The sequence below is a fragment of the Ensifer sp. NM-2 genome (assembly GCF_003024455.1).
In the GTDB taxonomy this organism is placed as follows: domain Bacteria; phylum Pseudomonadota; class Alphaproteobacteria; order Rhizobiales; family Rhizobiaceae; genus Ensifer; species Ensifer canadensis.
This window is the reverse complement of record NZ_PVZR01000021.1, coordinates 1-54,341: the sequence shown is the minus strand read 5'-3', so window position 1 is coordinate 54,341 and position 54,341 is coordinate 1. Positions and strand designations below refer to the sequence as shown.

60 protein-coding genes and 2 pseudogenes (1 of these 62 running past the window's edge) are annotated in these 54,341 nt (G+C 62.2%); 35 read left to right on the top strand and 27 right to left on the bottom strand.

Features of this window, described 5'->3' with window-relative positions; genetic code table 11:
• From C6558_RS30280 to ureG, 12 genes are all read left to right on the top strand, one after another.
• Positions 1–130, top strand: partial view of an urease subunit gamma gene (locus tag C6558_RS30280; RefSeq protein ID WP_057216125.1) — the 3' portion only. Its footprint begins 173 nt before the window's first position; only the last 130 of its 303 coding nucleotides appear in the window; its start codon lies off the left edge, out of view; the stop codon is at positions 128–130.
• Between the two features lie 12 nt (positions 131–142).
• On the top strand, positions 143–397 hold the full coding sequence (locus tag C6558_RS30275) for a DUF1272 domain-containing protein (protein ID WP_025428138.1): 255 nt from the start codon (positions 143–145) through the stop codon (positions 395–397).
• A 19-nt stretch (positions 398–416) separates the two neighbouring features.
• The gene (locus C6558_RS30270; RefSeq protein WP_025428137.1) at positions 417–722 is read left to right on the top strand and encodes an urease subunit beta; all 306 of its coding nucleotides are present in this window, start codon (positions 417–419) and stop codon (positions 720–722) included.
• A 5-nt stretch (positions 723–727) separates the two neighbouring features.
• A complete protein-coding gene (locus C6558_RS30265; protein WP_371412313.1) occupies positions 728–1,147 on the top strand; it encodes a lysozyme inhibitor LprI family protein in 420 nt (139 codons plus the stop codon).
• A 2-nt stretch (positions 1,148–1,149) separates the two neighbouring features.
• Positions 1,150–1,797 carry a hypothetical protein gene (locus C6558_RS30260; RefSeq protein WP_025428135.1) on the top strand — a complete coding sequence of 216 codons (648 nt, stop codon included), beginning with the start codon at positions 1,150–1,152 and terminating at the stop codon, positions 1,795–1,797.
• A gap of 4 nt (positions 1,798–1,801) precedes the next feature.
• Positions 1,802–3,514, top strand: a complete 1,713-nt coding sequence (gene ureC, locus C6558_RS30255) for an urease subunit alpha (RefSeq protein ID WP_057206528.1) — start codon at positions 1,802–1,804, stop codon at positions 3,512–3,514.
• 13 nt (positions 3,515–3,527) lie between these two features.
• Positions 3,528–4,229 carry a TIGR02117 family protein gene (locus C6558_RS30250; RefSeq protein ID WP_025428133.1) on the top strand — a complete coding sequence of 234 codons (702 nt, stop codon included), beginning with the start codon at positions 3,528–3,530 and terminating at the stop codon, positions 4,227–4,229.
• A 195-nt stretch (positions 4,230–4,424) separates the two neighbouring features.
• The gene (locus tag C6558_RS30245) at positions 4,425–4,964 is read left to right on the top strand and encodes a peroxiredoxin (RefSeq protein ID WP_025428132.1); all 540 of its coding nucleotides are present in this window, start codon (positions 4,425–4,427) and stop codon (positions 4,962–4,964) included.
• A 94-nt stretch (positions 4,965–5,058) separates the two neighbouring features.
• A complete protein-coding gene (locus tag C6558_RS30240; protein ID WP_025428131.1) occupies positions 5,059–5,355 on the top strand; it encodes a putative quinol monooxygenase in 297 nt (98 codons plus the stop codon).
• A 1-nt stretch (position 5,356) separates the two neighbouring features.
• Entirely contained in the window at positions 5,357–5,830 is a 474-nt protein-coding gene (gene ureE, locus C6558_RS30235; protein ID WP_025428130.1) for an urease accessory protein UreE, read from the top strand.
• The gene (locus tag C6558_RS30230; RefSeq protein ID WP_025428129.1) at positions 5,823–6,494 is read left to right on the top strand and encodes an urease accessory protein UreF; all 672 of its coding nucleotides are present in this window, start codon (positions 5,823–5,825) and stop codon (positions 6,492–6,494) included. The genes ureE and C6558_RS30230 overlap by 8 nt, the downstream gene beginning before the upstream one ends.
• Positions 6,495–6,624: 130 nt before the next feature.
• Positions 6,625–7,245 carry an urease accessory protein UreG gene (ureG, locus tag C6558_RS30225; protein ID WP_025428128.1) on the top strand — a complete coding sequence of 207 codons (621 nt, stop codon included), beginning with the start codon at positions 6,625–6,627 and terminating at the stop codon, positions 7,243–7,245.
• A 201-nt stretch (positions 7,246–7,446) separates the two neighbouring features.
• On the opposite strand, the gene C6558_RS30220 is transcribed toward ureG, so the two are convergent.
• The 9 genes from C6558_RS30220 to C6558_RS30180 form a co-directional block, all read right to left on the bottom strand.
• Positions 7,447–8,127 carry a Crp/Fnr family transcriptional regulator gene (locus C6558_RS30220; protein ID WP_025428127.1) on the bottom strand — a complete coding sequence of 227 codons (681 nt, stop codon included), beginning with the start codon at positions 8,125–8,127 and terminating at the stop codon, positions 7,447–7,449.
• A gap of 235 nt (positions 8,128–8,362) precedes the next feature.
• Positions 8,363–11,677 (bottom strand): efflux RND transporter permease subunit, encoded by a 3,315-nt coding sequence (locus C6558_RS30215; protein WP_025428126.1) that lies wholly within the window; start codon positions 11,675–11,677, stop codon positions 8,363–8,365.
• A gap of 14 nt (positions 11,678–11,691) precedes the next feature.
• Positions 11,692–12,879: an efflux RND transporter periplasmic adaptor subunit gene (locus C6558_RS30210; protein ID WP_025428125.1), complete on the bottom strand. Its 1,188-nt coding sequence runs from the start codon at positions 12,877–12,879 to the stop codon at positions 11,692–11,694.
• A gap of 536 nt (positions 12,880–13,415) precedes the next feature.
• Positions 13,416–14,408 carry an ABC transporter substrate-binding protein gene (locus tag C6558_RS30205; RefSeq protein ID WP_025428124.1) on the bottom strand — a complete coding sequence of 331 codons (993 nt, stop codon included), beginning with the start codon at positions 14,406–14,408 and terminating at the stop codon, positions 13,416–13,418.
• Between the two features lie 97 nt (positions 14,409–14,505).
• The gene (locus C6558_RS30200; RefSeq protein WP_057216122.1) at positions 14,506–15,375 is read right to left on the bottom strand and encodes an ABC transporter permease; all 870 of its coding nucleotides are present in this window, start codon (positions 15,373–15,375) and stop codon (positions 14,506–14,508) included.
• Positions 15,372–16,256 (bottom strand): ABC transporter permease, encoded by an 885-nt coding sequence (locus tag C6558_RS30195; RefSeq protein ID WP_025428122.1) that lies wholly within the window; start codon positions 16,254–16,256, stop codon positions 15,372–15,374. The genes C6558_RS30200 and C6558_RS30195 overlap by 4 nt, the downstream gene beginning before the upstream one ends.
• 2 nt (positions 16,257–16,258) lie before the next feature.
• Entirely contained in the window at positions 16,259–16,594 is a 336-nt protein-coding gene (locus tag C6558_RS30190; RefSeq protein ID WP_025428121.1) for a hypothetical protein, read from the bottom strand.
• On the bottom strand, positions 16,591–17,013 hold the full coding sequence (locus C6558_RS30185; protein ID WP_225906277.1) for a GNAT family N-acetyltransferase: 423 nt from the start codon (positions 17,011–17,013) through the stop codon (positions 16,591–16,593). Before C6558_RS30185 ends, C6558_RS30190 begins: the two co-directional genes overlap by 4 nt.
• Positions 17,014–17,056: 43 nt before the next feature.
• Positions 17,057–17,848 (bottom strand): ABC transporter ATP-binding protein, encoded by a 792-nt coding sequence (locus tag C6558_RS30180; RefSeq protein ID WP_025428119.1) that lies wholly within the window; start codon positions 17,846–17,848, stop codon positions 17,057–17,059.
• A gap of 121 nt (positions 17,849–17,969) precedes the next feature.
• Between C6558_RS30180 and C6558_RS30175 the strand changes: the two genes are divergently transcribed.
• Entirely contained in the window at positions 17,970–18,383 is a 414-nt protein-coding gene (locus C6558_RS30175) for a cupin domain-containing protein (protein WP_025428118.1), read from the top strand.
• 98 nt (positions 18,384–18,481) lie between these two features.
• Here the strand turns inward: C6558_RS30175 and hydA are convergent, their stop codons facing one another.
• Both hydA and C6558_RS30165 read right to left on the bottom strand, forming a co-directional pair.
• Complete coding sequence (gene hydA, locus C6558_RS30170) at positions 18,482–19,936, bottom strand: dihydropyrimidinase (protein ID WP_025428117.1); 1,455 nt, start codon at positions 19,934–19,936, stop codon at positions 18,482–18,484.
• 82 nt (positions 19,937–20,018) lie between these two features.
• Entirely contained in the window at positions 20,019–21,269 is a 1,251-nt protein-coding gene (locus tag C6558_RS30165) for a Zn-dependent hydrolase (RefSeq protein WP_025428116.1), read from the bottom strand.
• A 285-nt stretch (positions 21,270–21,554) separates the two neighbouring features.
• Here C6558_RS30165 and C6558_RS30160 point away from each other — a divergent pair, with 285 nt between their 5' ends.
• The gene (locus C6558_RS30160) at positions 21,555–22,208 is read left to right on the top strand and encodes a TetR family transcriptional regulator C-terminal domain-containing protein (protein WP_025428115.1); all 654 of its coding nucleotides are present in this window, start codon (positions 21,555–21,557) and stop codon (positions 22,206–22,208) included.
• A 12-nt stretch (positions 22,209–22,220) separates the two neighbouring features.
• On the opposite strand, the gene C6558_RS30155 is transcribed toward C6558_RS30160, so the two are convergent.
• The 4 genes and pseudogenes from C6558_RS30155 to C6558_RS30140 all read right to left on the bottom strand — a co-directional run bounded on the left by C6558_RS30155 (position 22,221) and on the right by C6558_RS30140 (position 26,202).
• A complete protein-coding gene (locus C6558_RS30155) occupies positions 22,221–23,150 on the bottom strand; it encodes a DMT family transporter (RefSeq protein ID WP_051509177.1) in 930 nt (309 codons plus the stop codon).
• Positions 23,151–23,198: 48 nt separating this feature from the next.
• A complete protein-coding gene (locus C6558_RS30150; RefSeq protein WP_025428113.1) occupies positions 23,199–24,875 on the bottom strand; it encodes an adenylate/guanylate cyclase domain-containing protein in 1,677 nt (558 codons plus the stop codon).
• Between the two features lie 139 nt (positions 24,876–25,014).
• On the bottom strand, positions 25,015–25,173 hold the full coding sequence (locus tag C6558_RS41095; protein WP_143347943.1) for a VOC family protein: 159 nt from the start codon (positions 25,171–25,173) through the stop codon (positions 25,015–25,017).
• A 128-nt stretch (positions 25,174–25,301) separates the two neighbouring features.
• Positions 25,302–26,202, bottom strand: a pseudogene (locus C6558_RS30140) (LysR family transcriptional regulator).
• Between the two features lie 106 nt (positions 26,203–26,308).
• On the opposite strand from C6558_RS30140, the gene C6558_RS30135 reads away from it, so the two are divergent.
• The gene (locus C6558_RS30135) at positions 26,309–27,331 is read left to right on the top strand and encodes an NAD(P)-dependent alcohol dehydrogenase (RefSeq protein WP_025428110.1); all 1,023 of its coding nucleotides are present in this window, start codon (positions 26,309–26,311) and stop codon (positions 27,329–27,331) included.
• A 54-nt stretch (positions 27,332–27,385) separates the two neighbouring features.
• Here C6558_RS30135 and preA read toward each other — a convergent pair whose 3' ends face one another.
• Together preA and C6558_RS30125 are read right to left on the bottom strand one after the other, a co-directional pair.
• A complete protein-coding gene (preA, locus tag C6558_RS30130; RefSeq protein ID WP_025428109.1) occupies positions 27,386–28,699 on the bottom strand; it encodes an NAD-dependent dihydropyrimidine dehydrogenase subunit PreA in 1,314 nt (437 codons plus the stop codon).
• A 20-nt stretch (positions 28,700–28,719) separates the two neighbouring features.
• A complete protein-coding gene (locus C6558_RS30125) occupies positions 28,720–30,081 on the bottom strand; it encodes an NAD(P)-dependent oxidoreductase (RefSeq protein ID WP_057216119.1) in 1,362 nt (453 codons plus the stop codon).
• A gap of 312 nt (positions 30,082–30,393) precedes the next feature.
• Between C6558_RS30125 and C6558_RS30120 the strand changes: the two genes are divergently transcribed.
• The 9 genes from C6558_RS30120 (at position 30,394) to C6558_RS30080 (ending at position 40,487) form a co-directional block, all read left to right on the top strand.
• The gene (locus C6558_RS30120; protein WP_025428107.1) at positions 30,394–31,347 is read left to right on the top strand and encodes a sugar-binding transcriptional regulator; all 954 of its coding nucleotides are present in this window, start codon (positions 30,394–30,396) and stop codon (positions 31,345–31,347) included.
• Positions 31,348–31,556: 209 nt separating this feature from the next.
• A complete protein-coding gene (locus C6558_RS30115; RefSeq protein WP_107028052.1) occupies positions 31,557–32,867 on the top strand; it encodes a sugar ABC transporter substrate-binding protein in 1,311 nt (436 codons plus the stop codon).
• 143 nt (positions 32,868–33,010) lie between these two features.
• A complete protein-coding gene (locus C6558_RS30110) occupies positions 33,011–33,883 on the top strand; it encodes a carbohydrate ABC transporter permease (RefSeq protein ID WP_025428105.1) in 873 nt (290 codons plus the stop codon).
• Between the two features lie 5 nt (positions 33,884–33,888).
• A complete protein-coding gene (locus C6558_RS30105) occupies positions 33,889–34,719 on the top strand; it encodes a carbohydrate ABC transporter permease (protein ID WP_025428104.1) in 831 nt (276 codons plus the stop codon).
• A gap of 11 nt (positions 34,720–34,730) precedes the next feature.
• Positions 34,731–35,732: an ABC transporter ATP-binding protein gene (locus tag C6558_RS30100; RefSeq protein ID WP_025428103.1), complete on the top strand. Its 1,002-nt coding sequence runs from the start codon at positions 34,731–34,733 to the stop codon at positions 35,730–35,732.
• Positions 35,729–36,502 carry an L-iditol 2-dehydrogenase gene (locus C6558_RS30095; RefSeq protein WP_025428102.1) on the top strand — a complete coding sequence of 258 codons (774 nt, stop codon included), beginning with the start codon at positions 35,729–35,731 and terminating at the stop codon, positions 36,500–36,502. The genes C6558_RS30100 and C6558_RS30095 overlap by 4 nt, the downstream gene beginning before the upstream one ends.
• A gap of 40 nt (positions 36,503–36,542) precedes the next feature.
• Positions 36,543–38,027: a mannitol dehydrogenase family protein gene (locus C6558_RS30090; RefSeq protein ID WP_025428101.1), complete on the top strand. Its 1,485-nt coding sequence runs from the start codon at positions 36,543–36,545 to the stop codon at positions 38,025–38,027.
• A gap of 110 nt (positions 38,028–38,137) precedes the next feature.
• Complete coding sequence (locus C6558_RS30085; RefSeq protein ID WP_025428100.1) at positions 38,138–38,806, top strand: HAD family phosphatase; 669 nt, start codon at positions 38,138–38,140, stop codon at positions 38,804–38,806.
• 97 nt (positions 38,807–38,903) lie between these two features.
• The gene (locus tag C6558_RS30080) at positions 38,904–40,487 is read left to right on the top strand and encodes an FGGY-family carbohydrate kinase (RefSeq protein WP_057206516.1); all 1,584 of its coding nucleotides are present in this window, start codon (positions 38,904–38,906) and stop codon (positions 40,485–40,487) included.
• A 319-nt stretch (positions 40,488–40,806) separates the two neighbouring features.
• Here the strand turns inward: C6558_RS30080 and C6558_RS30075 are convergent, their stop codons facing one another.
• On the bottom strand, positions 40,807–41,601 hold the full coding sequence (locus C6558_RS30075) for a response regulator (RefSeq protein ID WP_025428098.1): 795 nt from the start codon (positions 41,599–41,601) through the stop codon (positions 40,807–40,809).
• Between the two features lie 135 nt (positions 41,602–41,736).
• Between C6558_RS30075 and C6558_RS30070 the strand changes: the two genes are divergently transcribed.
• The 3 genes from C6558_RS30070 to C6558_RS30060 all read left to right on the top strand — a co-directional run bounded on the left by C6558_RS30070 (position 41,737) and on the right by C6558_RS30060 (position 44,151).
• Positions 41,737–41,931 carry a NepR family anti-sigma factor gene (locus C6558_RS30070; protein ID WP_025428097.1) on the top strand — a complete coding sequence of 65 codons (195 nt, stop codon included), beginning with the start codon at positions 41,737–41,739 and terminating at the stop codon, positions 41,929–41,931.
• An 8-nt stretch (positions 41,932–41,939) separates the two neighbouring features.
• On the top strand, positions 41,940–42,494 hold the full coding sequence (locus tag C6558_RS30065; protein WP_025428096.1) for an RNA polymerase sigma factor: 555 nt from the start codon (positions 41,940–41,942) through the stop codon (positions 42,492–42,494).
• Between the two features lie 148 nt (positions 42,495–42,642).
• Entirely contained in the window at positions 42,643–44,151 is a 1,509-nt protein-coding gene (locus C6558_RS30060; protein ID WP_025428095.1) for a sensor histidine kinase, read from the top strand.
• Here the strand turns inward: C6558_RS30060 and C6558_RS30055 are convergent.
• From C6558_RS30055 to hemP, 7 genes are all read right to left on the bottom strand, one after another.
• Positions 44,148–44,570 carry a hypothetical protein gene (locus C6558_RS30055; RefSeq protein WP_107028051.1) on the bottom strand — a complete coding sequence of 141 codons (423 nt, stop codon included), beginning with the start codon at positions 44,568–44,570 and terminating at the stop codon, positions 44,148–44,150. The genes C6558_RS30060 and C6558_RS30055 overlap by 4 nt on opposite strands.
• A gap of 80 nt (positions 44,571–44,650) precedes the next feature.
• The gene (locus C6558_RS30050; RefSeq protein ID WP_025428093.1) at positions 44,651–45,019 is read right to left on the bottom strand and encodes a DUF883 family protein; all 369 of its coding nucleotides are present in this window, start codon (positions 45,017–45,019) and stop codon (positions 44,651–44,653) included.
• Positions 45,020–45,178: 159 nt separating this feature from the next.
• Positions 45,179–45,970 carry a heme ABC transporter ATP-binding protein gene (locus tag C6558_RS30045; RefSeq protein WP_025428092.1) on the bottom strand — a complete coding sequence of 264 codons (792 nt, stop codon included), beginning with the start codon at positions 45,968–45,970 and terminating at the stop codon, positions 45,179–45,181.
• Positions 45,971–45,979: 9 nt separating this feature from the next.
• Positions 45,980–47,104, bottom strand: coding sequence for an iron ABC transporter permease (locus tag C6558_RS30040; protein ID WP_025428091.1), 1,125 nt, complete (start codon positions 47,102–47,104; stop codon positions 45,980–45,982).
• A complete protein-coding gene (locus tag C6558_RS30035; protein WP_025428090.1) occupies positions 47,091–48,041 on the bottom strand; it encodes a hemin ABC transporter substrate-binding protein in 951 nt (316 codons plus the stop codon). The genes C6558_RS30040 and C6558_RS30035 overlap by 14 nt, the downstream gene beginning before the upstream one ends.
• Positions 48,042–48,051: 10 nt before the next feature.
• Positions 48,052–49,113, bottom strand: a complete 1,062-nt coding sequence (locus C6558_RS30030) for a hemin-degrading factor (protein WP_025428089.1) — start codon at positions 49,111–49,113, stop codon at positions 48,052–48,054.
• 10 nt (positions 49,114–49,123) lie between these two features.
• The gene (gene hemP, locus C6558_RS41770; protein ID WP_081788881.1) at positions 49,124–49,351 is read right to left on the bottom strand and encodes a hemin uptake protein HemP; all 228 of its coding nucleotides are present in this window, start codon (positions 49,349–49,351) and stop codon (positions 49,124–49,126) included.
• A gap of 165 nt (positions 49,352–49,516) precedes the next feature.
• Here hemP and C6558_RS30020 point away from each other — a divergent pair, with 165 nt between their 5' ends.
• The 5 genes from C6558_RS30020 (at position 49,517) to C6558_RS30000 (ending at position 52,220) form a co-directional block, all read left to right on the top strand.
• Entirely contained in the window at positions 49,517–49,954 is a 438-nt protein-coding gene (locus C6558_RS30020) for a hypothetical protein (RefSeq protein WP_025428087.1), read from the top strand.
• A 62-nt stretch (positions 49,955–50,016) separates the two neighbouring features.
• Positions 50,017–50,931, top strand: a complete 915-nt coding sequence (locus C6558_RS30015) for an energy transducer TonB (protein WP_084815017.1) — start codon at positions 50,017–50,019, stop codon at positions 50,929–50,931.
• Between the two features lie 215 nt (positions 50,932–51,146).
• Positions 51,147–51,563: a DUF2325 domain-containing protein gene (locus tag C6558_RS30010; protein WP_025428085.1), complete on the top strand. Its 417-nt coding sequence runs from the start codon at positions 51,147–51,149 to the stop codon at positions 51,561–51,563.
• A gap of 62 nt (positions 51,564–51,625) precedes the next feature.
• The gene (locus C6558_RS30005) at positions 51,626–51,895 is read left to right on the top strand and encodes a hypothetical protein (RefSeq protein ID WP_025428084.1); all 270 of its coding nucleotides are present in this window, start codon (positions 51,626–51,628) and stop codon (positions 51,893–51,895) included.
• 10 nt (positions 51,896–51,905) lie between these two features.
• Positions 51,906–52,220, top strand: coding sequence for an antibiotic biosynthesis monooxygenase (locus tag C6558_RS30000; protein ID WP_025428083.1), 315 nt, complete (start codon positions 51,906–51,908; stop codon positions 52,218–52,220).
• Between the two features lie 31 nt (positions 52,221–52,251).
• Here C6558_RS30000 and C6558_RS29995 read toward each other — a convergent pair whose 3' ends face one another.
• Positions 52,252–52,620: a DUF423 domain-containing protein gene (locus tag C6558_RS29995; protein WP_107028049.1), complete on the bottom strand. Its 369-nt coding sequence runs from the start codon at positions 52,618–52,620 to the stop codon at positions 52,252–52,254.
• A gap of 7 nt (positions 52,621–52,627) precedes the next feature.
• Positions 52,628–53,020, bottom strand: a complete 393-nt coding sequence (locus tag C6558_RS29990; RefSeq protein ID WP_057206508.1) for a group II truncated hemoglobin — start codon at positions 53,018–53,020, stop codon at positions 52,628–52,630.
• 139 nt (positions 53,021–53,159) lie between these two features.
• Here C6558_RS29990 and C6558_RS29985 point away from each other — a divergent pair, with 139 nt between their 5' ends.
• The 3 genes and pseudogenes from C6558_RS29985 to C6558_RS29975 all read left to right on the top strand — a co-directional run.
• The gene (locus C6558_RS29985) at positions 53,160–53,720 is read left to right on the top strand and encodes a TetR/AcrR family transcriptional regulator (protein WP_084815016.1); all 561 of its coding nucleotides are present in this window, start codon (positions 53,160–53,162) and stop codon (positions 53,718–53,720) included.
• A gap of 17 nt (positions 53,721–53,737) precedes the next feature.
• Positions 53,738–54,079 (top strand): multidrug efflux SMR transporter, encoded by a 342-nt coding sequence (locus C6558_RS29980; protein WP_025428080.1) that lies wholly within the window; start codon positions 53,738–53,740, stop codon positions 54,077–54,079.
• A 119-nt stretch (positions 54,080–54,198) separates the two neighbouring features.
• Positions 54,199–54,341, top strand: a pseudogene (locus C6558_RS29975) (trehalose utilization protein ThuA); the annotation flags it as partial.

Sequence of the window (54,341 nt, the reverse complement as noted above, 5' to 3'; positions counted from 1 at the left end):
GGCGGGCGCCCATGTGATCACCCGTGCACAGGTGATGGAGGGGATCGCGGAGATGATCCACGACATCCAGGTGGAGGCGACCTTCCCTGACGGTACCAAGCTCGTCACTGTGCACGAACCGATCCGCTGAGGAGGCTGAGACATGTTGGCACTGCGTCCGAACTGCGAATGCTGCGACAAGGATCTGCCGCCAGAGAGCCGCGACGCGATGATCTGCACCTTCGAGTGCACCTTTTGCGTCGATTGTGTCGAAGGCACGCTCGGTGGCACCTGCCCGAACTGCGGCGGCGAGTTTACCCGGCGCCCGGTACGCCCGGCCGCGCTGCTTGTGAAATATCCGGCATCGACCGAACGGGTGCTGAAGCCGCTCGGCTGCGCCGACGTCGACGCGGCCTGACAAGGGAGAGGGAACTCAGATGATCCCAGGGGAAATCATTGCCGCAAGCGGCGATATCGAACTCAACCACGGGCTTGAGACGGTGACGATCGAGGTCTCCAATACCGGCGACCGGCCGGTGCAGGTCGGCAGCCACTATCACTTTGCCGAGACCAATGCCGGGCTCGACTTCGATCGCAGTGCCGCCCATGGCAAACGACTGGACATTCCCGCAGGCACCGCCGTCCGCTTCGAGCCGGGACAGAAAAGACAGGTCACGCTCATCCCGCTTTCGGGCAAGCGCGAGGTTTTTGGTTTCCGCCAGCAGGTCATGGGAAAGCTTTGAGCATGATGATGCGAACGACGCTTATCGCGAGCGCCTTGCTGCTGGCGGCCATGCCCGCGCTGGCGCAGGAGGATGATGTCGATTGCGCCAATGCAATGACGCAGGCGGATATGAACATCTGCTCCAACAAGGATTATGAGGCGGCCGACGCTGAACTCAACACGGTCTACAAGCAGACCGTTGCGGCGATGCGGGCCAAGGACAAGGAACTGGGTGACATCAGCGCCGACTATGTCGGCGCGGAGGAGGCGTTGAAGAAGGCGCAGCGCGCCTGGATCGGCTACCGCGACGGCCAGTGCGAGCTTGCCGGCTTCGAAGCGCGCGGCGGATCGATGGAGCCGATGCTGGTATCCGGCTGCCTGGCGCAGCTGACTGCGGCCCGCACCACGGAACTCAAAGAGCTGCTCGAGCCCACGGAAAACTAGCGCTGATGTCTGGCCGCACCATCATGATCGTGGGGAATGGAGAAGTGCCGGAAGGCGCTGCGGCAACGATCGATACGGCCGATGTCGTCATTCGTTTCAACGATTGCCGTTCTGTCGGCACCGGCGGGGCGAGGACCGATATCGTCGCCGTCTGCAATACTGGCCGGCCGGCGCTTGCCATGCTTGGTGGCGGGCGCTGGAAGAACAGCGCCGCCGTGCGGCAGGCACGCGAGATCTGGAGCGTTCGGTCGGCTGAAAAGTTTGCCGGCATGCGCGCGGCACTGGCCGAAACGCATCCGGATCTCGACGACTTCTGCGACGACTACACTTGCGGTTTCGAGAGTTTTACAACGGCGACCGGCCGGGTGCATCGGGTCGTCCCCCTCGCAGCGCACGAGCAGCTGGACCGGGATCTGTCGCGGTTCGCGCCCACGCCTTATGTCGTGCCGTCGAGCGGCATGGTCGTGATTGCCGACGTGCTTTCCGGTTTTGCATCGGCCGACGATCTGGTCGTTCTGGCTGGCTTCGGCCATGTCGGTTGGGAGTGGCATCCCTTTGCCGCCGAGCGCCGGTACGTCGACGCACTTGCGGCCGAGGGCCGTCTTCGCCGTCTTTCCCCTTCTTCTTCAGACTTGTCCCAAGGAGCCTGAACCCATGCCCTACAAAATGTCGCGCGCGGCCTATGCCAACATGTTCGGCCCGACGGTCGGCGACAAGGTTCGGCTGGCCGACACGGAACTGTTCATCGAGGTGGAGAAGGATTTCACCACCTATGGCGAAGAAGTGAAGTTCGGCGGCGGCAAGGTGATCCGCGACGGCATGGGCCAAAGCCAGGTGACGCGAGCGGCGGGTGCGGTCGACACCGTGATCACCAACGCGCTGATCGTCGACCACTGGGGCATCGTCAAGGCGGATATCGGGCTGAAGGACGGGCGCATCGCGGCGATCGGCAAGGCCGGCAATCCCGATATGCAGCCTGGCGTGACGATCATCGTCGGTCCGGGCACCGAGGTGATCGCCGGCGAGGGCAAGATCGTCACCGCCGGCGGCATGGACAGCCATATCCACTTCATCTGCCCGCAGCAGATCGAGGAAGCGCTGATGAGCGGGCTCACCTGCATGCTCGGCGGCGGCACGGGGCCGGCGCATGGCACGCTCGCGACCACCTGCACGCCCGGGCCCTGGCATCTCGCCCGCATGATCGAGGCTGCGGACGCCTTCCCGATGAACCTTGCCTTTGCCGGCAAGGGCAATGCCTCGCTGCCCGCCGCGCTGGTCGAGATGGTGCTTGCGGGCGCGACCTCGCTGAAGCTGCACGAGGATTGGGGCTCGACGCCGGCTGCCGTCGACTGCTGCCTTGGTGTTGCCGACGAGTACGATGTGCAGGTGATGATCCACACCGACACGTTGAACGAGAGCGGTTTCGTCGAGGACACGATCGCGGCGATCAAGGGCCGCACGATCCATGCCTTCCACACGGAAGGGGCGGGTGGCGGCCATGCGCCGGATATCATCAAGATCTGCGGCCAGCCGAACGTCATTCCGTCGTCGACCAACCCGACCCGACCCTACACCAAGAACACGCTGGCCGAGCACCTGGATATGCTGATGGTCTGCCATCACCTGTCGCCGTCGATCCCCGAGGATATCGCCTTTGCCGAAAGCCGGATCCGTAAGGAGACGATCGCCGCCGAAGACATCCTGCACGATATCGGTGCGTTCTCGATCATCTCGTCCGATAGCCAGGCGATGGGCCGCGTCGGCGAGGTGGCGATCCGCACCTGGCAGACGGCCGACAAGATGAAGCGCCAGCGCGGCGCGCTGCCGCAGGAAACCGGCGACAACGACAATTTCCGGGTCAAACGCTATATCGCCAAATACACCATCAACCCGGCGATCGCCCATGGCCTCAGCCATGAGATCGGTTCGCTCGAAGTCGGCAAGCGCGCCGACCTCGTCCTCTGGAAACCGGCTTTCTTCGGCGTCAAGCCCGACATGGTGCTGATCGGCGGAACGATCGCCGCAGCACCGATGGGCGACCCCAACGCCTCGATCCCGACGCCGCAGCCGGTGCACTACCGGCCGATGTTCGGCGCCTATGGCAAGAGCCGCACGAACTCCTCCGTCACCTTCGTCTCGCAGGCCTCGCTCGATGGCGGGTTGGCGGCCAGGCTCGGCGTTGCCAAACAGCTCGTCGCCGTCAAGAACACCCGCGGCGGCATCGGCAAGGCATCGATGATCCACAACAACCTGACGCCGCATGTCGAGGTCGATCCGGAGACCTACGAAGTGCGGGCCGATGGCGAGCTCCTCACCTGCGAGCCGGCGACGGTTCTGCCGATGGCGCAGCGTTATTTCCTGTTCTGAGCGGCAAACGATTTTGTCTCGAAAAAGCGGTAGCTGGCGGGCCTTCAAGTGGACCGCCTACGGGGTGTCGGGTCTTGTCCTGGCAGTCGTCCTCGGGATGGTCGTGCCGCGACCGCTGTTGCCGAAGACGGCCACGGCCGCTGCGGTTGAGCCGGCTGTTGCCGGCGAACGCGTCCTGATCCTCGCCAGTCCGATCCACACCGATATCGCCATTCCCCTCAATGACGAGACGCGGACGCGGTTTGCCTTCGCCGGCGAGGCAGGCGTGCCTCTGGATCACCCGGAGGCGCGATGGCTGATCTTCGGCTGGGGTGGCCGCTCGTTCTACCTGGAAACGCCGACATGGTCGGAGCTGAAGCCAATGCCGGTCTTGAGGGCGCTGGCGCTCGACCGTTCCGTTATGCATGTCGATATTGCCGGGGCGATCGTCGAACCCCAGCCGTCGGTTACGAGCGTTGACCTCAAGCGCGCCGAGTTCGAGAAGCTGATGACGTTCATCTCCGGAAGCTTTGCCAGGAACGGCGGCGCCGTCTTTCCGATCGAGGGCTTTTCCTATGGTTATGCCGACCGCTTCTTTGAGGCGGAGGGCAGCTTCAATGCACTGTTTGGATGCAACACCTGGACGGCGCGGGCATTGAGAGAAGCCGGACTGCAGACGGGGTTCTGGAATCCCTTGCCTTCCACTCTTGGCCTGTCCCTGCGGCTACACAACTGAGACATTGTCCGCGCCGGTTCGGGATCGCCACAGGCATGCGCTTGTCGCATGTCTGCCATGCGCGGGTGTGAATCGACGCCTTTCGTGCTGCACCGCAGCGGAATTTCCGGTAGGAAACGAGCTGATATTTTCCTCGATCGCGACTGTTCTCCCAAGGCCGCTCGCAATCGAGTGCCTGCACTGAAGGAGATGACCATGCTCGGCAGAAAAGTACCCTCCGTAACGTTCCGCACCCGCGTTCGCGATGAAGCCGTCGGCGGCTCCAACCCGTTCCGTTGGCACGACGTTTCCTCCGACGATTACTTCGCCGGCAAGCGTGTCGTGTTGTTTTCGCTGCCGGGCGCCTTCACGCCCACCTGCTCGACCTTCCAGCTGCCCGACTTCGAAAAGCTGACGGCCGAGTTCCGCTCCGAAGGCGTTGACGAAATCTACTGCATCTCGGTCAACGACGCCTTCGTGATGAACGCCTGGGGCAAGTCGCAGAGCCTCGAGAACGTCAAGCTGATCCCCGATGGCTCGGGCGAGTTCACCCGCAAGATGGGCATGCTCGTCGCCAAGGATAATCTCGGCTTCGGCATGCGCTCCTGGCGCTATGCTGCCGTTGTCAACAACGGTGTCGTCGAACAGTGGTTCGAAGAGGAAGGCTACTCCGACAATTGCGACAGCGATCCCTACGGCGTTTCCTCGCCGCAGAACATTCTCGAGACGCTGAAGTCGCAGAAGCTCGCAGCCTGATCCGGCTGACGACGGATCGATTTTTGAAACCCCGGTGCTAGCGCCGGGGTTTTTTCTTGCTACAGTGCCAGGCAGAAAAGATGTCGAGGGTTCAATGGTTTACATTATTGCATATCTGACGGCGCACCCGGGCAAGGGCGTGGAAATCCTGACGCTGGCCGAGCCCCTGATCGAAGGAACGCGGCGGGAGGCAGGCTGCATCAGCTACGAGCTCTATCAAAAGCCTGCCGATCCCGACGCGCTGGTGTTTGTCGAAACCTGGAAGGACAAGGCCGCGGTCGACGCCCATTTTGCCGAGCCGCATCTGAAGGCGTTCCAGGTCGCGACGGCGGATCTGCTGGTCGAAGCGCGCATCGAGCTCGTGCACCCGGAAAAGGTCGAGGTGCTCTGAGATGCCCTATCGGTCGACCGAGGTACTTTCGCCCGGACCCAGGGACGAGGCGCCGTTGCACAGCATCACCTTGGCCCACGATGCGCGGCATCTGCGCCGCAAGCTGCTGCATCTCGAAAACGACGATGTCGTCATGCTTGACCTGAAGGAAGCGGTGATGCTGGCCGACGGCGACCTGCTGGTGCTCGAGGGTGGCGGTCATATCCGCATCGTTGCGGCATCCGAAGCGCTTTACGAGATCCGTCCGCGCGACCCGTTGCATCTCGTCGAACTGGCCTGGCATCTGGGCAATCGCCACCTCCCGGCGCAGATCGAGACAGGCCGCATCCTGATTTCCCGCGATCCGGTCATTCGGGCGATGCTTGAGGGGCTGGGGGCGGCGGTCGTCGAAATCTCCGAGCCGTTCCATCCGCTGCGCGGCGCTTATCACGCGGCCGGAGGCCACGATCACGGCCACCACCATCACCATGGCTGAACGGGTCGACACGCAGGCGCTGCTTCGCCTCGTGACCTGGCTGTCGCCGGCTTTCCCGGTCGGCGCCTTCTCCTATTCGAACGGGTTGGAGCAGGCAGTTCACGATGGCCATGTCAGCGATATCGAGAGCCTGCGGCTGTGGCTGGAGACGCTTCTTTGCCACGGATCCGGCTGGAACGATGCGGTGCTGCTTGGCGAAGCCTATCGCGGTTTCGGCGAGCCGGTGCAGCTTCAATCCGTGATCGAGCTTGCCGAGGCGATGGCGGCAAGTTGCGAACGGCACATGGAAACCATGCTGCAGGGCGAAGCCTTTCTGGCGGCAGCGCGGCATTGGCCGCACACCGTGCTCGATCGGCTGGGAGAAAGAACCGCCTATCCGGTCGCCGTCGGTGCGGTTGCGGGTGCCCACGCCACAGGCCTCGAGCCGGCGATTGCCGCCTATCTGCATGCGTCCGTATCCAATGCCGTATCGGTGGCCATTCGCTGCGGCGTCACCGGCCAACGTGACGGCGTCGGGCTGATCGCAGCCCTTGAGCCGACCATCGCTGCAGTGGCGCGAAAGGCGAGCGCCGCATCGCTGGAAGACCTTGGCTCGGCCACGATCGCAGCCGATATTTCATCTCTCAGACACGAGACCCTGCATTCGCGGCTGTTCCGCTCGTAAGCGTGCGCGGCCATAGAGCGTTTCCAGTTCGGACGGAGACGTGGAAACGCTCTATCTCTTTGTTTTTACGCGTTTCCTAGCGGAGAAGGTTTCACGCTTTTCCTGGAAATGCTCTAGAAAGGAACGTCACATGGCATCGAAGAATGGTCCCCTGCGTGTCGGCATCGGCGGGCCTGTCGGTTCGGGTAAGACGGCGCTGACGGACAAGCTCTGCAAGGCGATGCGGGAGAATTACTCGGTCGCGGTCGTGACCAACGACATCTACACCAAGGAAGATGCCGAAGCGCTGGTGCGCATGCAGGCGCTGCCGTCGGACCGCATCGTCGGCGTCGAGACCGGCGGATGCCCGCACACGGCTATCCGCGAGGATGCGACAATCAACTTGCAGGCAATCGCCGATCTCAACCGTCGCTTTCCCGATCTCGATATCGTCTTCATCGAATCCGGCGGCGACAATCTGGCCGCCACCTTCTCGCCTGATCTGGCCGACCTGACGATCTATGTCATCTCCGTCTGCCAGGGCGAGGAAATCCCGCGCAAGGGCGGGCCGGGCATCACCAAATCTGACCTGCTTGTCATCAACAAGCGGGATCTGGCGCCCTATGTCGGCGCCGACCTCGACGTCATGGATCGTGACGCGACCCGGATGCGGGCGGAAAAGCCCTTTGTCTTCACCGACATGAAACGCGGCGACGGCGTCAACCGGATCGTCGATTTCCTGACGCTGCATGGCGGGCTTAGCTCGAGGTAGCGCCTGGGTCGAGCCGGGGCCACAGGGAGGAATGGTCGTCCTTCGTGATCGTGGGCGACGAGATTCCGCTTTTGCGTTGTGGCCTGCTGCGACCGCTAGCTAGAGCGCTTCCGATTTAGACGGAACCGCACAAACGCTCTATCTCTTTGTTTTTACGCATTTCCGGACGGAAAACCGCTTCGCACTTTTCCTGGAAATGCTCTAGAACCGTTCCAGCGCCTGACGGTCGTGGATCTCGATCATGCGTCCTTTAACGGTGACGCCGGAGCGGCGAAGAGCCGAAAAGGCCCGCGACAGCGCCTCTGGCGCCAGGCCCAGCTTGCCCGCCAGCACATTCTTCTGGAACGGCAGCCGGAACGAGAAGGTCGTCGAGCCATCCGGGCAGTGACCGAGGATGTAGCTCGCGACCCGCTGTGGCGCCGTCAGAAGACGATCCTCTGCCAGGCAGTCCTCGGCCATCTGGCCATGACGGCAGAGCAGCTCCATCAGCGCCTGGGCAATATCCGGATGCTGCTCGGCGAGCTTGCGCAGATTGCGGCTGTCGAGGCGGGCGATGGTCGAGGACCCGATGGCCTGTGCGTTGGCGGTGGCGCGGTGCCCGAGGAACATGGCGCTTTCACCGAAGAGCTCACCCTTTGGAAAGACGGCGATGTCGGCCTCGCGCCCATCCTTGCCGAGCCGGTAGACGCGCACAAGGCCGGACAGGACGCAGAAGACGCTGTCAATGGGTTCGTCCTGATGAAACAGAATGTCGTGTTCTTCGTGGTTCGTTACGACGGCGCCTTCGAGAACGGCATCGGATGCTGTCGGTGACAGCTTCTCGAAGAAGCGGGAGCCCAGCAGCACCGCTCTGTCATTCGAGTTCAATCGCAAGGTCTTCATCACACCGGCCCTGAGGTAAAGTCTAGAGCGTTTCCGCCTTAGAAGGAGCACGAAAACGCTCTTGCTCCCCGTTTTTACGCATCTCCCGACGAAAAGCTGCTTCGCACTTTCCTGGAAATGCTCTGGTGTCAGGGTAACCGGGCTTTTGAAACGTCAATTGACCTCGATCAAACAATTCTCACAAAAAAGCCCGCACCGGTGGGTGCGGGCCCGATTTTCAGGTGATTTTTGGCCACTATTCGGCAGCGAGCGCCGGATGATTGATTACCTTGCCCGTTTGCTTGCCTTTCGACTGCCCGTCCTCAATCGTTTTCAGGCGCTCTTCCAGGCCCTCGATCGTCTTGCCCTGGTCGTTGACGAATTCGGTCAACGCCTCGCGGTCGAGCGGCAGGTTTTCCTCGTCCTTCTTGCCGACGAGGCGGCCGAAGATCCAGGCGAGCAGGCGCGACAGATCATCCATGATCAGGAAGAAGGACGGTACCACGACGAGGCTGAGGATCGTCGAGACGATGATGCCGCCGATGACCGCGATCGCCATCGGCGCCCGGAACGAACCACCTTCGCCGACGCCGAGTGCTGAGGGCAGCATGCCCGCCGACATGGCGATCGAGGTCATGATGATCGGGCGGGCGCGCTTGCGGCCCGCTTCGATCATTGCCTGCGTGCGATCCATGCCGTGGTGCATCATCTCGATACCGAAATCGACCAGCAGGATCGCGTTCTTGGTGACGATGCCCATCAGCATGAGGATACCGATCAGAACCGGCATCGACAGCGAGTTCTGCGTCAGGATCAGGCCGGCAGCGACACCGCCCATGGCAAGCGGCAGCGAGAACAGGATGGTGAAGGGCTGGATCACATCCTTGAACAGCAGGATCAGCACCACCAGCACCAGCATCAGGCCGAGCAGCATGGCATTGACGAAGCTTTCCTGCATCTCCTCCTCGACCTCGGCGTCACCGCTCTTGAGGAGTTGAACCGTGCTCGGCATCTCGGCATCGTTTGCAATCTGCTCGAACCGTGCAGAGGCGGTGTTCAGCGCCACGCCGATCGGGAGATCGGCGCCAAGTGCAACGACACGGTTGCGATCGTAACGTTTGATCGAACTCGGGCCTTCTGAATAGTTGATATCGGCAACGCTCGACAGCGGCACCGTCAAGCCCGAAGCGGTCTGGATCTTCAGGTTGCGGATCGCGGCGATATCCGTGCGGAAGTCACGGTTGATCTGGACGCGGATCGGTATGAGCCGACCATCGAGGGCAATCTTCGTCAGCGCCGCGTCGATATCGCCGATTGTGGCAACACGGATGACTTCCGAGATTTGCGCGGTGGTAATGCCAAGGCGTGACATCTGCTCGTCACGCGGACGGATCTGCAACTCTGGACGGGGCAGGGCGCCGTCAGGGCTGACATTGGCCAGGAGTGGATCGCTGCGCAGCTTGGCTTCGAGAATTGCAACGGCCTGGTCCAGATCCGTCTCGTTGTTCGAGAGCAGGTTGAAGGACAGCTCTCGCTCACCGCGGTCGTTGAGCTTGATGACCCGGACGTCCGGAATATCCCGGACGCGGGCAAAGATTTCCTTTTCGATCTGGGCCTGAGGAATGATGCGGCCATCTGGCTCAAGCTTCGGCAGGTATTGGCCGATGACCGGCAGGCCGCCAATGACGTCGTTGACGATCTTGTTGAGAAGCGAGTGGTCGCGCTTTTCCAGCAGCACCGTCACGGTAGCCCGGCGCAGTTCCAGGTCGCCCTTGGGTGAGGCACCGCCGAGCACGAAGACGCTGTCCACGCCCTCGAGGTCCTTGACCCTCTCATAGATCTGCGCGGTCGTGCGGTCCGTGTCTTCGAGCATGGCATCCGGGGCCAGTTCGACGGAGAGGCTGACGCGCGACGTGTCGTCCGGGGGCAGGAAGCCGCCGGGCACGAACAGGAACAGCGCGGCCATGGAGGCCACGGTGACGCCGATGGCGATGAGCACCGTTAGGTAGCGCATGTACCAGCGCTTCGTGGTTGCATGAACCAGGCGCGTATACTTGCGCATCAGGTAGCCGTCTTCGAGATGATGTCCATCAAGTTTGGATGGACGCATCAGATAGGCGGCCATGACGGGCGTGATCAGCCGTGCAACCAGCAGCGAGAAGAACACCGAGACGGCGACAGTCAGGCCGAACTGGATGAAGTACTGGCCAACGATGCCCGGCATGAACGACACCGGTATGAACACCGCGATGATCGTGAACGTGGTCGCGATAACCGCAAGGCCGATTTCGTCTGCTGCTTCGATCGCCGCCCGATAGGGCGACTTGCCCATATGGATATGCCGCTCGATGTTCTCGATCTCGACGATCGCGTCATCGACGAGAATGCCGGTCGCCAGCGTCAGCGCCAGGAAGCTGACGAGATTGAGCGAGAAGCCGAGCAGTTCCATGACCCAGAAGGTCGGTACCGCCGAGAGCGGCAGGGCGACGGCGCAAATCAGCGTGGCGCGCCAGTTTCGCAGGAACAGCATGACGACGATGACGGCAAGCAGTGCGCCTTCCATCAGCGTATGCAGGGCCGCTTCATAGTTGCCGTAGGTGAAGTAGACGGAATCGTCGACCATCTCGATGGTGACGTCAGGGTTGGCCGCGCGGATCTTTTCCAGCGACTTGGCAACGGTTTCGGCAACGCTGACTTCACTGGCACCCTTGGCCCGGAAGACCGCGAAGGTGACGCCGGGATTGCCGTTGAAGCGCGAAAAGGAGCGGGGCTCCTCATAGGTATCGGTCACGGTGCCGAGTTCGGAAAGACGCACGAAGCGACCGCTTGGCACCGAGATCATCGTGTTGGCAAGCTGGTCGACATTGCGGGCGTCGCCGAGCGTACGGATCGCCTGTTCGCTGCCGCCCACCTGACCGCGGCCGGAGCCCAGGTCCATGTTCATGCGTCGAAGCTGGCCATTGACGTCGGCGGCGGTGATCCCCAGCGAATTCAGCTTGTCCTCGCTAAGCTCGACGCGAACCTCGCGGTCGGCACCGCCGTAGCGATCGACCCGGCCGATGCCGCTCTTGCCCTGAATTTCGCGCTTGATGACGTCGTCAACGAACCACGAGAGTTCTTCCAGCGACATGCCCGGTGCAGAGACGGAGAAGCTCTGGATCGCCTGGCCTTCGACGTCGACCTTGGAGACGATGGGCTCTTCGATCGAGGTGGGCAGGTCGCCGCGGATGCGGTCGATGGCGTCCTTGACGTCCTGGACGGCCTGGGTCGTGGGTACTTCCATACGGAAGATCACGGCCGTGGTCGATGTGCCGTCGTTGATCGTCGACTGGATATGGTCGACGCCGGTGACGCTGGCGACCGCGTCCTCGATTTCCTTGGTGACCTGGGTTTCGAGTTCGGCCGGCGAGGCACCGCTCTGCGCCACGCTGATCGACACGATCGGCACGTCGATGTTGGGGAAGCGGGTGATCGGCAGGCTGAAGAACGACTGATAGCCGAGCACCAGCAGCACGAAGAAGGCGAGGATCGGAGCGATCGGATTTCGGATGGACCAGGCTGAGAAGTTCATGGTCACGGTTCCTGTCAGTTGGTCGCTGGTTGCGCTGGTTTGACGGGGTTGATGCGGTCGCCGTCGCGCACATAGGCGCCGGCCCTGGCGACAACCTCTTCGCCGGCCTTCAACCCCTCGACCACCTCGACGAACTTGCCATCGGAGATGCCGGTCGTCACCGGGATGATGTTGACCACACCGTTGTCGACCTTGCGCACGATGGTCTTGCCGTTCTCATTGGTAACCGCCGTTTGCGGCAGAACGACAGCTGTTTTCTCTTCGGCGGTGATGATGGCGCTGGCATACATGCCGGAGCGTGCCTTGGCGGTGTCCTTGAGGCTGATGAACACGGTGCCGAGCCGGGAAACGGGATCGACCGTCGGGGCGATCAGGCGGATGGCGCCCTCGACCTTGGTGTTCCCGCCGGCAAGCGTGATCGTCGCCGGCTGGCCGACGGCAAGCTTGATGATGTCGGCTTCGGCGACATCCGCTTTCATCTCGATCGCGCCATCGCGGATCATCGCAAACAGCGGTTCGCCGCTGCCATTGGCGATCGCACCGATCTTGGCGTTCTTGGCGGAAATGACGCCGGCGACCGGGGCCTTGACCTCGGTGCGGGTGAGGCGAAGATCGATGTCGTCGATCTGGGACTGCGCCACCTTGATATCGGCCTTGGAGACCGCAGCGGCCTGTTCGGCGGAGCGGACCCGGGCACGGGTGGCCGCGGCAAGAGCGCGGACGCGATCGGCTTCCGCCGTCGAAACGGTGCCGTTCTTGGCAAGCTCCGCGTTGCGATCGCTGACGCGTGTCGCTTCTTCGGAATTGGCCTTTGCTTCGCTAAGTTGAGCGGTGAGCTGCGCCAGCCCGGCTTCCGCCTTGGCGAGCGCCGCTTCGAGCTGGCTCTTTTCAAGCCGCAGCGCGTCGTCGTTGAGAACCACCAGCACGCTGCCTGCTTCGACCTTGTCGCCGATATCGACATTGAGCGAGCGGATCGACAAGCCCTCGACCAGCGGCGCGACATAGATCTGCTCAACCGCCTGTATCGTCCCGGTTGCAACGACGCGATCGCTGATCGACTGATCGACTGCCTCGGTCACGACGATCGACGGCAGGCTCTGCGCGGGCTGCGCCTTGGCTGGTTCCTCGGCAAATGCACTTGAAAACGGAGCAATCATCATCGCAACGCAAACGCTGAGAGCAGGTAATACTTTCTGAGCCATCGGCTTTACAATCCTGGCAACGGAAACGACATAAAAAGGAACTGTGCCTTCGCAGGCCGGATCCCAATGCAATCAAGCGATTTTCAGTTTCGCCGACGCTTGTCTTCGCGGATTAAGCGAAACAAGGCATAGGCGCACGGCCATTTTCATTCATGCGCCACTCGCACGGTATCAGACCGTGAGCGCGGGCAGGACGGGGAGAGGCTCCCGCAGGCAAACTATTCGGAAAAATCAACTCCTCCGTGTTGCTTGCCTCCAACAAACATCCGCGCCTATGTAATCTTCACATCATCTGCTTACAAGTGCGGTGAAGTGATGGTTCCTCAATATTTCTTCCGTTCTGCAATCTTGGTTGCAATCTCGACACGATCTTGACAATCGAGGCGCATCAACGGCCCGTTGGCCCCGAATTGCCACCCCCACGCCCGGAAATTCGAGGCAACCTTAGCGGGCCATGAAAGGCCTGCACGCAAACGGAAGAGGGCCGCGCGATGGCTGTCGCGCGACCCTCTTCTGTCATTCGGTTTGTTTTCTTCCTACTTCAACGCGGCGTCGGTGATCTCGTGCGTCCAGGCGCCTTCCGGCTCCTTGGAGATGACCGGATCGGAACCGCCCGAAAGCAGCGACTGCACGGTGCGCTTGTAGTCGGCTTCATCCAGGGCGCCGTTCGAACCGGCGGTCAGCTTGGCCACTTCGCCCATCATGCGCTTCTGGTGCTTTTCGGTCTGGGCACCGGTTGAGTCATTCTCGAGAACGATGTCGGCTGCTTCATCCGGGTTCTGTTCGGCATACTTCCAGCCCTTCATCGAGGCGCGCACGAACTTGACCATCTTTTCCTTGAAGGCCGCATCCTTGAGCTTGTCTTCGAGCACGTAGAGGCCATCTTCGAGTGTCGCCACGCCCTGGTCTTCATACTGGAATGTCACGAGATCGTCCGGCTTGATGCCGGCATCGATGACCTGCCAGTACTCGTTGTAGGTCATGGTCGAGATGCAGGCCGCCTGCTTCTGGATCAGCGGATCGACGTTGAAGCCCTGCTTCAGGACGGTCACGCCTTCCGGGCCGCCGTCCGTCGGGATCTTCAGATGCGACATCCACGACAGGAACGGATACTCGTTGCCGAAGAACCAGACGCCAAGCGTGTGTCCCTTGAACTTGTCCGGGCTGGTGACGCCGCTCTCCTTGAGGCAGGTCAGCATCATGCCCGACTTCTTGAACGGCTGAGCGATGTTGACGAGCGGCACGCCCTTTTCGCGGGTGGCAAGGGCTGACGGCATCCAGTCGACGACGACGTCGGCGCCTCCGCCGGCAATCACCTGCGCGGGCGCGATATCCGGGCCGCCGGGCTTGATATCGACGTCGAGCCCTTCTTCTTCGTAGAAGCCCTTGTCCTTGGCGACGTAGTAGCCGGCAAACTGCGCCTGCGTGACCCATTTCAGCTGCAGTGTCACCTTGTCGGCGGCTTCGGCATGGAATGCTGCGAGCGAAAAGACGCCTGCGGCGAGAAGCGATGCAAGTCTCTTGTTCATGTCAGTTCCCTCTTGTTTTTGTTTCATTGTGTTTGAAGTAGGCAATTCGGGACGGAAAACCGTTTCACACTTTTCCTGGAATTGCTCCACGGTGTTCTCAGGCGCGCCCTCCGCGAATGGAAGGATGCCAGAAGGTGACGGCGCGCTCGATGAGCGCCACCACCCCGTAGAAGGCCGAACCTGCCACCGCCGCGACGGCGATTTCGGCCCAGACCATGTCGACGTTCATGCGGCCCACTTCCGTGGAGATCCGGAACCCCATGCCGACAATGGGTGTCCCGAAGAATTCGGCGACGATGGCGCCGATCAGCGCCAGGGTGGAGTTGATCTTGAGCGCGTTGAAGATGAACGGCCAGGCGGCCGGCAGGCGCAGCTTGACGAGCGTCTGCCACCAGGAGGCGGCATAGGTGCGCATCAGGTCGCGCTCCATGTGGCTGGACGCTGCCAGTCCGGCGATGGTGTTCACCAGCATCGGGAAGAACGTCATGATGACGACGACGGCGACCTTGGACTGCCAGTCGAAGCCGAACCACATGACCATGATCGGCGCAACGCCGATGACCGGCAGCGCCGAGACGAAGTTGCCGAGCGGCAGCAGCCCCTTTTGCAGGAATGGCGAGCGATCGATGAGGATGGCGACGACGAAACCAAGGCCGCAACCGAGGGCATAGCCTGTTAGCACCGCCTTCAGGAATGTCTGGCGGAAGTCTGCCGCCAGTGTTGGCAGCGAGTTGATCAGGCGCTGCCAGATCATCGACGGTGCCGGCAGCAGGACGGAGGGTACGGAAAAGCCGCGCACGATGCCTTCCCAGAGCACCAGCAGGATGATGCCGAAGAGGAGCGGTACGGCGAAATGTGCGGCCCGGTTGGCGGCTTCGCTTTGAAACCGCTGGCGCACCAGCCATTCGTTGAAGGCCCAGGCCGCAAGCCAGAAGACGACGGCACCAATCAGGATCGGAAGATTCATGGCTTGGCCCCCATGCGCTTCAGGACGGCGGTGTGTGCAAAGCCGACGATCATGACCAGCACCGCCGCAAGCGCTGCCGCCATGAACAGCGCCGACCAGATCTGCACCGTCTGGCCATAATAGGAACCGGCGAGCAGGCGCGCGCCGAGGCCGGCTACGGCACCTGTCGGCAGTTCGCCGACGATGGCGCCGACGAGCGAAATTGCGACGGCAACCTTCAGCGAGGTGAAGAGATAGGGCATCGATGACGGCCAGCGCAGCTTCCAGAAGGCCTGCGCTTGCGAGGCATTGTATGTGTGCATCAGATCGAGTTGGATCGCCTCGGGGCTGCGCAGGCCCTTCACCATACCGACGACCACGGGGAAGAACGAGAGATAGGTCGAGATCAGCGCCTTCGGCAAAAGCCCGGAGATGCCGATCGCGTTGAGGACGACGATGATCATCGGCGCGATGGCGAGGATCGGGATCGTCTGGCTGGCGATCACCCAGGGCATCAGCGACCGGTCCATGGCGCGGTTGTGCACGATGCCGATGGCCAGGAGAATGCCGAGTACAGCGCCGATGCCGAAACCGAGCAGAGTGGCCGAAAGCGTGATCCAGGCGTGATAGACCAGGCTGCGTTTCGAGGTGATCGGCTTGTTGACGGTCGTATCCCAGATCTCGGCGATAACCTGGTGCGGTGCCGGCAGAACGGGGCGCTCCTGCGCCATGGTGTTGTGAACGATCTGCGAGAAACTGATCTCGGTGCCGGCGCGGGCAGCGGTGTCGCGCTCGAACGGCGCGTTCAGGAACACGACTGCAATGTACCAGACCACGATCAACAGCGCGACGACGGTGCCGACTGGCAAGAGCTTGTCCCTGAGGAAGCTTTCTTCTCTCATCGTCATGCCTTTCCGCTTGCCGGCAGCAAAATCAGGCCCATGGCGGCGATGCCGAGCATGACGCCGGCCGCCTGGGTGAGGCTCAGCTTTTCGCCGAAGACGGCAAAGGCAATGATGTTGACGAGAACCAATTGCACGATGGCTGACAACGAGATTGCAAGGCCAAGCCCGCCGTCGCGCATCAGCTTCACCATGATGATGTTGCCGACCATGTAGAGCCCGAGGGCCAGAACCAGCACGCCGACATGGCTGTTGGAGACATAGGCGCGCGAAGCCGTCGCGCCGCCGAGAAAAATGGTCGTGGCAAGCAGCAGCCAGAGGACATAGGCAAGGTTCATGGCCGTACCCCCGCTCCACGCCAATGGTAGAGAATGTCAGGCAGGCCTTCCTCGTTGTCGCCATCGGTGCGGCTTACGGCAGAGAAGCCCTGGCGTTCGTAGAAGCGCTGGGCGTTGCCGTTTGCCTCGAAGGTCCAGAGGTTCAACTCTGTTGCGGACAGCGACCTCGCGGTCTTGAGCAGATTGCTGCCGACGCCCACGCCGCGGTGGACGTCGTCGACATAAAGCGCCGTTACATAATGATCACTTGAGAGCGCCATGAAGCCTGCGACCCGGTCGTTGCGCTCGGCAACGATCACGGTCCGCTCGGGAAAGACCGTCTCGAGATAATATCGCTCGACGTCGGCATGCTGGTGTATCCGCGGCATCCACGGCGTCGCGTCGATCCAGCGGTTGAGAATGTCGGCGCAGGCACTCATGTCGGCCCGTGTTGCAGGACGGCAAATGGTCGAAGACGCCCCGCTATTCCTCATAGCTGTGCCCCGCTCTCAGGCCCTCGCGCACGCGATGGGCGACCTCGAGAAACTCAGGCGTTTCGCGAATGCCGAGCGGGCGCTCTCGCGGCAAGGGCGATTCGATGATGTCGGTGACGCGGCCGGGGCGAGGGCTCATCACCACGATCCTGGTGGAGAGATAGACCGCTTCGGGAATGGAATGCGTGACGAAACAGATGGTCTTGTTGGTACGGGCCCAGAGCTTCAACAGCTGCTCGTTCAGATGATCACGAACAATCTCGTCAAGCGCGCCGAAGGGCTCGTCCATCAGGAGAAGATCGGCGTCGAAGGCAAGCGCGCGGGCGATCGACGCGCGCTGCTGCATGCCGCCCGACAGTTGCCATGGGTATTTCTTGCCGAAACCGGCGAGGTTGACGAGATCCAGCGTGCGGTCGATGCGCGCCTTCTGCTCCTGCCTGTTGTAGCCCATGATTTCGAGCGGCAGGGCGATGTTCTTCTCGATGGTGCGCCAGGGATAGAGGGCGGCCGCCTGAAAGACATAGCCGTAGGCGCGTTGCCGCCGCGCTTCCTCGGGCGTCATGCCATTGACGGTGATCGTACCGGAGGTCGCCTTTTCCAGATCGGCGATGACGCGCAGGAACGTCGTCTTGCCGCAGCCGGAGGGGCCGATGAAGGAAACGAAATCCCCCTTGGTCACATCCAGATTGACGCCGGTCAGGGCGTTCACCGGGCCGTCGGCGGTCTCGAAGGTCAGACAGAGGTCCCGGGCCGAAACCACGGATGCGGTATTGGACGTCATCGGCGAATACTCATTCTGGCTTGGCTGTGTCAGACTGCTATCCGGACCGGCAACATGCAATCGCGGATTTGTAAGCGGAGCCGTTTGCTGCTGGTTTTTCAGGGAATTCTGGAGAACAGTCATGTCTCGATCATCCAATCCTGGCTGTCGCGTGGTTCGCCCCGGCAGCGGACATGCCGGAAAGCAGGGGCTCAGCTATTTCGAGGGCATCGCGGCGGAAACCGTTGGGGCGACCGGCATCTGCATGCACCTCCTGACAATCCCGCCCGGCGCCCGTGCCAAGGCGCATCTGCACGAGGACCATGAGACGGCGATCTACGTGCTGTCGGGCGAGGCGCACACTTGGTTCGGCGAGCGGCTCGAGGAGCATGCCGTCGTTCGCGCCGGCGAGATGTTCTACATTCCGGCCGGCGTGCCGCACCTGCCGGCAAACCTCTCCGATGCACCCTGTTCGGCCGTGATCGCCCGCACCGACCCCAATGGGCAGGAAAGCGTCGTCCTCTTGCCGGAGCTTGACGCTCTCGTGCCCGGGTGACGCGACCAGCAAACGCGCCGAAGCGTCCCGCCGGTGCGGCGGAACATGTCCGGTGGGACAGAGTGGTGGGAAGACGTGCAGGCCGTGAAGCACGGGGATCACACGCCTGTTGCCGGGATGCCGCTGCGCTGGACGGCGCGGGGGGCGGTGACTTCCTTCCAGGTGGTGAGCGCGGTGCTGACGGCCGGGAACGGATCGCGGCGGACGAATTCGCCATGGCCCTCGCGCGTCTTGACCGTGTTTTCCTCGATGGCGACGACGCCGCGCGTCAGCGTGTAACGCGGCAGGCCCTTTACTTCCTTGCCCTCGAAGACGTTGTAGTCGATCGCCGACTGCTGGTTCTTGGCCGAGATCGTCTTCGACCGCTTCGGATCCCAGACCACCAGGTCGGCGTCGGCGCCGACGAGAACAGCGCCCTTCTTCGGGTAGATGTTGAGGATCTTGGCGATGTTCGTCGACGTGACGGCCACGAACTCGTTCATGGTGATGCGGCCGGTGTTGACGCCGTGGGTCCACAGCATCGGCATGCGATCTTCAAGCCCGCCGGTGCCATTGGGGATCTTGGTGAAATCGCCGACGCCGGAGCGCTTCTGCTCTGAGGTAAAGGCGCAATGGTCGGTCGCGACCACCTGCAGCGAACCGGATGCGAGGCCAGCCCAGAGACTATCCTGGTGCAGCTTGTTGCGGAACGGCGGCGACATCACGCGGCGGGCGGCGTGGTCCCAGTCCTTGTTGAAATATTCGGTTTCGTCGAGCGTCAGGTGCTGGATCAGCGGTTCGCCGAAGACGCGCATGCCCTTGGCGCGGGCTCGGCGGATTGCTTCATGCGCCTGTTCGCAGGAGGTGTGGACGATGTAGACCGGGCTGCCCGCCATGTCGGCGATCATGATCGCCCGGTTGGTTGCCTCGCCCTCGACTTCGGCCGGCCGCGAATAGGCATGCGCCTCCGGGCCGTTGTTGCCTTCCGCCAGCAGCTTCGCCTGCAATTGGGCAACCACGTCGCCGTTTTCCGCGTGGACGAGCGGCAGCGCACCCAGGCCGGCACAGCGCTGGAAGGACGAGAACATCTCGTCGTCGTCGACCATCAACGCGCCCTTATAGGCCATGAAGTGCTTGAAGGTGTTGATGCCTTTGTCCCTGACGATGGTCTCCATCTCGTTGAAGACCTGCTCGCTCCACCAGGTGATCGCCATGTGGAAGGAATAGTCGCAGTTGGCGCGGGTCGACTTGTTGTGCCACATATCCAGCGCTTCGAGCAGCGACTGGTTGGGCGAGGGCAGGGCGAAATCCACGACCATGGTCGTGCCGCCGGCGAGTGCTGCCCGGGTGCCACTTTCGAAATCGTCGGAAGAGTAGGTACCCATGAAGGGCATTTCGAGGTGGGTGTGCGGGTCGATGCCGCCGGGCATGACGAAACAGCCGCTGGCGTCGAGCGTTTCGTCGCCTTTGAGGTCCGGGCCGATCTCGATGATCCTGCCGTCTTCAATCTTCACGTCCGCCTTGTAGGTCAGATCGGCGGTGACGATGGTTCCACCCTTGATGACAGTGCTCATTGATTTTCATCCTCGCGATTGTGCTTCCGGTGGCCCTTGGGCCGCCACGAAAAAGGGCGGAACTTTCGTCCCGCCCGCAAACTCATTCGACGATTTCGGCCGTTTCAACGACGGCGTGGAAGAGGACGTCGGCGCCGGCGCCGGCCCACTCCTTTGAGATGTCCTCCGCCTCGTTGTGGCTGAGGCCTCCGACGCAGGGGCACATGACCATGGTCGCGGGCGCGACCTTGGCTGCCCAGCAGGCATCGTGTCCGGCACCTGAGATCAGGTTCATGTGGCTGTAGCCGAGCCTTTCGGCGGCGTTGCGCACGGCAGTGACGAGTTTCGGATCGAAGGTCACCGGTTCGAAGTGGCCGATGGCCTCGACGGAGCAGCCGACGCCGAGCGCATCGGCGATCTCAGGCGCTTCCGCCTCGATCTTGGCGCGCATGCGGTCGAGCTTGGCCTTGTCGGGCGAGCGGATATCGACGGTGAAGACGACCTTGCCGGGCAGCACGTTGCGCGAGTTGGGCGAGAAGACCACCTGACCGACGCCGCCGACGGCGCCCGGCTGGTTTTCCATCGCCACGCCCTGAACCATCTCGATGATCCGCGACATGGCCAGGCCGGCATTGACGCGCATGTTCATCGGGGTCGAGCCGGTATGCGCCTCGCGCCCGGTCAGTGTGAACTCCAGCCACCACAGGCCCTGACAATGGGTGACGACGCCGATATCCTTGTTTTCGGCCTCGAGGATAGGGCCTTGCTCGATGTGATATTCGAAATAAGCGTGCATCTTGCGGGCGCCGACCTCTTCGTCGCCGACCCAGCCGATGCGCTTCAGTTCGTCGCCGAAGGCCTTTCCTTCCGGGTCCTTGCGGGCGTAGGCAAATTCCTGGCTGTGCACGCCGGCAAAAACGCCGGAGGCGAGCATCGCCGGCGCAAAGCGCGCGCCTTCCTCGTTGGTCCAGTTGGTGACGACAATGGGGTGCCTGGTCTTGATGCCGAGATCGTTCATCGAGCGCACGACCTCGAGGCCCGAGAGCACGCCGAGCACGCCGTCGAACTTGCCGCCGGTCGGCTGGGTATCGAGATGAGAGCCGACATACACAGGAAGGGCATCCGGGTCGGTGCCGGGCCGGGTGAAAAACATGTTGCCCATGGTGTCGACGCCCATGGTCAGGCCGGCCTGATCGCACCAGGACTGGAAGAGCTTGCGGCCCTCGCCATCCTCGTCGGTCAGCGTCTGGCGGTTGTTGCCGCCGGCGATGCCCGGGCCGATCTTGGCCATGTCCATTAACGTATCCCACAGGCGGTCGGCATTGACGCGCATGTTCTCGCCAGGTGCTGCCACGGCGGTCTCCTCATTTTTTTGGGCGGCACCTTGGGTGGTGCATGCCCCTCACGTTCCCTTGGTCAAATCCAGGCTTGGTTTTTTCTGGTGCCCTTCGATCAGTCGTTGCCTTTGCTGGCGAACTGGCTGATAATTTGACCGGTTGGTAAAACATTACAACTTCCGTTGCGGCACTCAAGTCGGAAAAACAAAAAAACGAAGTTGTTGCCCGAAAAGATGGCGGCGCCGAAATTTGGGCAGATACGACCTGTGCGGATGAACGCGCAGGCACCTGCAGGGGGCGAAATGGTACTTCCGAGAGCGGCCAAGACCCAGAGGCGTACACGCATCCAGGAGGAGAAGGAAGAGCGCATTCTGGAGGCAGCGCTGGAGGTGTTTTCGGCGAACGGCTTTCGCGGCGCGACCGTCGATCAGATCGCCGATGTGGCCGGCATGTCGAAGCCGAACCTGCTCTATTATTTCCGCACCAAGGAAGCGATGCACCGCGCGCTGATCGATCGCGTGCTCGATACCTGGCTTGATCCGTTGCGTGCCTTCGACGCCGAGGGAAACCCGGTTACCGAGATCCGCAGCTACATCCGGCGGAAGCTGGAGATGGCGCGCGATTTCCCGCGCGAAAGCCGGCTCTTCGCCAATGAGGTCCTGCAAGGCGCGCCGCATATCGAAGACGAACTCAAGGGGCCGCTGAAGGAGCTTGTCGATGAGAAGGCGGAGGTCATCCGCGCCTGGACCAAAGCCGGCAAGATCGCCAAATGCGACCCCTACCACCTGATCTTCGCGATCTGGTCGACGACGCAGCATTATGCCGACTTCGACGTGCAGGTGCGCGCCGTGCTCGGGCAGGGCAATTCCGGCGAGGGTCGGTTCGAGGATGCGGCGCGGTTTCTCGAGCGCCTGTTCGTCGACGGGCTGCAGGTGAGCGAACAGCCTGCCGCCTGAGCGCCGTTGGGATCAATCCGGCAGCAATGCCATCAACGCCAGCCCGCAGGCCGTCGTCAGTGCCCCGGCGAGAACCGGCAGGCTGACCCAGCCGTGACCGAGAATGCCCTCAAGCAGAATGATGAAGCTGGGCGTCAGATAGCCGTAGCCGAGCACTTTCGACGATGGCAGGCGCAGGGATGCGTATTGCAGCAGGAGGAAGGTGATCGCGGTGGTGACGACGGCCAAATATGCGACGGCGATCCAGACGATGGCCGGCAGGCTTGGAAAGTCGGTGCTGGCAAGGCCTGCGGCGCCGGGTACAAGCAGCCACGGCACGGTGCAGGCGGCAACCCAGAAGCCGAAGGCGAAGGGGTTTTCCTTGCGGTCGAACTTGCGGATCAGCGGCACGTAGATCGCGTGGCAGATGACGCCGACGAAGAAGATCAGCTCGCCCTGGCCGATGTCGAAGGCGAGGATTGCCTGGATGTTGGCGCGAAAGATCACCCAGACGGCGCCAAGTGCTGCGATGATCAGGCCTGCGAGCACGCCGGGACGGGTGTGCTGGCTGAGCAGTAGAAAGGCAAAGCCCGCGCTCAAGAGCGGCATCAGCGTGAAGACGGCGCCCGTCGACACCGGGTCGGTGAATTCCAGCGCCTTGAACATCGTCAGCATGTAGACGGCGATCAGCCCGCCGAGGATGAGGAAGCGCCACAACTGCCTGGGGATCCGAAACGGCACCCTGGCGTAACCGAAGGTGAGCACGCCAAGCACCACGACGGTCAAGAGATAGCGCCAGAGCGTCAGCGGGCCGGCGCCCATGTGCTGTGCCGCCAATCCGCCGAAGGAGAAGGAACCGGCGATGAGCGCCGAAAAGGTCAGCATCGCCAGATGCGCCTTGAGCTTTTCGACGCCCTTGGCGTGGCTCTGGTGCGCCGTTTTCGGCGAGACATCCTGTTTCATGCTGGCTTCCGGATCCGGTGCTGAAGACTCGAGCGAGCGCCCATACACCTAAGCCGGAGCGGGTGAGGGTTGCAAGGCCTTGGCGATATCGCCGGCATCTTCGACGATCCAGGTTTCGAGGGTCGCCTGGCGTCCGCGAAGGCTGATGTCGAGCCGCTTGTGCGCCTCCATCACCACACCGGCGCGATTGACGAGCTCGGCCGAAACGGCGAGTTGGGCGTCGTGTTCCTTGGCAAGGCCTTCGAGCCGGCTTGCCGTATTGATGGTATCGCCGACGGCAGTCAGAGACGTCGCCTGTCCATAGCCGATCTCGCCGATGATGGCTGGGCCGGCATGCATACCGATCGCGATCCGCAGCGGCTCGTCGAGCTCGCCCTGGAAGGTCTGGTTGAGAGCATCGATGCCCTTGGAAATGCGCACCGCGGCTGCAAGCGATTGCTGGCAGGCCTCGGTAAACGAGTTCTTCAGGCCGAAGATTGCCAGCGCGCCATCGCCGATGAACTTGTCGATGACCCCACCGGAATCCTCCACCGCCTCGCCGACCATCTCGAAATAGCGGTTGAGGAGGAAGACCGTATCGAAGGGCAGCTTATGCTCGGCGATGCTGGTGAAGCCGCGCAGGTCGCAGAAGAGCACGGCGATACGCCGCTCGCGCCCCTCGCCATCCTGGCGCACCAGCTGCTTCTTGATGCCGATGCTGTCGGTATCGAGGATAGGCACGACGGTGACGTTGTGGATTGGACGGAACTGGCAGGCAAGGCGGACATTGTCGGGTGCGCCGATCCGTGTCAGCGTCGTCAGCTCGGCATCTTCCGGCCCCGGCTGGCCTTCGAGACCCTGAATCACGCGCACGCGGCAGGTAGAGCAGCGGCCGCGACCGCCGCAGACCGAGACATGCGGGATGCCGGCGGCGCGGCTTGCCTCCAGCACGCTGAAGCCGAGATTGACGGTGGCGACACGGCCATCGGGGTAGCGCACGCGGATGCGCCCACCCTTGGGCAGGACGCGCAGGGCAAACGTGCCGACGATCAGCCCGGCAAAGCCGAGATAGAGACCGAGCCGGATATTCTCGAGCAGGTCGACATCGAAGGCCGGCTTGGCTTCAGCGCTGTCGCCATAGCCGCCATGCTCCGCATAGACGCGCTCGACCGAGCGGGCGCCGCTGAAGAAGCCGAGAAGCGCGAAGATCGGCACGAGGATCGCGATCGTGTAGAGCAGGACCTCGTAGCGCGGAAACCAGGTCCGTCCGCGCATCCAGAACCAGGCGCCGAGGCAGCCGTGGCTCCAGGCGAGCAAAAGGGCGAGAGATTGGCGAGTGGCATTGGTCCAGCTGGACCAGAGCGCCCGCAGCATGCCGGGATAATCGGCCTCCACTCCGGTCAAAAGCGGTTCGACCCGTGCGGCGGTCACGTGGCCCAGCAGCAGGAAGGGCAGGCTGAGGCCGAAGACGATCTTGAGCGCTTCGCGCATCGGCATGCGCAGCGTCTGGCGGCGATACAGGCTATCGAGTGCCATCATGAAATGCGCAAGCAGCGCACCATAGAGCAGCACCGTGCCGGGCACGCTGTGCCAGGCGACGTTGAAGACCTTGCGGCCGGACTCCATGGCATCGATGGAGATCAGTCCGAGCGAATGGTTGAGAAAATGGGCAAGGATGAACGTACCAAGCACTGCCCCGGAAACGAGGTGAATGCGCTTGCGTCTATTGGCGGAAATGATCGTCAAATAGCGAGCCCAGCTCTGCCGGCGAAACACCGGCTTCGGTTATTTCCCCCTTTATTATCCAGATCGCATACGCCGACAACTTACCTTTTCTACACAATCTGTTTCGTTATCGTGTCTTGCGCGTCATTGGCCACTGGCGCTATTCGGCGGGGTTCGGCTGCCAAAGCTCGATCGGGTTGCCTTCGGGGTCGTAGAGCCTGGCGGAGCGGCCGTTCGGATAGGTTTGCGGGTCGGCTGTCACCTCGATGCCCGCAGTACGAAGCTGCTCCGTCATGGCGTCGACGCGGAAGTTCAGCATCCACATCTGTTGGCTTTGGCCGAAACAGTCGGTGTCGCGCTTGAACGGGGCGAAGACGGTGCTGCCGGCGCGTTGCCTCCTTGCTTGGCTTCCGACGCCTCCGCTCGCAACAGGGATAGCCGTTGGCGTCATTCCATCATGGGCGGCAGCCGCGCGGCAAGGGTATCGATGAGCAGCCGCAGCTTTGGCGGCATATATTGGGTTTTCGGCCAGACGACATAGGTGCCGTAGGACAGAGCGGGCACATCGGCGAGTATCTGCACGAGCGAGCCGGAAGCGATGCGGTTGCCCACCAGCCAGCAAGGCAGCCAGGCGATGCCGAAGCCGTCGGCCGCCGCGTCGGCGATCGACGTCAGGTCGTCGAGCCGCAGACGCGCCGGCGGCGTGACGGTCTGCGTCTGGCCGGCCTTCACTGGAAAGGACCAGGCGAGAGGTTGTCCGCTGCGCCGATAGAGGATCGCCTGGTGCGCCGTCAGGTCTTCGATCGTCTCCGGTGCGCCATTCGCTTCGATATAGGCCGGGGAGGCGCACACGGTCATGCGCTGGTCGGCGATCTTGCGCATCATCAGTTCGGGCTCATCCCGTTGCGGGCCGGTGCGGATGGCGAGATCGAAGCCGTTCCTCGACAAGGTCGACGTTGCGATCGCTGAAGTTGAGGTCGAACTCCAGCCGTGGATGTTGCTGCAGCAGTTTCGACAGCAACGGCATGATGCATTGGCGGCCGAAATGCACCGGCATCGACAGGCGCAGCCGTCCCTGTATCTCCTGTTTGCCGGATTCCAGCAGCGCCTCGCCGGCTCTGATTTCGCTGAGCGCCCTCTGGCAGTTTTCGTAGAACAGCTGACCCTCGTCGGTCAGGCTCTGGGTGCGGGTGGTGCGATGAAACAGGCGCACGCCCAGCCTTTGCTCCAGCTTGGCGACGGTCTTGCCGACGGCTGAACGCGACAGGTTGAGCCTTTCGGCGGCGGCGGAAAATCCGCCCGCGTCGGCCGCCTCCACGAACACCGAAACGCCGTTCAGGTAGCTCATCTTGTATCCCTCATGGAACCAATATGACGAAATCATATCGCAACTGGAGAGATAATTTCAACGCTATGCTTTCTCCATCAGATCAAATCCGATGAAAGGAAAGACCATGGCGAGACTGATGAAGGAATGGACCATCGATGCGTTCGGCCCTCAGAACCTGAAGCTCACGGAGCGGCCGATCCCACAGGCGGGGCCGGGCGAGGTGCTGGTTCGCACGACCGCCTTTTCGCTCAACTTTCGCGACAAGCTGGTGCTCGAAAACGGCATGGGCATGCCGCTCGTCTTCCCCTTCGTGCCGGGCTCCGACATGGCCGGCGTCGTCGAGGCGGTCGGCAGCGACGTGACGCGCTTTCAGGCCGGCGATCGGGTCATTTCCGTCTTCGACCCCAGCTGGATCGACGGTCAAAAGCCGGGAACGGCCCGTCAACCGACGTCGTTTGCGCTCGGCGGTCTCAATCCGGGCGTTGCTTCGGAATATGTCACGTTCCCGCAAGACTGGTTCGTCCATGCGCCAAAGAGCCTTGACGATGGCGAGGCAAGCACCTTGCCCTGCGCCGGTGTAACGGCCTGGTACGCGCTGGTCGAGAAGGGGCGGCCGAAGGCCGGCGACCGCGTCGTCGTGCAGGGGACGGGTGGTGTCGCGCTGTTCGGGTTGCAGATCGCCAAGGCGCATGGGGCCGAAGTCATCGTCACGTCGGCAAGCCGGGACAAGCTCGATCGCGCCCTCGAGCTCGGTGCCGACCATGGCATCGACCGCCTGTCGGAAGACTGGGTGGAGCGTGTGCTTGAGATCACCGGCGATCACGGCGCCGATCATATCCTGGAGCTTGCCGGTGGCGCCAATCTCGGCCGGTCGCTGCATGCGGTGGCGGTGCAGGGACGGATCTCGGTCATCGGGGTGCTCGAAGGCGCCGAGATCTCGGCGCCGGCGCCGCTGGTGCTGTTGAAATCGCCTGTCATCCAGGGCATCGGCGTCGGCCATCGCCGGGCGCTTGAGGACCTCGTCGCGGCTGTCGATCAAACCGGTCTGAAGCCTGTGGTCGATGCGCGCTATCGGTTTGCGGATTTCCGCGAGGCACTGGCGCATCTCGATCGCGGCGCCTTCGGCAAGGTGGTGGTCGCGGTCTGATCGAACACCAATTCCCGACGCCGCCGGACAAGAATCCGGCGGCGTCGGTTTTGGTCATTCCGCTGCCTGGCGGGCCATCGGATTGTTCGGATGCGTCGTCCAGTTGGCATAGTTCGGATCGACCGGCTTGCCGGTGCGTTGGTCCATGGCGCCTGCCGGCAGTTCTTCCATGGTGATGCAGTTCTCGACGGGACAGACGCTGACGCAGAGGTTGCAGCCGACGCACTCGTCGTCCATCACCTCGAAGTGGCGCACGCCGTTGACGAACTGGGTGATCGCCTGGTGCGAGGTGTCCTCGCAGACGATGTGACAGCGACCGCATTTGATGCAGGAATCCTGATCGATCTTGGCCTTGGCGATGTAGTTGAGGTTGAGGTACTGCCAGTCGGTGACATTCGGCACGGCGCGACCGGTGATGTCGTCGAGGTTGCGGTGACCCTTGGCATCCATCCAGTCGGACAGGCCGGAGATCATTTCCTGGACGATCTTGAAGCCGTAGGTCATTGCCGCGGTGCAGACCTGCACGTTGCCGGCGCCAAGCACCAGGAACTCGGCCGCATCGCGCCAGGTGGTGATGCCACCGATGCCTGATATCGGCAGGCCGTAGGTTTCCGGATCGCGGGCGATTTCGGCGACCATGTTGAGCGCGATCGGCTTGACCGCCGGGCCGCAATAGCCGCCGTGGGTACCCTTGCCGCCGACCGTCGGGTTCGGGGCGAAGTTGTCGAGATCGACGGAGACGATCGAGTTGATCGTGTTGATCAGCGACACTGCGTCGGTGCCGCCGGCCTTGGCGGCGCGGGCCGGCTTGCGGACGTCGGTGATATTGGGCGTCAGCTTGGTGATGACGGGCATGCGCGTGTACTGCTTGCACCAGCGAACGACCATTTCGATATATTCCGGCACCTGTCCGACAGCGGCGCCCATGCCGCGTTCGGACATGCCGTGCGGACAGCCGAAATTGAGCTCGATGCCGTCGGCGCCGGTTTCTTCGACCAGCGGTAGGATCGCCTTCCAGGCCTCTTCCTCGCAGGGCACCATGATCGATGCGATCAGGGCCCGGTCCGGCCAGTTCATCTTGACCTGCTTCATTTCCCGCAGGTTCACATAAAGGTCGCGGTCGGTGATGAGCTCGATGTTGTTGAAGCCCAACAACCGGCGGTCGGCGCCCCAGATCGCGCCGTAGCGCGGGCCGTTGACGTTGACGACAGGCGGTCCTTCCTCGCCGAGCGTCTTCCAGACGACGCCGCCCCAGCCTGCCTTGAAGGCACGCTCGACGTTATAGGCCTTGTCCGTCGGCGGCGCGGACGCCAGCCAGAACGGGTTCGGGGATTTGATGCCGACAAAATTGTTGCGAAGATCAGCCATTGTTCCGTTCTCCCGATCCGTTATGCAACGGCGCTCGCGCGCGGCATGGCCGCGGCGAAAGCCCGGTTGATCGCTTCAGCGGCATCGCGGCCCATGGCGACGGCGGAGACCGTCAGGTCCTCGCCACCCAGCACGCAGTCGCCGCCGGCCCAGACATTGGCGAGCGAGGTCTTGCCTTCGGCATCGGTGACGATGCGGCCGGCTTCGAACGTGAGCGATCCGAGGCCGGACGCCTCGAAGGACTGACCGATCGCCTTGAAGATCTGGTCTGCGGCAATGATACCCGTTTCGCCCGTCGTCGTCAGCTTTCCATCGACGAGCGTAGTGTATTCGAGTTCGATCCCGGCGACCTTGTCGTCCTTGAGCGCGATGCGCTTGGGCTGCAGCCAGTGGCGGATGGTGACGCCCTTGGAGGTGGCCAGGTCCTGCTCGAACTCGGACGCGTTCATGTGCTCCTTGCCGCGGCGATAACAGATCGTCACTTCCTCGGCGCCGAGCAGCTTGGCCTGGACGGCGGCGTCGATGGCGGTCATGCCGCCACCGAGAACCACGACCCGGCGACCGACCGGAATGTCGGCCTTGGTCTTCGACTGGCGAAGGGCGGCGATGAAATCGACGGCGTCGTCTACGCCCTCGGCGGTTTCGCCTTCGAGGCGCAGCGCGTTGACGCCGGCAAGGCCGAGACCGAGGAAGACGGCGTCATATTGTTCGGTCAAATCGCCAAGCGAAAAATCGCGGCCGAGCGCCTGGCCGTGGCGGACTTCGATGCCGCCGATCGACAGCACGTAGTCGACCTCGCTCTGGGCGAAATCGTCGACGGACTTGTAGGCGGCGATGCCGTATTCGTTGAGGCCGCCGGATTTCTCACGGGCATCGTAGAGGACGACCTCGTGGCCCTTGACCGCAAGGCGGTGGGCGCAGGCAAGCCCCGCTGGCCCGGCGCCGACGACGGCAACCTTTTTGCCGGAGGTCGCAGCGCGGGTGTAGAACTGCTTGTTCTCCTTCATCGCGATATCGGTCGCATAGCGCTGGAGGCGGCCGATCTCGACCGGACGCTCCTCAGCCGTGTTGCGCACGCAGGCCTGCTCGCAGAGCGTTTCGGTGGGACAGACGCGGGCGCACATGCCGCCCAGGATGTTCTGGTCGAAGATCGTCTTTGCCGAGCCGATGGGGTTGCCCGTCGATATCTGCCGAATGAACAGCGGGATATCGATGGAGGTGGGACAGGCCGTCATGCAGGGCGCGTCATGACAGAAATAACAGCGGTCGGAGGCGACCAATGCCTCGTGCCTGTCGAGGGCTGGATGGAGGTCGGAGAAATTGGTTTCGTAGTCCGCGAGCGGCAGGCGGCCGCCGAGGATCCCAGATTGCGTCGTTCCCATTTTTGGCTCCCAATGTTTTCTCAGGATGATGGAACGGTAACACGCTTTATTTTTTTATCAAACGGTAAAAGTTTGGCATCGAAATGCTGGGAAAGCCTTGCGATCCGGGGATTTGCTGCAGACCTGCCAAGCCATTGTTCTTGACTGCTGTTTGACAGGGCAGGGCAAATAGTGGCAGCAAATCAGAGCGGGATGAGGAAAAGTGTGTGCGGTTTTCCGCCCGCATCCCGCTCTAACTTAGGGGAAGCGATCGCGATGTTTTGAGTTGATTCGACCCAAAACATCGCGATCGCGGGGGAATGGAGAAGTGGCATGGCGCGACGGGCTGAGGCGAACAACAGGCTTGATGATGCTGCCCGCGCGGGCTGGTTATACTATGTCGCCGGCCGTACCCAGGACGAGATCGCCACGGTCATGGGCATTTCGCGCCAATCGGCCCAGCGGCTGGTTTCGCTTGCCATGGCGGAGCGCCTGATCAAGGTCAGGCTCGATCATCCGATTGCCGCATGCCTGGAGGCTGCCGAACGGCTTCGGGAAAAATACGAGCTAAAGCATGTGGACGTGGTTCCGAGCGATCCCGGATCGAGTTCGACCACGGTCGGCATCGCCGAGGCAGGGGCCGCCGAGATCGAGCGCTGGCTCAAATTAACCGAGCCCCAGGTTCTGGCGATCGGTACGGGCCGGACCTTGAAGGCGGCGATCGACCAATTGCCGGCGATGGAATGTCCGCAGCATCGCATCGTGTCCTTGACTGGCAATATCAGGCTCGACGGCTCGGCCGCCTATTACAACGTCATCTTTAGCATGGCCGATGCCGTCAAGGCGCGGCATTTCCCGATGCCTTTGCCGGTTCTCGCCTCCTCGCCGGAGGAGCGCGCGGTGCTGCACAGCCAGAGCCTCGTCCAGGTGGCGTTGAAGCTGGGCGCGGAGGCGAATGTCGCCTTTGTCGGTGTCGGCGAACTCGGCCCCGAGGCGCCGCTTTGCCAGGACGGATTTCTGTCGCAGGACGAGATGGGGCAGCTGACGAAGTCCGGCGCCGCAGGGGAAATCTGCGGCTGGATGTTTGACCACGACGGCGCATTGCTGGCGGGCAGTTTCAACGACCGTGTCGCCTCCGTTCCTCTGCCATCGCGCGACAATGCGTCGGTGATCGGGCTTGCCAAGGGGCGGCGCAAATATGAGGCGCTGAAGGCCGCGCTCAAGGGGCGGATCATCAACGGCATTATCACCGATGAGGCGACCGCCGCCTATCTGCTCAACGCCTGATCGCAGCGTTTCTGCTTGGGAAGGGCCGGCCATGCGCCGGCCCTTTGGCGTTCATATCACCACCTGCTGATAAAAAATCCGCAATCAAAACAGATTCATAACGGCTCTGGTTGCAGCGCAGCAACGAAAGCGGATTGACATTTTTTCACAAGAAGTGAGTAATTGCTCATGAGCAAGGCAAATGCTCAATTTCTTCTGGGAGGAAGTCGATGAATTTGAGAACTTTCCTGCTGAGCACGTGCTCGGCAGTCGCTCTGGCAGGTCTGGCCCAAGCAGAAACGCTGACCATTGCGACCGTGAACAACGGCGACATGATCCGAATGCAGAAGCTGGCGGAGGAATTCACGTCCAAGAATCCGGACATTACGCTCGAGTGGGTGACACTCGAGGAAAACGTGCTGCGCCAGCGCGTGACGACGGATATTGCCACCAAGGGTGGCCAGTACGACATCATGACCATCGGCACCTACGAAGTGCCGATCTGGGCCAAGCAGGGCTGGCTTATGCCGCTCGACAATCTCGGCGCCGACTACGACGTCGACGACCTGCTGCCGGCGATCCGCTCGGGCCTGACCATAGACGACAAGCTCTATGCCGCACCGTTCTACGGCGAAAGCTCGATGGTGATGTACCGCAAGGACCTGTTCGAAAAGGCCGGGCTGACCATGCCCGACGCGCCGACCTGGGACTTCATCGCCGACGCGGCGCGCAAGATCACCGACAAGGGCAACGAAGTCTACGGCATCTGCCTGCGCGGCAAGGCGGGCTGGGGCGAGAACATGGCCTTCCTGACCGCAACCGCGAACGCCTTCGGCGCCCGCTGGTTCGACGAGAACTGGAAGCCGCAGTTCGACCAGCCGGAATGGAAGAACGCGCTCGACTTCTACGTCAAGCTGATGAATGACGCCGGACCGCCCGGTGCATCCTCGAACGGCTTCAACGAAAACCTGTCGCTGTTCCAGACCGGCAAATGCGGCATGTGGATCGACGCGACGGTTGCGGCCTCGTTCGTGACCAACCCGAAGGAATCGACGGTTGCCGACAAGGTGGGCTTCGCGCTTGCACCTGACACTGGCCTCGGCAAACGCGGAAACTGGCTCTGGGCCTGGAACCTTGCCATCCCCGCCGGTTCGCAGAAGGTGGCCGCGGCCGAGAAGTTCATCGCTTGGGCAACCGGCAAGGACTATCTGAAGCTCGTTGCCGACAAGGAAGGCTGGGCCAACGTTCCTCCGGGCACGCGCACATCGCTCTACGCCAACCCTGAGTACCAGAAGGCAGCGCCCTTCGCGAAGATGACGCTCGACTCGATCAATGCAGCCGACCCCAAGAACCCGGCCGTCAAGCCGGTGCCCTATGTCGGCGTGCAGTTCGTGGCGATCCCTGAATTCCAGGGGCTCGGCACAGCAGTCGGGCAGCAGTTCGCGGCGGCTCTTGCCGGTCAGATGACCGTCGACCAGGCGCTTGCCAGCGCCCAGCAACTGACCGAGCGTGAGATGACCAAGGCCGGCTACATCAAATAAGGCTCCCAAGGGCCCGGGGTGCCGGCCGCAAATGGTTGGCGCCCCGGTAATTCCTGGAGGCAGTCAAGGGGCCCACGCGGGTAAACGCGCTGGCCCGACCCGATCTCGAAACAGCGTTGAATTCCGTCATTTGGGGGGACGCCATGGCGACCTTGCACACCCGCTCCGCCGCGCGTTTGATGATCGCGCCCTCGGTGCTTCTGCTTCTGGCCTGGATGATCGTTCCGCTGGCCATGACAATCTACTTCTCGTTCCTGCGCTACAATCTCTTGATGCCGGGAATGGAGGAGTTCGCGGGCTTTTCGAACTACAGCTACTTCCTCACCGATCCCGCCTTCTTCCAGGCGATCTTCAACACGCTCGCCATCGTGCTGGGCGTGCTCTTCATCACCGTCGTCGGCGGCATTGCGCTGGCGCTTCTTCTCGATCAGCCGATGTTCGGTCAGGGGATCGTGCGCATCCTGGTGATCGCGCCGTTCCTGATCATGCCGACCGTCGCCGCGCTGGTGTGGAAGAACATGTTCATGAACCCGGTCAACGGGCTGTTCGCCTGGCTGGCCAAGCTCTTCGGACTGCAGCCCTTCGACTTTCTCGCCAATGCACCCCTGATGTCGGTGATCCTCATCGTCGCCTGGCAATGGCTGCCCTTTGCGACGCTGATCCTTTTGACGGCGCTGCAATCGCTCGATGAAGAGCAGAAGGAAGCAGCCCAGATGGACGGCGCCAGCGCCTGGAGCCGCTTCATCTATCTCGTGCTGCCACATCTTTCTCGTGCGATCACCGTGGTGATCCTGATCCAGACGATCTTCCTGCTCTCGGTCTTTGCGGAAATCCTGGTGACGACCAATGGCGGTCCGGGCACGCAGAGCACGAACCTCACCTTCCTCGTCTATGCGCAGGCCCTGCTGCAGTTCGACGTGGGCGGCGCATCCGCCGGCGGCATCATCGCCGTCATCCTCGCCAACATCGTCGCATTCTTCCTGATGCGCATGATCGGCAAGACGCTGGAGGCTTGATACCGATGGCACGCACTGTCTCCACCCAAAGAAAGATCGTCGTCACGGTCGTCGCCTGGACGATCGGCATCCTGATCTTCTTCCCGATCCTGTGGACGTTCCTGACGAGCTTCAAGACCGAGGCAGAGGCGATCGCCTCGCCGCCGTCCCTGTTCTTCTTCGACTGGACGACGGAGAACTATCATGAGGTCCAGAGCCGATCGAACTACTTCCTGCACTTCATGAACTCGGTCGTCATCTCCTTCGGCTCGACGCTGATCGGCCTGATCATCGCCATCCCGTCTGCCTGGGCGATGGCGTTCTCGCCGACCAAGCGCACCAAGGACGTGCTGATGTGGATGCTCTCCACCAAGATGATGCCGTCGGTCGGTGTGCTCGTGCCGATGTACCTGTTGTTCCGCAACACCGGCCTGCTCGATACCCGCACCGGCCTCGTCATCGTGCTGACGCTGATCAACCTGCCGATCATCATCTGGATGCTCTACACCTACTTCAAGGAAATCCCCGGCGAGATCCTCGAGGCGGCACGCATGGACGGAGCATCGCTGTCCAAGGAGATCATCTATGTGCTGACGCCGATGGCGATCCCGGGCATCGCCTCGACGCTGCTCCTCAACATCATCCTTGCCTGGAACGAGGCGTTCTGGACGCTGAACCTCAGCGCCGCGAAGGCGGCGCCGCTCACGGCCTTCATCGCCTCCTATTCGAGCCCCGAAGGCCTGTTCTACGCCAAGCTCTCGGCGGCCTCGACCATGGCGATTGCCCCCATCCTCATACTCGGCTGGTTCTCGCAGAAACAGCTCGTGCGCGGCCTCACCTTCGGCGCGGTCAAATAAGGGATACGACAATGGGAAACATTACACTCAGAAACGTCTCGAAGGTCTTCGGCGCCCATGCCGTCATCCCGTCGATCGACCTCAATATTGACGATGGCGAGTTCGTCGTCTTCGTCGGCCCGTCGGGCTGCGGAAAATCGACGCTGCTCAGGCTCATCGCCGGGCTAGAGGATGTCAGCGATGGTGAGATCGTCATCGACGGCAAGAACGCCACCGAGCTGCCGCCAGCGCAACGTGGACTTTCGATGGTGTTCCAGTCCTATGCGCTCTATCCGCATATGAGTGTGCGCTCGAACATAGGCTTCCCGTTGAAGATGGCGAACGAGGACAAGGCTGTCATCGACAAGAAGGTGGCCGACGCAGCGCGTGTGCTCAACCTGACCGACTATCTCGACCGCAAGCCTCGCCAGCTTTCCGGCGGCCAGCGCCAGCGTGTCGCCATCGGCCGCGCGATCGTGCGCCAGCCGAAAGCTTTTTTGTTCGACGAGCCTTTGTCGAACCTCGACGCAGCACTGCGCGTCAACATGCGGCTCGAAATCAGCCAGTTGCACCAGGATCTGAAGACGACCATGGTCTACGTCACCCACGATCAGGTGGAAGCCATGACCATGGCCGACAAGATCGTGGTTCTCAACCGGGGGCGCATCGAGCAGGTCGGCTCGCCGCTCGACCTCTATCACAAGCCGGACAATCTCTTCGTGGCGGGCTTCATCGGGTCGCCGCGGATGAACTTCGTTTCCGGTGCGCCGGCTACCGCCTACCAGGCGCACACTATGGGCATCCGGCCCGAGCATCTGGTGCTTTCAACGGAAAACGGCACCTGGGCCGGCACGGTCGGCGTTGCCGAGCACCTGGGCTCGGACACCTTCCTGCACGTCAACGTCGACAATATCGGAACGATGACCGCGCGTGTCAGCGGCGATTTCGCCGTCGCCCACGGGGACCGGGTGTTCCTGACGCCCGACGCCCAGCGCGTCCACAGGTTCGACGACAAGGGACTGGCAGTTCGATGAAACGTCTTCACGGGAAAAGCGCGCTGATCACCGGATCCGCGCGGGGTATCGGTCGTGCCTTCGCCGAAGCCTATGTGCGAGAAGGCGCCACAGTGGCGATTGCCGACATCAATCTGGCGCGGGCGCGTGAGACCGCATCGGAAATCGGCCCGAGCGCCTATGCCGTCGAGATGGATGTGACGCAGCAGAACTCCATCGACGCGGCGATCGCATCGGTTGTCACCGAGGCCGGTGGTCTCGATATCCTCGTCAACAACGCCGCGCTCTTCGATCTCGCGCCGATCGTCGAGATCACGCGTGAAAGCTATGACCGGCTGTTTTCGATCAATGTTTCGGGGACGCTGTTCACGATGCAGGCGGCTGCCAAACAGATGATCGCCCAGGGCAGGGGCGGCAAGATCATCAATATGGCGAGCCAGGCAGGCCGGCGCGGCGAGGCGCTGGTCGCCGTCTATTGCGCCACCAAGGCAGCGGTCATCAGCCTGACCCAGTCGGCGGGGCTGAACCTGATCAAGCACGGCATCAACGTCAACGCCATTGCGCCCGGCGTCGTCGATGGCGAGCACTGGGACGGCGTCGACGCACTGTTTGCCAAATACGAGAACCGCCCGCGCGGCGAGAAGAAGAGGCTCGCGGGAGCGGAAGTCCCCTATGGGCGCATGGGAACGGCCGAGGATCTCACGGGCATGGCGATCTTCCTCGCTTCTGCCGAGAGCGATTACGTCGTTTCGCAGACCTACAACGTCGATGGCGGCAACTGGATGAGCTGAGGCCCGTCTCCGGACGATGCCTCGATAAGGAAACGAGACCATGACGACCAAACTTTCTCTTGCCGCGCTCGACGCAGTGAAGGCCAAGGCCGGCGTGCCGAGCTACGATCGCGCCGATCTGAAAGCCGGTATCGTGCATTTCGGTGTCGGCAATTTTCACCGTGCCCATCAGGCCGTCTATCTCGACGATCTCTTCAATGCCGGGCACGACCATGACTGGGCGATCGTCGGTGCCGGGGTCCTTCCCTCCGATGAACAAATGCGGGCAAAGCTCGCGGCGCAGGATTTCCTGACGACGGTGGTCGAGCAGGACAACAACCGCACCGGCGCGCATGTGACTGGCGCGATGATCGACTATCTCAGGCCCGGCGACGTCGCTGGCATCGTCGCCAGGCTTGCAGACCCGGCGATCCGCATTGTTTCGCTGACGATCACCGAGGGCGGCTATTTCATCGATCCAGCCTCCGGCGTTTTTAATCCGACCCACCCGGCCATCGTTGACGATGCGCAAAATCCCGCCGCGCCGAAGACGGTCTTCGGTTTGATCGTTGCCGGTCTGAAGGCACGCCGCGACGGACAAATTCCGCCGTTCACGGTGATGTCATGCGACAACATTCCGGGCAATGGCGAGGTGACCCACGCTGCGGTTTCAGGCCTTGCCCGGCTGTTCGATCCTGATTTCGCCGACTGGATCGACGCCAATATCGCCTTTCCGAACGGCATGGTGGACCGCATAACGCCGGCCACGGGCGCACGCGAAATCGGCATCGTCGCAACCGATTACGAGATCGAGGATGGCTGGCCGGTGTTTTGCGAAGAGTTCAAGCAATGGGTGCTGGAGGATCATTTTCCGCAGGGACGCCCGGCGCTCGAAAAGGTCGGCGTGCAGTTCGTGCCCGATGTTGCGCCCTATGAGCACATGAAGATCCGCATCCTCAACGGCGGCCACGCGGCAATCGCCTATCCCGCAGCCCTGCTCGACATTCATTTCGTCCACGAGGCGATGGAGGAGCCGCTGATCCGTGATTTTCTCGCCAAGCTTGAGCATGACGAGATCATTCCGGTCATTCCGCCGGTGCCGAACACCGATCTCGGCGATTATTACAAGCTGATCGAGATGCGCTTTTCCAACCCGAAGATCGGCGACACGATCCCGCGGCTTGCACAGGACGGCTCCAACCGGCAGCCGAAATTCATCCTGCCCTCGACGGCCGACCGGCTGGCGCGGGGCGAAGACGTCGTCGGCCTGGCGCTGGTGTCAGCGCTCTGGTGCCGCTACTTCGACGGCACGACCGATAGCGGCAAGCAGATTGTCTTCAACGACCAGAACGCCGAACGGCTTCAGGCGGCAGCCCGTGCCGCAAGGCAGGATCCGACGGCTTTTCTGGCGCTGTCGGACATTTTCGGCGAGGTCGCCCAATCCGATCTCTTCCGCAAGCGCTTCACCCACGCATTGAAAACCCTCTGGGAAAAAGGTACGCGCGCTACGCTCCAGCTTTATCTGGACGGCAAGCTTACTGCATAATTCCTTAGAACGGGGCCCGATTTAAGGATGAAATTACGCAGCAATTCAAAGAGTTACAGCGACGTTGGCGCGTCTTAAAAGATGCGCGGCGCTGTAAGGGGTAGGGTGTTATGGCCGACGGCGCGTCCAGGTTGGTGATCTTCGATTGCGACGGCGTGCTGGTTGACAGCGAGCCGATCTCGCTCGAAGTCCTGGTCGACGTGCTGGCGGCGGCAGGCGTGTCGATGACCACGGAGGAGGCGACCGAACGGTTTCTCGGGCGCAGCCTGAAAAGCATGTCTGCCATACTTCACGACGAATATGGCCTGGCGACAGACGACGCCTTTCTCGAAGAAATGCGCACGCGGCTCTATCAGCGTTTCCGTACGGAGTTGCAGCCGATCGCCGGTATTCGCCGGGCGGTCGAAGACCTTGGCGTCGCCTGTTGCGTCGCCTCGTCCAGCCAGCCGGAACGCATCCGGCTGTCGCTGACCGTCACCGGTCTGATCGATCTTTTCGAGCCGAACATCTTCTCTGCAACGATGGTCAAACATGGCAAACCGGCGCCCGACCTGTTTCTGCTGGCGAGCCGGGAGATGGGCTATGCACCCAAGGATTGTATCGTCGTCGAAGACAGTCCGGCCGGCATCGAAGCCGCGCACGCCGCTGGCATGCGGGCCTTTGCCTTCGCCGGTGGCGGACATGCGCGCAGCGACCGTCATCGACAGACACTCGCCAAGCTCGACCCCGACGTGCTGTTTGACGACATGGGCGAATTGTTACAGTTTGTCCGCCAATAGTGCATAATTCCTCAAGTCGAAATCGATTTGATGGGAAAATTATGCGGCAGTTTCAAGATGTTGCAGCGTGCTGTAACGGGGACGGGGATCTCCATTGATGCGTGAATTCGTCGTTGCGGTCGATGTCGGTACCGGCAGTGCCCGTGCCGGAATTTTCGACCGGAATGGCAGGCTTCTGGCGCGTGCCGACCTGCCGATCGCCATGAACCGGCCGGAAGAAAATCATGCCGAACACGATTCGGAAGATATCTGGAGAGCTGTCTGCGGCTCGGTGAAAGCTGCCAGAGACAAGGCCGGCATCGCGCCGGAGAGCATTGCCGCCATCGGTTTCGATGCAACGTGTTCGCTCGTGGTGCGCGACCGGAGCGGCGCGCCGCTTTCCGTCAACCGAAAGGGCGAGGCGCGCTGGGACACAATCGTCTGGCTCGATCATCGGGCGCTGACGGAGGCCGATTTCTGTACCGCCACCGGACACCCGGTCCTCGATTTCTCCGGCCGCGTCATGTCGCCGGAGATGGAAATGCCGAAGCTGATGTGGCTGAAGCGGAATCTGCCTAGCCAATGGGAGAAGGCAGGCTTTTTCTTCGATCTCGCCGACTATCTCTCCTGGCGGGCGACCGGCAGTGCGGCGCGCTCGCGCTGCACCTTGACGGCGAAATGGAACTATCTCGCCCATGAACAGCGCGGTTGGCAGGCGGACTATCTCGCGCGGATCGGCCTCGAGGATCTGCTTGCGCGGGGCGGATTGCCGGAGGAAACGCAGCCGGTCGGAAGCTCGGTCGGGGGCTTGTCGGTGGAGGCTGCCGCCGAGCTCGGTCTTGATATCGGCTGCCAGGTGGCACCGGGTCTGATCGACGCCTATGCCGGGGCGCTCGGCGTGCTCGGCGGTTTTGCCGGCGAGCCGGAAAAGCTCGAGCGGCAACTGGCGCTGATCGCGGGCACCTCGAGCTGCATCGTTGCCTTCTCCAAGGATATGAAGCCCGGCTTCGGCATGTGGGGACCCTATTTCGAAGCGGTGCTGCCCGGCGCCTGGCTGATCGAAGGCGGCCAGTCGGCGACCGGCGCCCTGCTCGATCACATCGTGCGCATTCATGGCGGCGGCCTGGAGCCAACGACCGAGACCCACGGCCGGATCATCGCGCGCGTCCAGGAACTGCGCGTCCTGCACGGAACGCAGTTTGCCGAACGGCTGCATGTACTGCCGGATTTCCACGGCAACCGCTCACCGCTTGCCGATCCACACGGGCTCGGCGTCATCAGCGGCCTGCCGTTCGATTCGTCGTTCGATGCGCTGTGCCGGCTCTATTGGCGCACCTGCGTGGCGATCGCGCTCGGCATCCGCCATATCCTCGAGATGATGCGTGAGGTCGGCTACGAACTCGACACACTTCACGTCACCGGCGGCCACGTGCGCAATGCGCTTCTGATGGAGCTTTATTGCGACGTCACGGGTTGCCGGGTCGTAGCACCCGATGCGCCTGACGCCGTTCTTCTCGGAACGGCGATGGCGGCAGCCGTTGCCGGTCAGGTTCACGTCGATCTCGCCGTGGCCGGTGCGGCGATGGCGTCCGGCGGGCGCGAGCGGCGGCCGAACGACGCCATGCGTGACATCTACGATCGCGACTACCGCCGCTTCCTTGCGCTCTACCGCCATCGCGACGAACTGGACGCGCTGCAATAAAAAAATGATCGGCAAACGCGCAACTCCGGGAACCTTTGTTTGCGTCACGCATTTTATTTTCAGACCGGACGGTGGCGCGCATCGCCCCCAATGTGGCGCCGGAGGTAATCCGCCGGTTTACAACTCACACTCCCCCGGTGAGTTGAACAATGTCAGCCAGTGCCTTCCCTCGGCACTGGCTGTTTTGTTTCCAGCGCTTGCCATCAACGGGCATGCCAATCAGGACACCAGCGACGAAAGGCAAGGGCGGGCGACAGCAACAAGTGGACAAACAAAAGCCGGCGACCGAGGCCGCCGGCGATAGATGCTGTGTCGATGATCAGGCTGCGGCCTTCGTCGATTCGTTGAAGAACAGCGCCTGGCTGATCAGCGCCTTCACCATGTCAGGATTGAAAGGCTTCGTGACCAGGAAGGTCGGCTCAGGGCGTTCGCCGGTCAGCAGCCTCTCAGGGAAGGCGGTGATGAAGATCACCGGGATGGCGCTGGCCTTCAGGATATCGTTGACCGCATCGATACCGGAGCTGCCGTCGGCGAGCTGGATATCGGCAAGCACCATGCTCGGACGGGTCTTCTTATAGAGCGCGATTGCTTCGTCGCGGGTGCGGGCAATGCCGGTCACTCGGTGGCCAAGGCTCTCGACCATGTTTTCGATATCGATGGCGATCAGAGGCTCGTCCTCGATGATCATGATATCGGTTGCGACCTGTCGCGAGATTTCCTGCGAAGCGCGGTCGAGAAGGGAACCGATCTTGTCGTCGGTGACGGCAAGGATTTCGCTTGCTTCCTCGGGCCGGAAACCTTCGACCGAGACGAGAAGGAAAGCCTGGCGGGCAAGCGGCGAAACGTTTGCCAGATTGACCGAGGCGCGCTGCTCCCAGGCAAAGGGCGAAACCGGCTCGGGAACCAGCACCGACGAGGAGCCGAAGAGCGACGTGTAGAGGCGGAACAGCGCGACCCGGTCATTGCTGGCCTCCGGGAAAATGGAGGTATCGGCAATCAGGGCTTCGAGTACCGCGGCCACATAGGCGTCGCCTGATGTCTGCGACCCGGTCAATGCGCGCGAGTAGCGGCGCAGATAGGGCAGCAGCGGCGCGATCCGTGTGGACAATGTCATGGAGTACTCCCTCGAGAATATAATCTTGCAGTGATGCTCCAAAACGTTTCACGCAAAAAAAAGTTCCGGGAGGGAACATTTCATTTTTCAGACGCGTTAAGGCGGTAATGAACACCACAAGGCGACAGATTGACAATGAAGTATAAAACAGGGGCGGGGCGCACTTCCGGTACGACCTCATGGTCCGAAGACCCAAACACGCAGATCGCGGCCAAGTTAAAGGCGCTCTATCAGTCCGTTCAGGAAGAAGCGATACCTTCGCGCTTTCTCGATCTTCTGGAAAAACTCGACGCAGCCGAGCGGCAGTCGGTTCTGCAGGGAAGGGAGTGAGCGCCAGAATGTCGTCTGAAAAGAATGAGTTCAAGCGAGAGATGCTCGCCGCCCTGCCGAGCCTTCGCGCCTTTGCCATGTCTCTCATAGGTCGTCATGACCGGGCCGACGATCTTGTTCAGGACACGATCATGAAAGCCTGGGCCAAGCAGGACCACTTCCAGATGGGCACGAACATGAAGGCCTGGCTGTTCACGATCCTGCGCAACGAGCTCTACAGCCAGATGCGCAAGCGCGGACGCGAGGTGCAGGACAGCGACGGCCATTTCACCGAATCGCTTGCCCATCATCCGGAACAATATGGTTCGCTCGACCTGCAGGATTTCCGCCGGGCCCTCGAGACGCTGCCCCCGGACCAGCGCGAGGCGATCATCCTCGTCGGCGCGTCGGGTTTTTCCTATGAGGAAGCGGCGACGATCTGCGGCTGCGCCCTGGGCACGATCAAGAGCCGGGTGAACCGCGCCCGCCAGCGCCTTCAGGATATCCTCAAGGTGCAGGGCGAAAACGACTACGGTCCGGACGAAACGTCCGCTCCCATTACCTCACGGGCATTCGTTTCCTGATCCGACAGCTCTTTTTGGCCGCCAGAGCGTTGCAAATCGAGAGCAGCCCTGCTTTCACTGGCGGCCTGAACGTCTCCGCAGAAGAGCGCCGTGTGTCAATGGCAATCGGCGCCGGCTGACGGGTGCGGCAGTTTGGAGTTGAGGCCGGATGCGCGAAAAAAGAGAAGAAAAGACCGCCCCGCCGGAGACATCGCTGCTCGACGCGCCCGAGCGGTTGAGCGTGCTGCATGCGACGGTGCCGGACATGGCGGTACCCGATGCGGATTTCGACGGCATTGCCGAGATCGCTGTCCGCCTCTTCGATGCGCCGATCGCGCTCGTCAGCCTGCTTGACCGCGAGTGGCAATGGTTCAAGGCGGCGGTCGGTACCACGGAGACGCGGGCGTCATCGGAGGATTCGTTCTGCGTGCACGCGGCAGCCGATGCGGGAGGCAACGGCCTAGTTGTACTCGACGCCTCAGTCGATCTGCGTTTTCGCAATCGGCCGCTGGTCGCCGGCGCGCCATTCCTGCGCTTTTACGCCGGCGCGCCGATCGTTCTCGATGGCCAGCCGGTCGGCACGGTCTGCGTGCTCGACGTTGCCGCGCGCAGCGAGGTCGCACCGCATCTGATGGAGCAGCTGCGCCGGCTTGCCGATCTTGCCGCCTCGCTTCTCAAGCTCAAGGACGAGGCGCGACGGCGCGCCATCAAGGAGGCAGCGCTCTCCCGCGAGGAACAGCGCCACGCGATGGCGCTTGAGGCGGCCAATATCGGCAGCTGGCTCTGGAACGTTCGCTCCGGCGTGATCGTCGGCAACAGCGCCTTTATGCGCATGTTCGGCTTGCCGGCCGATCGGTCGTTCGGCGCCAGGGAAGTGTTCGGCGCCATCCATGCCGATGACCGCGGCGCAACCTTCGCCAAGCTTCGCCAGGCGATGAAGGCGGACGAGGAATATGACGGGATGTTCCGGGTCGGAAACACCGGCCGTTGGCTGCTCGGCCGCGGGCGGGTGCACGATCGGGATGCCAAGGGAAATCCGCTGACCTTCATCGGTGTCACCATCGATGTCACCGACCAGCAGGCATCGGTGCAGCGAACGCGGCTGTTGCTCAAGGAACTCAACCACCGGGTCAAGAATACCCTGGCGATGCTGCAGTCGCTCGCCCGCCAGACCCTGCGCCAGACCAGCGACCCGGCCGAATTCATGACCGCCTTTGCCGGACGACTGCAAGCGATCTCCGAGGCGCATGGACTTCTCTCGGACCATGAGTGGGGCACGATCCGGCTTGCGGACCTGATCTCCAAGCAATTGATGCCGCATGTCAGCGTCTATGCGGACCAGATCGAACTGCACAAGGACGAGGTGCTGCTCGGCCCCGACCAGGCCGTCGGCCTGGGGCTCGTGCTGCATGAACTTGCGACCAATGCGGTGAAATACGGCTCCCTTTCGGTGCCGACCGGCAAGGTGGTGCTGACGGCGCGCAACGTCGTCGAAGAAGGCGAAGCGGTATTGCACCTGACCTGGACGGAGGTCGGCGGACCGCCCGTGCGCGAACCGAAACGTCGAGGCTTTGGCTCCATCCTGATAGAGCGCAGCCTCGACAAGGTTCTCGGCAGTTCGGTGAAGGTCGAATATATGGCGGCCGGCGTGACCGCGCTGATCCGCTTGCCGCTTTAGGTTTCCCGTCGCTTCCTGCCGGTGCCGAGCAAGGCGCCGATGGCAAGGGCCGTGCCCACGGCGAGCAGCGGCTGTTTGCGCAGGATGCTTGCTGCGGCCAGCATCGTCAGATTGGTTTGCATCATCGACCGACGGCGGCGCTCTTCGGCGAGCCGCCTATCCCGTCCTTGCAGGGCAATCATCACGATGATCAGGATCAAGGCCGTCAGGATGAGGGCTGCGGCTATCGACGCGGCGGCGACCACAGGCGAATAGGCGGCGCTGAGATAAAGCGCGATGGCGATCAGTGCGAAGATGTAGGCGGTGACAAGCAGCACGGCGACGACGGCGCACAAGGCGGCGTTGCGCTTGAAACGTGATGCGGTGGCGCCGATGTCGGCAGCCAGCAAGGCGGACAGAGCGGCCCCGAGTGGTCCCATGCGCATTTACTCCTGGTAACACGTCAAAACGGGTGGGATGCGTCTGGCGATCCCACCCCGTTCCAAGATCTGCATCGAACCTAGCGCCGCAGCAGTGCGGCGGCGATCAGACCGATGAGGGCTGCCGTGCCAAGCGTTGCGAACGGGTGCTCGCGTACCGCATGGCGAAGCTGCTTTTCCGTGCCGGCATAGCGGTCGCGCAGATCGCCGAGCAGTTCCTCGCCGCTTGCGAGCAAATCCTGAAGGCCGGCTTCCGCGTGCTCGCGGGCATCGTGCGCCTTGCTACGCGCCTGTTTCGAAGCGTCGGCACCGCGATCGGCAAGCAGGGCAACGAGCGCCGCCATGTCGCTACGCAGTTCGCTGAGCTGGTCTTCGATGGAAATGTCAGCGAGCGCGCCGTTGCGCTTGCTCGACCGTGAACTTGAACCTGAGAAGAGGCCTGAAGCCATGATTGGTCTCCCTTTCGCTGCAACGCCGGCCAAGGACGACCGGCGTGATCCGTTGGCACCGACATGGCAAGCGCATTGCCACGACCGGTACTTCGGGGAGAACAACGCACGAGTGCGCAAATTGTTTCGATAAATCTTGAAGTTGGCGCGATTTGCCGGCTAGAGCGTCGCCGTCTGCGGCAACACGAAGGGCACGTCGGCTGCCGGCATGGCGCTGACCTGCATGCGGCAGCCGAACACCACCTCCATCGTCTCGTCGGTCAACACCTCTCGCGGCGCGCCGCCTGCGCGGATCTTCCCGGCCTTCATCATGATCATCCGGTCGGCGAACATCGCCGTCAGGTTGAGATCGTGCATGACGGCGATGACGCCACCGCCGCGCTCGCAGAACCGGCGCGCCAGTTGCATGATGGTCAACTGGTGGCGGATATCGAGGCTCGAGACCGGTTCGTCGAGCAGCAGATAGCGCGGTTCGCCATCGCCGACCGGGTTGGAAATCTGGCAGAGGACGCGCGCCAGCTGCACGCGCTGCTGTTCGCCGCCCGAAAGCTCCTGATAGAAGCGCCCGGCAAAGCCGCCGAGATCGACGGCCTCGAGCGCTTCGGCGGCAATGCGGTCATTGGCCCTGGCATCTGATGTCGCGCCTGCGGTCAGGCCGAGCCGCACCACTTCGCGGACCGTGAAGGGAAACGAGATCACCGTCGATTGTGGAAGCACCCCGCGTTTCAGCGCGAGCTCCCAGGGTTTCAGGCCCTTGAGATTGCGGCCATTGATGCTGACTGATCCGCTTTCCGGCGGCAACTCGCCGGAGATCGCCTTCAACGTCGTTGTCTTGCCGCAGCCGTTCGGCCCGACGATCGCGGTCAGCGCGCCCGGCTCTGCCTCAAGCGAGATGCCGTGGATGACCTGGCGGCCGCCAAGCCGGACGGAGAGGTTGGATACCTTGATCATGGTTTCGGCTCACAGTCCCATGGTCGTGCGACCGCGCAGCAGGATCCAGAGGAAGAACGGCGCGCCTATGAAGGCGGTGACGATACCGATCGGCAACTCTGCAGGCGAGGCAATGGTGCGGGCGATCATGTCGGCCAGGATCAGCAATGTTCCGCCGAGAAGCGCCGATGCCGGCACGAGATAGCGGTGATCCGGGCCGATGACGAGGCGCAGCAGATGCGGTACGACGATGCCGACGAAGCCGATGCCACCGCTGACGGCAACGGACGCACCGGTTGCTGCGGCGACGCTGACGATGGCGATGTTCTTCATGCGCTGCACCGGAATGCCCATGTGGAACGCGGCTGCTTCGCCGAGCGTGATGGCGTTGAGGCCGCGCGCCAGAAAGGGCGTGACCGCGAGCGACAACAGGATGATCGGCGCGGCCGCGGCGATCTTCGTCCAGCTGGCGCCGGCAAGCGAGCCGAGACCCCAGAAAGTGACGTCGCGCAGTTGCTTGTCGTCGGCGATGAAGATCAGCACGCCGGTGAAGGCGCCGGTGAGCGCGCCAAGCGCAATGCCGGCGAGAAGCAGGGTGGCAATCGAGGTTTGGCCGCCGCGGGTGGCGATCCGGTAGAGCAGAAGCGTGGTGACAAGGCCGCCGATGAAGGCTGCGACCGGGAGCGCATAAAAACCGAACAGCGCAAACAGCGGGCCGAACACGGCCGAGCCGAGCACGATCAGCAGAACGGCGCCGAGGCTTGCACCGGAGGAGACGCCGACAAGGCCGGGATCGGCCAGCGGGTTGCGGAATAGCCCCTGCATGACAACGCCGGAGACAGCAAGCGATGCGCCGACGAGCATTCCGAGCACCGCTCGTGGCAACCTGATGTCGAGAATGATGATGCGGTCGCGAACGCTCAGGACCTGATCCGCATCGCTCGCGCCGAGCAGCCAGCGCACGACGTTGGACAGCGAAGCGTCGGCGGCACCGGTCATGATCGAGCCGATGAAGGTGGCTGCCGCGAAGATGACGAGTAGAACAATGACGACGCGGGCCAGCCGCGCACGATTGCCCGACCGCCATTCGGCCCGGATATCGGCGGCGAGGGCGGTCACGCGCCTGCCGAGGTCCAAAGCCTCACTGCGAGGCATTGGCCTTCTTTCCGTAGATTGCGGCGTTGAGTTCGCGAATGGCGCTTGCGGTGCGCGGGCCGAATCCGAGCAGGTGCAGGCCGTCCATGCGGATCAGCGTCTTGGTCTTGGCGGCAGGCGTCAGGCTCAGCGAAGGCAGGGCGAAGAGTTCGTCCGCCTTGGCGCTGTGTTCACCGCCGCGGTCCATCATCAGGATGACGTCGGGCTTGGCTTCAATGATCGCCTCGTCGGTCAGGGCCTTGTAGCCCGGGAATTTTCCGGCGGCGTTGATCGCGCCGGAAAGCTCGATGATGCCGTTGGCAGCCGTGCCGGTGCCCGACGCCATGATCTTGCCGCCCTGGGTGCTGAGCACGAAAAGAACGCGCTTGCGCTCGCCTTCCGGGCGCTTGGCACCACCGGCAACCGCTGCAGCAAGGTCGGCTTCCACCGACTTTGCGAGCGCATCGGCCTTGTCGGGCACATTGAGGAAGGTGCCGACCGAGCGGATCTTTGCCGGGATGCTGTCCTTGTCGAAGGTTTCCGGCACGCTGGTGAAGGCGATGTTGGCATCCTTCAGGATGGCGAGCGCCTCCGGCGGGCCGCTGCCTTCGACGGCGACGATCGCGGTCGGATTGACCGCGATGATGCCTTCCGGGGCGAGCGCGCGCATGTAGCCGACATCAGGCAGCTTGGTTGCAGCTTCCGGATAGGTGCTGGTCGAATCGCGGCCGACCAGCCGGCCTTCCTCGCCGAGTGCGTAGATGATCTCGGTAACCGCACCGCCAACCGAAACGACGCGCGAGACGTCCGGCTGCTCAATGCTCTGTGCCATCGCCGGGCGGATGAACGACGGCGCCCCTGGCGCCACGGCGGGCAACAGGAAGGGAGCCGAAACCGCAAACGCGGCCAGAGCCAGCTCCCAGAGGCGAAGGCGGCGGAAGTCGAGACCGTTGATCATCACGCTGTCCTTAAGCTGCGACGGTGGTGTCAAGGCGTGCGAGGCCCTCGGCGATATCGCGCCACTCGGGACGCTCGGCAAAACCTTCCTTACGCTTGCCGAAGAACTGGATGATCATCTCGCCCTTGGCGTCGAGCGCCTCGATCGAGGTGACGTGACCATCGGCAGTCGGCTTGCGCACGGCCCAAAGCTCGGCGATGTGATCGGTGCGCAGGTGAAGATGGAAGGTCGGGTCCATGACGTTCAGCCACGGACCCATCGGGGCGATCTTGGCGATCGGGCCGGAATGGATCTGGATCACGCCGCGATTGCCGACGAAGCACATGATCGGCAGTTCGATCTCGGCGCTGGCACGCATCATCGTTTCGATGCTCGACGGGTCGAGACGCCAGGCGAAGTCGTCGCCGATATGCTGCAGCGCCTGGCGGCGGCCGATCTTCAGCTTGCGCAGCAGGCCGTGGAATTGATGCGTGTCGGTCATCTTGGACCAGCGGTCGCGCAGCTCGGTGACGTCGACGACGTTCTCCTGCTTGTCATCGGCAGCCGGTGCGCTGGCGTCCGCAACGAAGGTCTGCGACTGGTCGTCGAGACGGAAGTCTTCAACGATCTTGTCGTAGGCGGCGACATTTGACGCCGGGCGCAGGTGCAGCTTGTGCACCGCATTGCCCCATTTGTCGAAGAACTGCAGGCTCTTGCGGGCTTCGCCGCTGTCATCGGTCTTGGTTACGGCAAAGGCATGCGCCCAGGCGCTCGGGAAGACGCGCAGGTCGATCTGCTCGCCAAGCACGATGCTGGCCATCTCGCCGGTTGTGATCTTTTCGTAGACGCCGATCTTTTCGTGAACTGCGCTTTCGTTGCGGGTCAAAGCCATGACCTCACCCAGTTCCTCGGCGCGCAGCAGGAAGCGGTTGGCATCCGCGTCGATGCGCACGGCGGTCAAGCCACATTCGGCCGCCACGAGGGCTGCTTCCGAAACTCCGAGCTGGGCCGCGATGTCGCGCTCGCGCATTTTCGGGTTCTCAGCGCGGTAGGCACGGATTTCGGACGGGGTGGGACGGAGGCTCTCGGTCATTGTTATTTGCCTATTTGTTCAGGATCAGTTTGCCTTGGCGGGTGATCTTCATGCGGTAGATCGCCCCGTCGTGGGAAATGAGGATCTCGCTTTCGCCGCGAAAGAGGTCGCGGCTCTCGACGATCCGCTGGGCCCGCTGCGCGGAGGCTACAGGTTGTGAAAATCGCGCATAATCGGTGTCGTCGGCTGCCACGGTTCGGTCGTCTCTAGATGGCGGGAGGCGGTGTTTTTCCCGCATTTCCTGCCGTGCAATTCGTTTACTATCTTGACTTCATTACTCATATTTCTTTATGGACGCAATACCGGATCGCCACACTCAAGTTAAGATGTCCGCGCTTGTGGATAGATGGCGACGACTTCAACGCTCCCAGGGTTCGGAGCGCCGATCGTGAGTGGTATTAGAATGATGCACCTTTCCCGTATGGTTGTTCCCGTGGCATTCGCGTTTGTTCTTGCGGCAGGCGGTGCAGTCGCCCAGGAGGCGTCGTCCGCTGGCGCGCTCAACATCGAACTCAACGAGGTCACGCCGTCGCAGAAGGGCTGCAAGCTCACCTTCGTCGCCGGCAACGCCTTCGTGCAGAATTTGAGCAAGGTTTCCTTTGAGTTCGTGATCTTCGACCAGAAGGGTCTGGTCGAGCGCATGGCGGTGCTCGACTTCCGCGATCTGCCTGCTGGCAAGACCAAGGTTCGGCAGTTCGATCTTCCCGGCACGAATTGCGAAGCGGTGAAGAGCCTGCTGATCAATGACGCGCCCGCCTGCGTCGGCGATGGTGTAGAGGGCGATGCCTGCATGAAGGGCCTCAAGACCGGTTCGAAGTCGCCGGTCGAACTCAAGGGCTGAGGTTGATTTTTCGCATTGAGTACTGCGTTTGCGTCGCGGCTCGCGGCGAAGGTTAGGCCAAGATGAAGCATACCGTGAAATGGATCGGCGCAATTGCCTTCTCGCTCGTGGCGCATACCAGCGTTGCCATGTACCTTGCCTCCTCTACGCCGGAACAGCCGCAAGACCTGATCGCCGGCGGTGCCGAGGTCGAAGTTGCGATCCTCGGTGATGCCTTCGAAGAAACCTTGCAGTCCGGCGATCCGACGGAAGTCGTCGAGCCGACCGAAGACGTTCCCGACGAAGTCAAGCCCGAGGAGATTACCCCGGTCGAAGACGTCACGTCGACCACGCAGGAGATCACGGCGGAGCAACCGCATGATTTGATCGCCACGGAAGCCGATGTCATCCTGCCTGCCGAGCAGGTTCCCACCCTGCAGGTCGCCGAGGCTGTGGTTACTGCCAGCGTCGCGCCGATCGAGACGGTCGTGCCCGAGGAAAAGCCGGAGATCCAGGAGCCGAAGAAGGAGAAGGTTGAAAAGCCTGAACCCAAGAAGGATCCCGTCAGGAAAAAGAAAGTCACCCGCAAGAAAACGGGCGACAAGGGGGAACAGGCACAGAGCCAGGTCAAGGGTAAGCTGGATGGGGACGTAAACGGCAATTCTGCGGCGGCAACCGGCAAGAACCGCTCTACCGCGGTCGGCAACGCCGATATGTCGAACTACAATGGCAAAGTTCGCGCGAAGATAAACCGGCGATACAAGCTTCCATCCGAAGCGCGCCGACAGGGGCTGTCGGGCACGACGACGGTGAGTTTTACGGTGTTGGCGGACGGCGGTGTTTCCCGCGTCAGCGTTGCCGGGAGTTCAGGCTCACTCGTTCTGGACACGGCTGCTCTTGATGCCGTGCGCCGTGCGGCTCCATTTCCTGCCATTCCAGAGGGGGCCGGAAAAAGTGCAATACCGTTCACTTTGCCTATTCAGGCAAGTGTTCGCTAGGCGACTGCCGCCGGCCACGGTGTGATCCGCGGCAGAAGCCGAAGCCCTTCAAAACTGATGGGAAAAATATGATTATAAAACTCATGTTTATACTTTACTCTGATAATCAAGTTTAATAAGTTGCCGCCGTGACGCAACCGAACGGTGTGTGTCGATCCCGGTGCGATCGGTTGCCATGAGGGCCGTCGACGCAGCAAAGAGGCGGAGAAGATTGCATGCGCGGCAAGCGTCACCATAATGCGGCCAAGAACGGCAAGGGTCGTTCCGGTTCCGAACGGGTCGAGGTCTGCGAAGAGGCCGCCAAGGCGACACTCGAAGGCCGCAGTTTCCTCTATGTCGGCGGACGCGATTGCCAGGTTGCGCATCTGCGCGAGATTGTCAGCTCCTTCGGTGCCGAGCTGCTTCACCACGATGGCGGCCTGCGCGAGGCGGTATCGCGCATCGACCGTGTCCTTCCTTCCGTCGACTGTGTTTTCTGCCCGATCGATTGCATCAGCCACGATGCGTGTCTTCGCGTGAAGACCGGCTGCAAGAAGTGGGGCAAGGCTTTCGTGCCGTTGCGCAACGGCTCGAAGTCGAGCCTTGAGCGGGCGCTGCAGGACCTGACCAACAGCCGCAACGACTTGGCATAGCCAAACATATGACGCGCGATGGAGGTGATTGACCTTCCGCGCGCATGGAGATTTTTTTCGAGATGAATGAAAACCGCCCGGACAAGTGCATGATGATCGGCCTGCACAAATTGGCAGCGCAGAATGGCGACGGGCTGGTGCCCGAACTCTACGAATTGCTGACGCGGCGTTCGCGCATGATCGAGGAAAACCCCAATGTCACCGAGTTCCCGTCTTGGGAAACGCGCCGGCCCGGCCGCGACCCTTTCGGGCTTGCGGAGCCGCAGGAGGGCACTATTCTGGCCTTCCCGAGAGCCGCGAACGACGCGGCTCGCAAGAAAGACAGCGCATAGGAGGCAGGCCATGTTCTTCGCAATGAACCGTTTTCGTATCGCCATTGGCCAGGAAGAGGCTTTCGAAGCCGTCTGGAAGAGCCGCGATTCAAGCCTTGCGGACATGCCGGGTTTTGTCTCGTTTCATCTTCTGAGGGGCGAAAACGTGCCGGACGAGGGCTATACGCTCTTCGTCTCGAACTCGACCTGGAAGGACAAGGATGCCTTTTCCGCCTGGACGAAGTCGGAGAACTTCCGGGCCGCGCACAAGAATGCCGGCGAAAACCGCTCGATGTATCTCGGCCCGCCGAAGTTCGAAGGTTTTTCCGTCGTCGAAGGCGCCTGATCTCAAGAGCTTCAAACTGGCGCGTTGAGCGTCACGGCGCCTTTCGTGGAAGGAAGGCGCCGATTGAAACGGCAAGCCAGCCGGCCATGATCGTCGTGCCGCCGAGCGGTGCCGACATCGGAAACAGGCCCTGTCCGGTCACGTGACGCATGGCAAGGTCAGCGGAAAACAGCGCCGTGCCGAAAGCGATCAGCAAGGCTGCGACCGGAGCCGTGCGGAAGCTCGGCCAGGCCGCATAAAGCGCGACGAGCGCCGGCGCGTGCGCCAGGCACATGGCCGAGATCTCGGCGAGCAGCCTGGGGTAGGTGCCATGCGAGGCGGCTGCAGCACTGACCACCCCGGCAATCCCCATCAATCCCGCGACGAAGAGCGTCGTTGCGCGCAATCCACTGGTCGGCATTGTCAGGTCATTCCTTGTTCTGCATGTGCAAGGCGAGGCGGGTGATCGGATCGAGAATGATCTGCCGCAGTTTTGGGTGAGCCACCGTTTCTTCCAGTGCGCGGGTAAAGCAGAGCAGCCATTCGTCGCGCTCCTCCGGCCCAATCTCGGCAACGAAATGCCGGCGCCGCAGCATCGGATGGCCACGCTTTTCCACATAGATCGGCGGACCGCCAAGCCAACCGGTCAGATATTCGTAGAATTTTTCCTCGCTGCCGGAAAGGTCAGGTGGATGAACCGCGCGGCAGCGTGCCGCTTCGGGCAGCGTATCCATCAGTTCATAGAAACGACGGGTCAGCGCGCGCACCGTCGGGTCGCCGCCGATCGCTTCGTAGAGTGTCGTCGTTTCCGGTTCTGCCATTGCCGCTTCCTTCGTCCCCGAAGTCCTAGCCCGCCAAGGTCTTGTGGACAACGGCTTTCCAGTCTCGCCTTTGCGGCGTTTCCGCGCGGTTCGACACATCGATCTTGACAAACCGTCCAGACGGTATCTTTATGGAAGCATGACAGAAGCCCATCGCCGCAAGAAGCAGCCCGAGCAGGTCCGCCAGCAATTGCTGGAGGTCGCCGCACGCCTGTCGCACGAGCAGGGGGTGGCGGGCATCACGCTCGATGCGGTGTCGCAAGCGGCCGGCGTCAGCAAGGGCGGGCTGCTGCACCATTTCCCCAACAAGTCGGCGCTGCTCGATGGCTTGTTCGACGATCTCGTCGCGCGTTTCGATGCGGCGATCGAGGCGGCGATGGCTGGCGATCCGGAGGCGCAGGGACGCTTTACCCGCGCCTATGTCGATGTCTGCTCGAAGCTCGATCCCGACACCGACGTTTCGGGCTGGCGAATGCTGACGATCGCGCTGATTGCCGAGCCGAACCTGAAGATCCGCTGGCGCGAATGGGTCAACCGCCGGGCTCAGGAGTTTGCGGAAACCGACTCTTCACCCAACTGCGTGCTCGCCCGTTTTGCCGCCGACGGTCTCTGGCTCGCCGACCTGATGCAGAGCCATGAACTCGATGCCGCGGCGCGTGTTGCCCTGGCTGAAAATCTCAAAGCGCTTTCGACGCGATAGACCGGATGGAGACCCAGATGAACCCCGCTATGCTCTATTCCGTCCTGGTCGTTGCCATCGTCTTCGAGGTGCTTGGCACCTCGGCGATGCAGGCGGCACAGCATTTCACCCGGCTGTTGCCGACCGTGACGATGGTCGTTTGCTACGCTGTCGCCTTCTTCTTTCTGTCCTATACGCTGCGCTACATCCCGGTCGGCATCGCCTATGCGGTCTGGAGCGGTCTCGGCATCGTATTGATTTCGCTCGTCGGATACTTTGCCTTCGGCCAGAAGCTGGATCTTGCCGCCATGCTCGGGCTCGGGCTCATCATCGCCGGCGTCGTGGTCCTCAACGTCTTCTCGAAATCCACGTTCCATTGATGTCTGGCCACTGACGCCTAGAGGGCAAAAAGCTCTTGCAAAGGCGCCGGCGTGTCACTAGCCTTACAAATTGAAACCGCTTTCAATTTTAACAGCTGCGCATAAACGGGAATTTGCCGATGTCAATCAGAACAATCGTATGGGGCGAGAATATCCATGAGCAGACCAATGAGGTGGTCAGGAGCATCTATCCGAACGGGATGCACAACACCATCGCGGCGGCGCTGAACACGGACGTTTCGATCGAGGCAACGACGGCGAC

Bases quoted from the DNA above. Each gene is read 5' to 3' on its own strand.
- C6558_RS30275 (WP_025428138.1), top strand. From the start codon at position 143: ATGTTGGCACTGCGTCCGAACTGCGAATGCTGCGACAAGGATCTGCCG.
- C6558_RS30270 (WP_025428137.1), top strand. From the start codon at position 417: ATGATCCCAGGGGAAATCATTGCCGCAAGCGGCGATATCGAACTCAAC.
- C6558_RS30265 (WP_371412313.1), top strand. From the start codon at position 728: ATGATGCGAACGACGCTTATCGCGAGCGCCTTGCTGCTGGCGGCCATG.
- ureC (WP_057206528.1), top strand. From the start codon at position 1,802: ATGCCCTACAAAATGTCGCGCGCGGCCTATGCCAACATGTTCGGCCCG.
- C6558_RS30245 (WP_025428132.1), top strand. From the start codon at position 4,425: ATGCTCGGCAGAAAAGTACCCTCCGTAACGTTCCGCACCCGCGTTCGC.
- C6558_RS30240 (WP_025428131.1), top strand. From the start codon at position 5,059: ATGGTTTACATTATTGCATATCTGACGGCGCACCCGGGCAAGGGCGTG.
- ureE (WP_025428130.1), top strand. From the start codon at position 5,357: ATGCCCTATCGGTCGACCGAGGTACTTTCGCCCGGACCCAGGGACGAG.
- C6558_RS30230 (WP_025428129.1), top strand. From the start codon at position 5,823: ATGGCTGAACGGGTCGACACGCAGGCGCTGCTTCGCCTCGTGACCTGG.
- ureG (WP_025428128.1), top strand. From the start codon at position 6,625: ATGGCATCGAAGAATGGTCCCCTGCGTGTCGGCATCGGCGGGCCTGTC.
- C6558_RS30220 (WP_025428127.1), bottom strand. From the start codon at position 8,127: ATGAAGACCTTGCGATTGAACTCGAATGACAGAGCGGTGCTGCTGGGC.
- C6558_RS30215 (WP_025428126.1), bottom strand. From the start codon at position 11,677: ATGAACTTCTCAGCCTGGTCCATCCGAAATCCGATCGCTCCGATCCTC.
- C6558_RS30210 (WP_025428125.1), bottom strand. From the start codon at position 12,879: ATGGCTCAGAAAGTATTACCTGCTCTCAGCGTTTGCGTTGCGATGATG.
- C6558_RS30205 (WP_025428124.1), bottom strand. From the start codon at position 14,408: ATGAACAAGAGACTTGCATCGCTTCTCGCCGCAGGCGTCTTTTCGCTC.
- C6558_RS30200 (WP_057216122.1), bottom strand. From the start codon at position 15,375: ATGAATCTTCCGATCCTGATTGGTGCCGTCGTCTTCTGGCTTGCGGCC.
- C6558_RS30195 (WP_025428122.1), bottom strand. From the start codon at position 16,256: ATGAGAGAAGAAAGCTTCCTCAGGGACAAGCTCTTGCCAGTCGGCACC.
- C6558_RS30190 (WP_025428121.1), bottom strand. From the start codon at position 16,594: ATGAACCTTGCCTATGTCCTCTGGCTGCTGCTTGCCACGACCATTTTT.
- C6558_RS30185 (WP_225906277.1), bottom strand. From the start codon at position 17,013: ATGAGTGCCTGCGCCGACATTCTCAACCGCTGGATCGACGCGACGCCG.
- C6558_RS30180 (WP_025428119.1), bottom strand. From the start codon at position 17,848: ATGACGTCCAATACCGCATCCGTGGTTTCGGCCCGGGACCTCTGTCTG.
- C6558_RS30175 (WP_025428118.1), top strand. From the start codon at position 17,970: ATGTCTCGATCATCCAATCCTGGCTGTCGCGTGGTTCGCCCCGGCAGC.
- hydA (WP_025428117.1), bottom strand. From the start codon at position 19,936: ATGAGCACTGTCATCAAGGGTGGAACCATCGTCACCGCCGATCTGACC.
- C6558_RS30160 (WP_025428115.1), top strand. From the start codon at position 21,555: ATGGTACTTCCGAGAGCGGCCAAGACCCAGAGGCGTACACGCATCCAG.
- C6558_RS30155 (WP_051509177.1), bottom strand. From the start codon at position 23,150: ATGAAACAGGATGTCTCGCCGAAAACGGCGCACCAGAGCCACGCCAAG.
- C6558_RS41095 (WP_143347943.1), bottom strand. From the start codon at position 25,173: ATGCTGAACTTCCGCGTCGACGCCATGACGGAGCAGCTTCGTACTGCG.
- C6558_RS30135 (WP_025428110.1), top strand. From the start codon at position 26,309: ATGGCGAGACTGATGAAGGAATGGACCATCGATGCGTTCGGCCCTCAG.
- preA (WP_025428109.1), bottom strand. From the start codon at position 28,699: ATGGCTGATCTTCGCAACAATTTTGTCGGCATCAAATCCCCGAACCCG.
- C6558_RS30125 (WP_057216119.1), bottom strand. From the start codon at position 30,081: ATGGGAACGACGCAATCTGGGATCCTCGGCGGCCGCCTGCCGCTCGCG.
- C6558_RS30120 (WP_025428107.1), top strand. From the start codon at position 30,394: ATGGCGCGACGGGCTGAGGCGAACAACAGGCTTGATGATGCTGCCCGC.
- C6558_RS30115 (WP_107028052.1), top strand. From the start codon at position 31,557: ATGAATTTGAGAACTTTCCTGCTGAGCACGTGCTCGGCAGTCGCTCTG.
- C6558_RS30110 (WP_025428105.1), top strand. From the start codon at position 33,011: ATGGCGACCTTGCACACCCGCTCCGCCGCGCGTTTGATGATCGCGCCC.
- C6558_RS30105 (WP_025428104.1), top strand. From the start codon at position 33,889: ATGGCACGCACTGTCTCCACCCAAAGAAAGATCGTCGTCACGGTCGTC.
- C6558_RS30100 (WP_025428103.1), top strand. From the start codon at position 34,731: ATGGGAAACATTACACTCAGAAACGTCTCGAAGGTCTTCGGCGCCCAT.
- C6558_RS30095 (WP_025428102.1), top strand. From the start codon at position 35,729: ATGAAACGTCTTCACGGGAAAAGCGCGCTGATCACCGGATCCGCGCGG.
- C6558_RS30090 (WP_025428101.1), top strand. From the start codon at position 36,543: ATGACGACCAAACTTTCTCTTGCCGCGCTCGACGCAGTGAAGGCCAAG.
- C6558_RS30085 (WP_025428100.1), top strand. From the start codon at position 38,138: ATGGCCGACGGCGCGTCCAGGTTGGTGATCTTCGATTGCGACGGCGTG.
- C6558_RS30080 (WP_057206516.1), top strand. From the start codon at position 38,904: ATGCGTGAATTCGTCGTTGCGGTCGATGTCGGTACCGGCAGTGCCCGT.
- C6558_RS30075 (WP_025428098.1), bottom strand. From the start codon at position 41,601: ATGACATTGTCCACACGGATCGCGCCGCTGCTGCCCTATCTGCGCCGC.
- C6558_RS30070 (WP_025428097.1), top strand. From the start codon at position 41,737: ATGAAGTATAAAACAGGGGCGGGGCGCACTTCCGGTACGACCTCATGG.
- C6558_RS30065 (WP_025428096.1), top strand. From the start codon at position 41,940: ATGTCGTCTGAAAAGAATGAGTTCAAGCGAGAGATGCTCGCCGCCCTG.
- C6558_RS30060 (WP_025428095.1), top strand. From the start codon at position 42,643: ATGCGCGAAAAAAGAGAAGAAAAGACCGCCCCGCCGGAGACATCGCTG.
- C6558_RS30055 (WP_107028051.1), bottom strand. From the start codon at position 44,570: ATGGGACCACTCGGGGCCGCTCTGTCCGCCTTGCTGGCTGCCGACATC.
- C6558_RS30050 (WP_025428093.1), bottom strand. From the start codon at position 45,019: ATGGCTTCAGGCCTCTTCTCAGGTTCAAGTTCACGGTCGAGCAAGCGC.
- C6558_RS30045 (WP_025428092.1), bottom strand. From the start codon at position 45,970: ATGATCAAGGTATCCAACCTCTCCGTCCGGCTTGGCGGCCGCCAGGTC.
- C6558_RS30040 (WP_025428091.1), bottom strand. From the start codon at position 47,104: ATGCCTCGCAGTGAGGCTTTGGACCTCGGCAGGCGCGTGACCGCCCTC.
- C6558_RS30035 (WP_025428090.1), bottom strand. From the start codon at position 48,041: ATGATCAACGGTCTCGACTTCCGCCGCCTTCGCCTCTGGGAGCTGGCT.
- C6558_RS30030 (WP_025428089.1), bottom strand. From the start codon at position 49,113: ATGACCGAGAGCCTCCGTCCCACCCCGTCCGAAATCCGTGCCTACCGC.
- hemP (WP_081788881.1), bottom strand. From the start codon at position 49,351: ATGCGGGAAAAACACCGCCTCCCGCCATCTAGAGACGACCGAACCGTG.
- C6558_RS30020 (WP_025428087.1), top strand. From the start codon at position 49,517: ATGATGCACCTTTCCCGTATGGTTGTTCCCGTGGCATTCGCGTTTGTT.
- C6558_RS30015 (WP_084815017.1), top strand. From the start codon at position 50,017: ATGAAGCATACCGTGAAATGGATCGGCGCAATTGCCTTCTCGCTCGTG.
- C6558_RS30010 (WP_025428085.1), top strand. From the start codon at position 51,147: ATGCGCGGCAAGCGTCACCATAATGCGGCCAAGAACGGCAAGGGTCGT.
- C6558_RS30005 (WP_025428084.1), top strand. From the start codon at position 51,626: ATGAATGAAAACCGCCCGGACAAGTGCATGATGATCGGCCTGCACAAA.
- C6558_RS30000 (WP_025428083.1), top strand. From the start codon at position 51,906: ATGTTCTTCGCAATGAACCGTTTTCGTATCGCCATTGGCCAGGAAGAG.
- C6558_RS29995 (WP_107028049.1), bottom strand. From the start codon at position 52,620: ATGCCGACCAGTGGATTGCGCGCAACGACGCTCTTCGTCGCGGGATTG.
- C6558_RS29990 (WP_057206508.1), bottom strand. From the start codon at position 53,020: ATGGCAGAACCGGAAACGACGACACTCTACGAAGCGATCGGCGGCGAC.
- C6558_RS29985 (WP_084815016.1), top strand. From the start codon at position 53,160: ATGACAGAAGCCCATCGCCGCAAGAAGCAGCCCGAGCAGGTCCGCCAG.
- C6558_RS29980 (WP_025428080.1), top strand. From the start codon at position 53,738: ATGAACCCCGCTATGCTCTATTCCGTCCTGGTCGTTGCCATCGTCTTC.